Raw genomic sequence first — 56,151 nt, 5'->3', positions numbered from 1 at the left:
CCGGCCCGGACCGCGGCCAGCGCCCGTTCCTCGGTCCACTCCCCGGCGTGTTCGGCGGTGTCCGGCACCCGCTCGACGGCCGGCTCGGCCGCCTGCGGCAGCGGCGACGGCACGGCGGCGGACGTCAGCAGCCGGCGCTGGAAGGCGTAGGTGGGCAGCGCGACGTGCGGGCCGGGACGGCCGTGGCGGGCCTGCCAGTCGACAGTGCCGCCGCGCACGTGGAACTCGGCGAGCGAGGTGAGGAACTGCTCCGGGCCGCCCTGGTCGCGGCGCAGCGTCCCGGTGACGGCGGCGTCCTCGGCGATCCGACCGAGGCCGACGGTGAGCACGGGGTGGGCGCTGGCCTCGACGAAGCCGCGGTGGCCGTCGGCGAGGGCGGCGCGCACGGCGCGTTCGAGTTGCACGGTGCCGCGCAGGTTGCGGTACCAGTAGTCGCCGGTCAGCTCGGCGGTGTCGAGCCGGCCGCCGGTGACGGTGGAGTAGAACGCGGTGGCGGCGCGGCGCGGGCGGATCCCGGCGAGCAGCGCGGGCAGGCGGTCGCGCAGCGGTTCGACCTGCGGCGAGTGCGAGGCGTAGTCGACCGGGACGAGCTTCGCCCGGACGTCCTGCGCCTGGTACTCGGCGACCAGCCGCTCGACGGCCTCCCGGTCGCCGGAGATCACGGTGGTGTCCGGCCCGTTGACGGCGGCGACGGTGACCCGGTCCGCCTCGCGGACCAGCCGGTCGGCGACCTGGGCGGCGGGCAGCGGGACCGCGGCCATCGCGCCGCGGCCCGAGCCGCCGAGCCCGGCGATGGCCCGGGCGCGCAGGGCGACCACCGCGGCGGCGTCCTCCAGGCTGAGCGCACCGGCCACGTACGCGGCGGCGATCTCGCCCTGCGAGTGGCCGATCACCCCGTCCGGCACCACGCCGTGGGCCCGCCACAGGGCGGCCAGCGACACCATCACCGCGAACAGCACGGGCTGCACCACGTCCACCCGGTCGAGGCCGGGCGCGCCGGGCTCCCCGCGCAGCACGGCGCCGAGCGACCAGTCCACGTGCGGGGCGAGGGCCTGCTCGCAGGCGGCCAGTTCGGCGGCGAACTCCGGTGCGCTGTCGAGCAGTTCGCGCGCCATGCCGTCCCACTGGGAGCCCTGGCCGGGGAAGACCAGCACGGTGCCGCCGGTGGCGAGCGCCCGGCCTCGGACCAGGCCGCCGGCCTGCCCGCCCGCGGCGAGCGCGTCGAGGGCCGCGAGCAGCTCGGAGCGGTCCCGGCCGACCGCGGCGGCGCGGTGCCCGTGGTGGGTGCGGGCGGTGGCCAGCGCGCGGCCGATCGCGGCGGGGGTCAGGTCGGTCCGCCGTTCGGCGAACTCCCGCAGCCGGGCGGCCTGTTCGCGCAGCGCGGCGGAGGTGTGACCGGAGAGCGGCCAGAGCGCCGGTTCGGCGTCCTCGGCCGCGCCGCCGCCCGCGGGGGCGGCGGAGATGTCCGGCGCGGCGGTCACCACGACGTGTGCGTTGGTGCCGCCGACGCCGAACGAGCTCACGCCCGCGACCGGCGTGCGCTCGTCGTTGGGCCAGGGGCCAGATTCGGTGCGCACCCGCAGTCCGAGCCGGTCGAACGGGATCTCGGGGCTGGGGGTGCGGAAGTTGAGGCTGGCCGGCAGCCTGCGGTGGTGCACCGCGAGGACCGTCTTCAGCAGTCCGACGATGCCGGCCGCGCCTTCCAGGTGCCCCACGTTGGTCTTGACGGACCCGACCAGCAGCGGCGCCTGCGCGGCGCGCCCGGTGCCGAGCGCCGCACCGAGGCCCGCCGCCTCGATCGGGTCGCCGACCCGGGTGCCGGTGCCGTGCAGCTCCACGTAGTCGACCCGGGCGGGTGCCACCCCGGCCCGGCGCAGCGCCCGCCGGACCACGTCGGCCTGCGCGGCGGCGCTCGGCACGGTGAGGCCGTCGGTGGCGCCGTCGCTGTTGACGGCGCTGCCCAGCAGGACGGCGTACACCCGGTCGCCGTCGGCGAGCGCCCGCGGCAGCGGCTTGAGCACCAGGACGGCGCCGCCCTCGCCGCGGGCGAAGCCGTTGGCGCGGGCGTCGAAGGTGTAGGACCGGCCGTCGGGCGACAGCGCCCCGAACCGCTCCAGCGCGACCGCCGAGTCGGGCGCCAGGTTGAGGTGGACGCCGGCCGCGAGGGCGTACTCCGACTCGCCGGAACGCAGGCTCTCCAGCGCGAGGTGGACGGCGACCAGCGAGGAGGACTGCGCGGCGTCCACGGTCAGGCTGGGCCCGCGCAGGTCCAGGGCGTAGGAGACCCGGTTGGCGATCACGCCCCGGTTCAGGCCGGTGAGGGTGTGCCGGGAGATGGCACCGGTGCGGGCGGTGAGGGCCGCCCAGTCCCCGCCGATCGCGCCGACGAACACCCCGGTGCGGCCGCCGGCCAGCCGGCCGGGCACCACCCCGGCGTCCTCCAGCGCCTCCCAGGCCAGCTCCAGCACGAGGCGCTGCTGCGGGTCGGCGGCGGCGGCCTCGGCGGCGGAGATCCCGAAGAACTCGGGGTCGAACCGGTCGACGTGGTCGAGGTGGCCGCCGGGCCGGTCCGGGCCGCCGTCGGCGAACCGGGCCGGGGGGACGGCGCCGACCGCGCTGCGGCCGGAGTCCAGCAGCTCCCAGAACGCCTCCGGGTCCGCCGCGCCGGGCAGCCGGCAGGCGACACCGATCACGGCGACCGCCTCCGGGGAGCCGGCGTCGGGCACGGACTGGTCGAAGGGTTCCGCCATGGTGGATTCCACTCCTGTGGGGCCGGTGTCGTCGCTGTGCCCGCAGCGTCCCGCGCCGTCCGGCCCCGGCGGCCCCCTAGGCAACCCCTGTCGAACCCCTAGTGGCCATCACCAGCGGCTGCTCGGCCGCCTGCTGCTCGGCCCGGACCACCGCGGCGAGGTCGATCCGGCGGCGGACCCCGAGCTTGCGGTAGACCCGGGTCAGGTGCTGCTCGACCGTGCTCACGGTGATGTACAACTTGCGGGCGATGTCCCGGTTGGACAGGCCCTGCACGGCGAGCTCGGCGACCCGGCGTTCGGCCTCCGACAGGCCCTCCGGCGCGGGGACCACCGACAGCGCCGGGGTGCGCGGCAGCCGGCGGTCTACCAGCCGGGCCCGGCCGGGGTCGCCGTCGCGCTGGTGGGCCTCGCTGAGCTCGGCGAGGACCTTCGCCAGGTCGGCCTCGGCTCCGGCCTGCTCCAGCTCGTCCACGGCGCGCTCCAGCAGCACGGTGCGCTCGGTCCGTTCCGCCGCGCCGGCCCGGGTCCACAGGGCGAGGCCGCGCAGCCGCCGGTGGCCCGAGCTGCCGAGCCGGGCGAGCTGCTGGTCGGCCAGGTGGGCCGCGGCCTGCGGGCGGCCGAGGGCGAGGTGGGCGCGGGCCGCGCCCAGCCGCCACGGGGCGATGGCCGGCAGGTGGTCCAGTCCCCAGCGCGCCATGGTGTCGCCGCAGGCGCGGTACTCGGCCAGCGCGTCCTCGGCCCGGCCCACGGCGAGCAGGTGGCCGGCCCGGGCGTACCGGTGGTGCAGGCCCGCCGGGGTGCGGTCCATGGCCTCGGGGACGGCCAGGTCCAGGTAGCGCGCGGCGTCCTGGTGGAGGCCGAGCGCGGTGCGCGCGGCGATCATGGTGGAGAGCGGCAGGCCGACCGCGACGCCCCACGCCGCCGGGGCGAACCGGGCGAACGTCGCCCGGGCGGCCTCGTCGGCGGTCCGCAGGTCGCCCTGGCGCAGCGCCGCCTCGGCGCGCAGCGCGGAGAACAGCGCCTGCCAGGTGCTGCCGCAGCGGGTGGCCGCCCGTTCGGCGAGCGTGCCGCACCAGCGCACCGCCCGGTCGGCCCGGTCGGCGTAGAGCAGCACGGTCAGTGCGGTGGTGAGCGCCTCGTTGTCGCGCCCGCCCGGGCGGGCGTCGCGCAGCACGGCCTCGGCCCGGACCACCGCCTGCTCCGGGCCGGTGGTGCCCTGGAGCAGCGCGGTCAGCAGCCGCATCCCGCCGGCCGGGTCGTCCGGCCCGGGTGCGGCGGCCGGCTGCAACGTCGGGTACCAGTACCGCAGCCAGGTGCGCAGGTTCTCGCCCGCGCCGGCGCGCCCGGGTTCGGCCTCGAACCGCTCCAGCTCGGCGAGCCCCTGTTCGGGCCGCCCCTGCCAGAACAGGTGCCGGATCTCCTTGAGCCGCCGCCCGGTTCCGTCCTCGCCGAGCACCTCGGTGCCCGGCAGCGACGGCACGCAGCGGAAGGCCACCGTCTTGGCGTCGGTTCCGACGACCACCGCCGCGGACCCGCCGGTACGCCTCGGCTCCTCCGGGGCGGCGGGCGCGGCGGACCCCTTCGGCGGGGCGCTCGCGAGGTGCACGGCCCGCCCGGCGTCCGGATCGGGCCGGGCCGACCCGTCCGACGCGTGCCCGGTGGACGGCTGCGACGCCGACGGCTGCGGGACGGACGGCTGCGGGACGGCCCACGGGGGACGCCGGTGGCCTTCGGCGACCCGGAGGTGGGTGTCGACGGCGGCCGGTTCGACGCCGGCGTCGCGCAGCAGGCGGGCGGCCCGCTCGTGCAGCGCCGCCTGGTCCTCGGGGCGCATCGCGGCGAGCAGGTCGCCCGCCGCGCTCGGGTGGCGGAAGCCGCCGTCCTGGAACAGCCCGGCGGCGTGCAGCAGGTAGAGCGCCCGCGGGAGGGCCTCGGCGGGCAGCAGCAGCAGGTCGGCGAGGAGCGCGGGGGTGGCGGCCGGGCCGAGGACGGCCACGCCGCGGGCGTAGCGCAGCGCCAGCGGGTCGATGCGGTGCAGGCAGTGCATCAGGCCGCGGCGGTAGCCCTCGCCGACGGCGAGCTCGGCCGGTGCTCCGGCTCGCTGGTGGTCGTCCATCAGGGCGTGCAGCAGCAGCGGGTTGCCGCCGGTGAGGCGGTGCGCATCGTCGGCGGCGGCTGCGGCGGGCCCGAAGCGGTCGCGGAACAGGGCGGCGGTCGGGCCGGGCGGCAGGACGTCCAGCCGGACCTGCCGGTAGTGCGGCTGCCGGGCGAGTTCGACCTCGAAGAACGGGTTCGGGGGCGTCATGGTCTCGCGCGAGCTGAGGACGGTCAGGACACCGGCGCTGCGGGTGCGGCGGACCAGGTAGAGCAGGAACTCCAGCGACTGCGGGTCGGCGTCCTGCCGGTCGTCGACCGCGATCACCACGGGGGCGCGCTCGGTGAGGCCGCGGACCAGGCCGAACAGGCCCTCCAGGGTGAGCTGGCCGAGTCGGCGCTGCAGTCCGTCGGCGGGCTGGTGGCGGCGGGCCGCCTCCGCGGTGCCCTGGGCGAGGAGGATCTCGGCGGCGGCGGCCTCCTGCGGGTCGAGCGGCGCGCTCTGCAGCAGTTGCCGGGCCAGGCCCAGCGGGAAGTCGTGCTCCAGCGGCGATCCGGTGCCCAGCAGCACGGTGGCGCCGCGGTCGGCGGCCACGTCGGCGAAGGCGTAGAGGAGTTCGCTGCGGCCGCTGCCCACCGATCCGTGCAGCGCGATGACGGACCCGGTGCCCGTCTCGCACCGGTGGAGCGCTTCGGACAGCTGCCGGTACTCGGCCTCCCGGCCGGCCGGCAGTGCTCGCGGAAGGTCACGCGCGGTCCGCGTGGGGACGATGGACATCCGTACTCCTGAAACAGGGCGCGCGGAAGTTCGGCCGGACGGCGCGCCTCCTCACGCGGAGTTCGTGATCGGGAATCGTCTGGCCGGCCGGGGCCCGAGGTCAGGGCCGCCGGCCGGCCGCCGTCAGCGACAGAGGGAGCTGGCCCGCCGGAGCAGGTCGATGTCGAGCCGCGCCACCAGCCGAAGGTCGGCGGAGCGACGCCCGGCTACCCCCTGGCTCACGGCCTTCTCCATCCCCGCCCGATCCGGGCAAACCGTCCTGCGCTTGCGGCACGATGCCGTGCCGCCTGGCTTATCCCCGGGGCACCCCACCGCAGTGTGGGGGTTGCCGGTCAGTCGGCCGGGGCCTTGGGACTGACACTCTTCGCCGGTGGTGATTCTAGGAACGCCGTTCTGAAGGCGTCAATCGGATCCGGCGTCGTCTGCGTCACCCCGCCGCGCGTGCTGATGCCCAGTCAACCCGCCAGCCGGACCGGCACGTCGGCGTCCGCGGTGCGGTGCGGCGCCGGGTCGGGCAGCGCCGCGGGCGGGTCGACGTGGCGGGCGAAGGCGGGGTGGGCGGCCAGTCCGCGGGTGTAGCCCCAGGTACGGGGGTGGTCGGCGACCTGCTGCGCGGCGGCGCTCCCGAGGCCGCGGAGGTGGACGGTGTCCAGCTGGTGCAAGGCTGCCCAGAGCCGGACGTCGGCCAGGGTGAGCGGCCCGTCGAGCAGCCCGCGGCCCTCGGCCAGCCGGCGTTCGACCGTGTCCAGACTGTGCAACAGGGTGCGCAGCGCCGCCGCGCGGACGGCCGGGTCGGCGGCGGTGGCGGCCTGCCCGGCGGCCGACTCGATGCCCCGGGCGGACAGCCGGTCGATCGCGGCGACGGCGGTCTCTGTGCCGGCCGGCAGCAGGTCGGCGCCGGTCCGGTCGAAGCGGCGCGCCAGGTCGCAGGCGATGGCGTACGGGTCGGTGCTGACGATGCGTCCGGTCCAGCCGTCGCTGAGCGCCGGGGGTCGGGCCGGTCCGGGGTGCCGGTGCGCGCCGGCCTCGTACAGCGGCCGCAGCGCGCGGTAGCCGCCGTCGGGGGCGTCGGGCAGGTCCGGGAGGATGTCGGTGGGGAGGATCTCGTCGAGGCCGAGCAGGGCGTGGGTGACGGCGAGCCACCGACAGGGCGGGTCGGTGCGCACCAGGTGGAGCCGGTAGCGGTGCGGGACGGCGGGGTAGCCGCTGTCGGCGTCGCGGCCGATCCGGCTGCGGAAGGCGGGCACGGCGGAGGGGAACGGCACGGGCATGTGGGTCTCCCGGACAGGGCTGCGCGGGCACGCGGACGGGGCGTGCCGCGGCGGGGCGGGGCAGGGTTGGGTGAAGGGAACTCGACGTGGACGGGCCGGAGCTGACGATGCGTCAGTCGCGGGGCGGCCGTGCCATGCTGCTGCAGACCCGCAGCAGGTCGATGTGCAGTCGGCAGGTCAGCACGGGGAGCAGGCGGACGGCGTGCGCCACGCCCTCGACGAACCGCTCCGTGTGCCGCACGTGACCCCCGAAGGTGCTTGGATTCCCGCCCGGAGTGTCACCCCGGCCCGGCCCGCCGTCAAGAGCCCGCGCCGCACCCGCCGCCGCATCGAGACCTGACTCCCTTCAGCGGCAGGCCACTTGACGGTCCCTCGAAACCTCGAGCGGTCGGCTCATCCGGACGGCGGCACGTACCACTGCTGGGAGGTGTTGCCCGGGGTGCAGGTCTGCATGGTGGCGGGCTTCCCGGTGCCGTTGTCGGTGAGGCACTGCCGGCCCATGTAGTTGCTGGTGGTGATCTTCGTGCCGGCCGACGCCGCGGCGATGCCGAAGTCGGTGACCGTCAGCCCGCCGTCGCGGCGCAGCATCAGGTTCGACGGCTTCAGGTCGCGGTGGACGATGTCCTGCAGGTGCGCGGCGTTCAGCGCGTCGAGCGCCTCCGCGAGCAGCCCGAGCGCCCGGGCGGGAACCAGCGGGCCCTCCGCGGCCAGCACCTGGTGCAGCGGCCGGCCGTCGATGAACTCCATGACGATGTACGCCGGTTGGTCGGCGCGGTCGGCGTCGGCGGCGCTCTCGTCGGGCTCGGAGTAGTCGAAGACGCGCACGATTCCGGGGTGCTTGAGGGTGGCCAGCACGCGCGCCTCGCGCCGGAACCGCTCGGTGAAGCTGTGCTCGGCCGGCAGGCCCGGCTGCATGATCTTCACCGCGACCTGGCGCTTCAGCACGCCGTCCTCGGCGCGCCAGACCTCGCCCGTGCCGCCGCTGCCCACCCGCTCGGCGAGCGTGTAGCGCCCGCCGAGCACGGTCCCCCGACCACGCATCCCGCCCCCTCAGCACTGACCTGTCCCCGACAGGCCGTCAACTCGCGGGCCAGTCTGCCAGATCACGAACCGCCCGCCCCCGTCCGCGGGCACCACCGGGCACTCGGTCACAGTCCGGCCACACCTCGCACACCACTCCCCCACCGCCACTACGGTCCCAACCACCTGACCCCCAGCCCCAGGGACGTCGAACGTGCACCGAGCCACCCTCGCCACCACCCTGCTCCTGGCCGCCGCGGCGCTGACCGCCTGCGAGCCGACCACCACCGCCACCGGGACGCCCCCGCCCGCGGCTCCCCCCACCCCCGCCGCCTCCGCCGCCTCCCCCTCGCCCGCCGGCGTCGGGGCCACCCGCACCGCCGAGTTGCAGAACTTCACCGGCCTGGGCCTGCAGTCCGCCCAGGACAAGGCCCAGGCCGCCGGGTTCTACAGCCTGCACTCGCACGATGCGCTGGGCCGCTCCCGCACCCAACTCGTCGACCGGGACTGGAAGGTGTGCGCGCAGACCCCCGCGGCCGGCCCGCAGTCGATCAACGTGGCCATCGACTTCGCCGCGGTGAAGCTGGACGAGCAGTGCCCCGCCCAGGACCAGGGCGGCTCGACGCCGTCGGCCGGATCGTCGATGCCGGACGTGAAGGGCAAGTCGGTGGCGTCCGTGCGGGACGTGCTGCCGCGCTCCACCGGCCTGACCGTGAAGGACGCCGCGCAGGGCCGCGCCGTCCTGGTGGAGTCCAACTGGCAGGTCTGCGCGCAGGATCCCGCCCCCGGGGCCGCGCTGACCGGGCAGCCGGTGACCCTGCGGGTCGTCAAGTTCGGCGAGCAGTGCCCGTAGCCCCGCCACCCGAGGGCGCCCCACTGCCCGGGGCGCCCTCGCCGCACGTGCACCGCCCCGCGCCCGCCGCCCCCCGGACCGGGAACTGGACAAAGATCCCGGCCACGCTGGCGGAAACCGGCCCCCGCGCGCCAAACATCGTCTACGGAACGTAACATGACGATGCGTCAGGCTGGCACGACCCGGGGGTGGCCGTATGCGCAGAGCGGTCCTGCTCGGCTGCGCGCTGCTCGCCGTCCTGATCACGTTCCTGACGCCCGACCGGCCCGCCACCGCCCAGCGCGGCGCGGCCCCGCCCCCCGCGTCCGCACCCGCCTCCACGGCCCGGCCGACCACCGAGCCGGCGTGGGATCGGCATCGTCGCCGCGCTGGCGAAGACCGCCTGGGACGTCACCCACATCCGCCTGCACGTCGACCACGGGCCGCACGGCACCGTGGTGCGGGTGCACGGCAACGCGACCTTCCTCAAACTCCCGTCCCTGGTGGACCGCTTGGAGGAGGTCTCGCCGGAGGGTCCGGTCGAGCTGGACCTGAGCGCGCTCACCCACCTGGACGCGGCCTGCCGGCAGGCGTTGGCCGCGCGGGCCGACCGGCACCGCCGGCGCGGCCTGGCGGTCACCGTGACCCCGGTGCCGGCGGGAGCGCCGGGCCGGTGAGGTTGCGGGCCATGCCGCCGAAGACGACGGCGTGGAACGGGGCGACCGACCACCAGTAGAGCTGCCCGGCCAGGCCGTGCGGATGGAACAGCGCCCGCTGCCGGTAGCGGGTGCCGCCGCTTCCGTCGGGGGCGAGTTCGAACTCCAGCCAGGCCAGGCCGGGCAGCCTCATCTCGGCGCGCAGCCGCAGCAGTCGCCCGGGTTCGATCTCCTCCACCCGCCAGAAGTCCACCGAGTCGCCGACCCGGAGCCGGTGCGGGTCGCGGCGGCCGCGGCGCAGGCCGACGCCGCCGACGATCCGGTCGAGGACGCCGCGCACGGCCCAGGCGAGCGGGAAGGAGTACCAGCCGTGCTCGCCGCCGATCCCCTCGACGGCCTGCCAGACGGCGGCGGGCGGAGCGGCCACGGTGCGTTCCCGGACGTCCTGGTACAGGCTGCCGCCGGCCCAGTCCGGGTCGGAGGGCAGCGGGTCGGAGGGCGTGCCGGGCAGCGAGGCGGACGACCAGCGGGTGGCGACGTCGGTGTCGCGGATGCGGCGCAGCGCCAGCTCCACCGCCCGGTCGAAGCCGATCAGCCCCTCCGGCGGGTCGGGCATCCAGCGGGCCACCTCGTGGTCGGCGCAGACGACTTCGTGGCGCAACGACTCGACCAGCGGGCGGGCGAGCGCGTTCGGCACCGGCGTCACCAGGCCGACCCAGTGGCTGGAGAGCCGCGGGGTGAGCACCGGCACGGTGACGATCAGCCGCCGGGGCAGGCCGGCCACCCGGGCGTAGCGCCGCATCATCATCCGGTAGCTGAGCACGTCGGGGCCGCCGAGGTCGAAGTGCCGGTTGACCTCGGGCGGCAGGGCGGCGGCGCCGACCAGGTAGCGCAGCACGTCGCGCACGGCGATCGGCTGGATCCGGGTGTCGACCCAGCGCGGGGTGACCATGACGGGCAGCCGCTCGGTGAGGTAGCGCAGCATCTCGAACGAGGCGGAGCCCGAACCGATGATCACCGCGGCGCGCAACTCGGCGGTGGGGACACCGCTTTCGCGCAGTTCCCGGCCGACCTCGGCGCGCGAGCGCAGGTGCGGCGAGAGCTCCCGCTCGGGGACGCCGTCGGGGATCAGACCGCCCAGGTAGACGATCCGGCGCACCCCGGCCGCCCGCGCGGCGGCGCCGAACGCGCGGGCCGCCGTCCGGTCGGTGGTCTCGAAGTCCGGCCCGGTGCCGAGGGAGTGGACCAGGTAGTAGGCGACGTCGATGCCACGCAGCGCCCCGGTCAACGTCTCGGGCCGCGTGACGTCACCGGTCGCACTCTCCACCCGCGCCCGCCACGGCTGGTCGCGCAGCCGCCGGGGGTCGCGCACCAGGCAACGGACCCGGTGTCCCGCGTCCAGCAACTTCGGCACCAGCCGACCCCCCAGGTAACCGGTCGCGCCGGTGACGAGGCAGCGCAGCGGTTCGACGTCCTGCTCGTTCACGTCGGCTCCTCCTGCTCGTTCACGTCTGCTCCTCCAGCTCTCGCCCACGTCGGCCCCGCCGGCTCCTCGTTCGCGTCTGCGCCGTCTGCTCCTCGTTCCCGTCGACTCCGCGGGCTCTCCTTCGCGTCGACTCCACCACCACTCCCTCGCGCCGACTCGTCCAGCTCTCCTTCGCGGCCGCCCCGCCGCCTCTCCTTCGCGTCGACTCCGCCTGCCGACCGCGTGCGGTCACGGAGCGTCCAGCGCCCGGCCGTGCCGGAACCGGGTGCCCAACTCACCCGGGTCGATGATCGGTTCGGGGTAGTCGGGGGCGAGCAGCCAGGGGCGGTGGACGGCGGGGCCGGGCACGTGGGCGAGTTCGGGCACCCAGCGGCGGACGTACGCCCCGTCGGGGTCGTACCGGTCGGCCTGCCGCAGCGGGTTGAGCACCCGGTTGGGACGGGTGTCGGTGCCGGTCCCGGCCACCCACTGCCAGTTCAGCTGGTTGTCGGCGACATCGCCGTCGACCAGCAGCGACAGGAAGTGCCGGGCGCCGGTCCGCCAGTCCAGGTAGAGGCTCTTGGCGAGGAAGCTCGCGGTGATCAGCCGGGCCCGGTTGTGCATCCAGCCCTCGTGGGCGAGTTGGCGCATCCCGGCGTCGACGATCGGGTAGCCGGTACGGCCCTCCCGCCAGGCCCGGGCCTCGCGTTCGTCGCGGTGCCAGCGGTCGCCGCGCGGCCGGTAGTCCTGCCGCGCCGCGTCGGGGCGGGCGGCGAGCACCTGGTGGTGGAAGTCCCGCCAGGCCAGCTGCCGCAGGAACGCCTGCGCCCCGTCACCCTCGCGGCCCTGCACCCGGGCGGCCAGCTCGGACGGCGACAGGCACCCGAAGTGCAGGTACGGCGAGAGCCGTGACGTGCCGTCAGCGGCCAGGTCGTCGTGCTGCTGCGCGTACCCGTCGACGTCCCACCCCCGCCACTGGGCACGGGCCGCACCCTCCCCGCCGGGCGGCAGGCCGGGCGAGTCGGGGCGGGCGACGGGCAGGGGGTCGCTGCCGATCCCCTCGGGCGTCCGCAACGCCCGGGGCGCGCGATGCACGGTACGCCGCGGGGCCCGCAGCCAGGCCTGGTAGTACGGCGTGAACACCGCGTAGTGGTCGCGACCCGCCGGCGTCACCTGCCCGGCCGGCACCACCGTCAGCGAGGCCTCGTGCACGTGCAGCCGCTCCCCGAACACCGCCCGCAACCGCGCCTCCCGCCGCTGGGCGTACCCGCTCACGCCCGCCGCGACGTGCACCCCGCCCGCCCCGACCTCCGCGACCACCCGCGCCACCTGCTCGGCCGGGTCGCCGTGACGCACCGTCAACCGCGACCCGACCCGCCGCAACCCGGCATCCAACCCGGCGAGACACTCCGCCAGGAACGCCACCCGATTGGCCGCCGCGAACCCGGCCCGCCCCACCGCGGGATCCACCACGAACAACGGCACCACCTGCTCGGCGGCGGACACCGCGGCGTGCAGCACGGGATTGTCGTGCAGCCGCAGATCCTGCGTGAACAGCACGACGGCGACGGAAGACGAACGCATCGACACAACCCCCACCCTCCTCCCCACCCCCCACCCCCGCCACTCGCCCCGTTCGTGCAACGTTCACCCCCACCGCCACGCGCAACAACGCCTGACGCCCCGTCACCCGTAGACTCGACCACCCTGACGCCCCCCCGTGAGACCACCGATGCCCCGCCAAACCTCCCCCCGTCCCCCCACCGCCACCTCCCCCGCCTCCGCTACTCCCTCCACCTCCACTCCCTCCACCTCCACTCCCTCCACCTCCACTCCCCCTGCCTCTCCTGCCTCCACCTCCCCGGCTTCCTCCGCCGCCGCTCCCCCCACCACCCCGACCTCCACTCCCTCCGACTCCCCCGCCTCCACCGTCCCGGCTTCCCCCACCCCTTCCTCCACCCCCACCCCCGCCGGGCACCGCACCCCACCCGCCGTCACCACCGGCGAGGTCGCCCGCCGCCTAGGCGTCGCACCGGCCACCATCCGCTCCTGGGAACGCCGCTACGGCATCGGCCCGGCCGCGCGCGAGCCGGGACGGCACCGCCGGTGGAGCGCGGCGGACGTCGCGGTGCTGGAGGCGATGTGCGCGCTGACCGCGCGCGGCGTCCCTCCGGGCGAGGCCGCCCGTGTGGTGGCCGACCGGGGCGACCGCCCCTCCGTGACCACCGCGGCCCCGACCGCCCCCGGCGGCGGCAGCACCCTGCCGGTGGGACGGGTGCGGCCCGAGTGCCGGGGGCTGGCGCGGGCGGCGGTCCGGCTGGACGCCGCCGAGGTGTCCGCGATCCTCCGCCGGGTGCTGGCCGAGCTGGGCACCGTCACCGCCTGGACCGAAGTGGTCGTCCCGGCCCTTCGCGCGACCGGCCGCAAGTGGGCGACCGAGGGCGAACGCTACGTCGAGGTGGAGCACCTGCTGTCCTGGCACGTCTCGACCGCGCTGCGCGTCGTCGCCGACCGCCAGCCGCCCCCGGCGGCCGGACCGTGCGCCCTGCTGGCCGGCGCACCCGGCGAGCTCCACACCCTCCCGCTCGACGCCCTCGCCGCGGCCCTCGCCGAACGCGGCCTCCCCGTCCGCATGTTCGGCCCGGCCGTCCCGCCGCTCGCTCTCCTGGACGCCGTCGAGCGCACCGGCCCGGCCGCCGTCGCCCTCTGGTCCCAGACCCGCACCACCGCCGACCGCACCCTCGCCCACCGCATCACCGCCACCACCTGGGGCAACCGCGGCTCCCGCACCCACCCCCGCCTCCTCCCCCTCGGCCCCGGCTGGCCACCCCCGACCCTCACGACCACCGCCACCCCCCGCCCCCGCACCCTCGCCGCAGCCCTCGACCACCTGCAGCACCTCCTCGCCGACTGACCGGCCCGTCCACCGCCGGCCGTCCCCGACCGGGCCATCACCCGTCCCCGGGACGCGCCTTGACGCCCCGACAGGTCGCCTGCGATCTTGTCCCGGGCCGGGGGGCGAACCGATTCCCCGGTGTGACGGCATCGAGGGGGAATCCGATGGGCGGGACCGAGGCGTTTCGGCGGCGGGCGCTACTGGCGGGAGCCGTCGCGGGGGTGGCAGTGGCGGCGACCACCACGACGCCCGCGGCCGCGGCCGGCGGCGGCGGGACGGACTGGTTCGACGTCAAGGCGTACGGCGCGGTCGGTGACGGGGTGCACGACGACACGGCGGGCGTGCAGGCGGCGCTGAACGCGGCGGCCGCGGCGGGCGGCGGCACGGTGTACTTCCCGGGCGGCCGGTACCTGGTGGTGCCGACCGCCGGGGCGCCCGCCCTGCGGGTGGGCGGCAACGGGATCCGGCTGATCGGGGCGGGCAGCAAGGCCTCGATGCTGGTGAAGGGCGGCGACGGCATCCTGCTGCGGATGTCGGGCGCGGGCAGCGACCCGAGCGGGGCGACCCACCGCAGCTACTGCGCGGTGGAGAACCTCGGGTTCAACGGCGCCGGCCGCACCGGCCTCGTGCTGGAGCTGTACTACAACAACAACTCGGTGATCCGCGACGTCTACGTCACCAGCAACGCCGACGTCTGCATCGACGCGGTCGAGCTGTGGGACACCCGGATCTACAACCTGGTGGTGGAGTCCAGCACCGGCCCCGCCAACAGCAACGCGCACCCGAACATGTGGCTGCGCAACGCGTCCGCCGCCACCGGCTGGGGCTCCAGCACGGACAACGTCAACCAGGTGCACCTCATCGGCTGCCGGTTCGAGGCGTTCGGCACCGGCGCGCTGTGGATCACCCAGGGCCCCGGCAACGCCAACAACCCGAACGGCATCTACCTGACGGACTGCAAGTTCGAGACCTCGCAGATGCAGGGCGGCCCGCACCTGAAGGTCGACGCCTCCTGCAAGCACGTCCACGCCCGCGACATCTACGCGTACGCGGGCAACTTCGCGTCCGGCTACACCCCGCAGCCGCAGAACATCATCGCCTGGGCCGGCATCGCCTCCAGCCTGGAGAACGTGCTGATCGCCAACGGGTCGGTGGCGACGGTCAATTCGGGCGTCGACCTGTACGTCGGGCCGAGCACCGTCGCGGTGCTGCGCGACGTGGTCGGCCTGTACGGCACCAAGCCGACCGGCCACCACGTGTACTACGAGTCCACCAGCACCGGCGACTTCCGGGTCGAGAACACCTACGCCAACACCGGCAGCCAGGCCGGCGGCACGCTCCCGGTCAAGCACGCGCCCAACCCGGCCCTGCGCCAGGTCACCGGCCCGGTCACCGACGCCTCCTTCACCCGCCCGCCCGCCGACGGCACCCTCGCCGTCGACACCGTCAACCACCGCCTGTACGTCCGCGTCGGCGGCACCTGGCAGTGGACGGCACTCAACAACTGACCCCCGCCAGCCCCGCTCCGCCGCACCCACCCGAGGCCCCATGCACCCCTCCCACCCCACCTCCGGCATTCCCACCACTCCCCCCGTCCCCGGCACGGCCGGCTACGCGGAGGCCGCGGACACCCTCGCCGTCCAGTACGAGGAGGTCACCTTCGAGCAGGTCCACGCCCGGGTCCTGCACCTGCTCCCCGCCGCCCCGGCCCGCATCCTCGACCTCGGCGCGGGCACCGGCCGCGACGCCGCCGCCCTCGCGGCCCGCGGCCACCAGGTCCTCGCCGTCGAGCCGACCGCCGAACTGCGAGCCCACGGCCGCCGCCTGCACCCCGACCCGGCGATCACCTGGCTGGACGCCGCCCTCCCCGACCTGACGCTCCCTCACCACGCCGCCCTCGAAGCCACCTTCGACGCCACGTCCGACGCTGCCTTCGACGCCACCTTCGACGCCACGTCCGACGCTGCCTTCGACGCCGTCTTCGCCACCGCCGTCTGGATGCACCTCGCGCCGGCCGAACGCGAACGCTCCATGGCCCGCATCGCCGCCCTGCTCGCCCCGGCCGGCCGTCTCTTCCTCACCCTCCGCCACGGCCCGGTCCCACCCGGACGCGTCATGTACGACGTCTCCGCCGCCGAGACCACCACCCTCGCCGCCCGCCACCACCTCCACCCCGTCCACCACTCCGAACGCCAGGACCTGCACTCCCGCAACGGCGTCACCTGGTCCGAACTCGCCTTCCGGGCCGACCCCGTCCAGCCCTGAACCGCCCCGCGAGCACGCGCCGTTCACACGTCCCGGCGCCGTCGCCGGTCACACGTCCCGGCGCCGTCGCCGGTCAGACGTCGCGGCGCCGTACGACGAGCACCGCGAGGGCGACCGCGGTCAGCGGCCAGAGGGCGTAGACGAGCCAGCAGCCGGGGAGGGTGGCGGCGTAGCCCAGGGATCCGGGATCGGGCTCCCAGGTCTGGACGAGACGGGTCCAGGCGGCGGAGATCATGGTGTGCCTGATGTCGGCGGACCAGCGGTTGCCCTCGGAGAACATGGTGGGCAGCATCAGCAGCGCGAAGGCGCTGGTGAGCATGGTCGCGGCGGCATGGCGGAGCAGGACGGCGAGGCCCAGGCCGGTCAGGGCGCAGACCGGAGCCAGCAACGCGGAGGCCACCAGCGGGCGGAGCACGTCGGGGTGGGTGATCGGGACGTCGGCACCGTGCCCGCGCAGGACGGCCTGGGAGACCAGGAAGGACCCGAGGGCGGCGACCGTGCCGACGGCGGTCCACAGCACGGCGGTGACGACCGCCTTGGCCAGCACGACCGCGCCGCGGGCGGGGACGGCCGCGAGGGTGGTGCGGATCAGGCCGCTGCTGTACTCGCTGACGACGCCGAGGGCGCCCATGCTGCCGGCGACGAGTATCAGCGTCAGGTAGCCGGGCGAGGAGAACGCGTCGTAGGCCAGGAAACTGCCGGGTTCGGAGCCCGCGGCCCGGTCGGAGAACGTGGCCACGGCGGCGGACCCGATCACGAACAGGGTGATGAATACCAGCACCCACGGGGTGGAGCGCAGCGACCGTGTCTTGATCCATTCGGACGCGATCAGGTCGCGGAAGCGGGCGGGCGGCTCGGCGAGGGGGGCGGCCGAGCTGGTCGCGGGGGCGGTGGCGAGTGTGGTCATCGGGGCTGTCCTGCCTGGTATTCGACGCTGTCGGCGGTGAGTTCCATGAAGGCCTCTTCCAACGAGGCCGCCCGGGTGGTGAGTTCGTTGAGCAGGATCCGGTGCTCGAAGGCGAGCGCGGCGATCCGGTCCGTCGGCAGTCCGGTCACGACGAGCTTCTCGGTACCCGCGGACCCCTCCGGCTCGACCGACGCGCCGGCGGCGGTCAGCACCGCCGTCAGCTCGGCGGCCTGCCGCGTGCCCACCACCACGCCGGGGCTGGTGCTGCGGGCCGCGAACTCCCGTACCGACTCGGCGGCGATGAGCCGGCCCCGGCCGATGACGACGAGCTGGTCGGCGGTGTTCTCCATCTCCGACATGAGGTGGCTGGAGAGGAAGACCGTGCGGCCCTCGGTCGCGAGGCGGCGGAAGAGGCGGCGCATCCAGAGCACACCTTCCGGGTCCATGCCGTTGACCGGTTCGTCGAACATCAGCACCGGCGGGTCGCCGAGCAGCGCGGTGGCGACCCCCAGGCGCTGCTTCATGCCGAGCGAGAACCCGCTGATCCGGCGGCCCGCCGCCTCGGCCAGGCCCACTTCGTGCAGCACCTCGCCCACCCGGCGCGCGGAGATCCCGTTGCTGCGGGCCAGGGCCGACAGGTGGGCCGTGGCGGTGCGTCCGCCGTGGACCTGGCCGGCGTCCAGCAGGGCGCCGACGTGCCGCAGCCCGCGGGCGTGGCTGCGGAAGGGGACCCCGTTGACGGTGGCGGCGCCGCCGGTGGGCGCCTCCAGGCCGAGGATCATCCGCAGGGTGGTGGACTTGCCCGCTCCGTTGGGGCCGAGGAAGCCCGTGACCTGGCCCGGCCGCACGGTGAAGGACAGCCCGGCGACGGCGGTCCTGCCGCCGTAGCGCTTGGTGAGTTCCTGTACTTCGATCATGTGGACCACACTGCCGGGACGGGCCCCGGCCGGTCATGGGGCCGGGGACGGCAATCGCGGGGCCGGGTTGGCCCTGGGGCGTAAGCCCCCGGGAGGACGCCGCGGGGTCGGCGGCTGGATAGTGTCGCGGGATGATCAACCTACCGACCGCCCCGCCGCCCGCGACCGTCGCACCGTGCGGCCTTCGCACCGCGAGGGCGCACCTCCGATGACGCGAACGAACCTCACGGCCTGGGCGGGGGGCGTGCTGTACCTCCTCGCGGTGGCCCTGCTCGTGGGCGGCGCGCCGCGGGCTTCCGGCACGGTCCACGGCGTCGGGACACTGCTGGCGGCGAGCCTGCTCGTCGGCGTCCTGCGCAGGGCGCCGGTCCTGGCCCTGGCCCTGACGCTCCTCGGGTCCGCGGCCGCGGTGGCGGGTCCCCCGAGCTCCGCCGGTGCGGACCTGTCGGCTTCGTACCAGGGCCAGTTCCTGTCGTTCCTGGCGGTGGACCTGGTGCTGGGCTTCCTCGTCGCCACCCGCCCGCGGCGGGCCTCGGCCGTCGCGGTGGGCGTCTCCCTGGCCGTCCAACTGCTGCTCGTCGGCGGGTTCGCGCACGGCGACGGACTGGCCGTCAACCTCCTGATCGCCCTCCTCGCGATGGTCGCGGCCGGCACGGTCGGCCTGCTGAGCAGGGAGCGCCGCGAGCACGCGGTGGAGCTGCGCGCGCAGGCGGTGGCGGAGGCCGTGGTCGCCGAACGGCTGCGGATCGCACGGGAGTTGCACGACATGGTCGCGCACAGTATCGGCATCATCGCCATCCAGGCCGGGGTGGGCAGCCGGGTCATTCGCACCCAGCCCGAGGAGGCCCGCGAAGCCCTGCGGGCGATCGAAACCACCAGCAGGGAGACCCTGTCGGGTCTCCGGCGCACGCTGGTGGCACTCCGTCAGACCGACCCGGACACCGAGGTCTCGGCACGGGCCCCGCTCGCGCCGTCGCCCGGCCTGGCGGACCTCGAACGGCTGGTGGCGGCGACGGCGGACGCCGGCGTACGGGTCGACCTGCACCGCGGCGGGGACCAGCGCCCGCTGCCGGCCGACATCGACCTGTCGGCCTACCGTATCGTCCAGGAGGCACTGACCAACGTGGTCCGCCACGCGGGCACCGGGCACTGCCGGGTGACCATCGAGTACGGGGACGGGGACGGGGAGCTATCCGTGGAGATCGTCGACGACGGGCGCGGCACCGCAGCGGACGGCCCGACCCAGGGCTTCGGCATCGTGGGCATGCGCGAGCGGGTCGCGCTGCTGCACGGCCGCCTCAGCGCCGGGCCGCGTCCCGAGGGCGGCTTCCGGGTGGCGGCGCGACTGCCCCTGCCCGCGGCCACCGGAGCAGCGGCGGCGGCCCGATGACGGACCGTCACATCCGCGTCCTGCTCGTCGACGACCAGCCGCTGGTGCGTTCCGGCCTCCGCGTGATCATGGCCGACCACCCCGACCTGGAGGTCGTCGGCGAGGCCTCCGGCGGCGGCGAGGCGGTCCGACTGGTCGCGGACCTGTGCCCCGACGTCGTGGTGATGGACGTCCGGATGCCCGGCATGGACGGGATCGAGGCCACCCGGCTGATCACCGCCGGGCCGACCTCGGCGCGCGTCCTCGTCCTGACCACCTTCGACGAGGACGACCACGTCTACGGCGCGCTCCGGGCCGGAGCGAGCGGCTTCGTGGTCAAGGACATGGCACTCGACGACATCCTCGCCGCCGTCCGCGTGGTCGCCGCCGGCGACGCCCTGATCGCCCCGGGCGTCACCCGCCGCCTGATCGCCGAGTTCGCCGGCCGCCCCGCAGCCACCCCGGCCCGCTCCCCCCACGTGATCGAGGGCATCACCGAGCGGGAACGAGAGGTCCTGACCCTGGTCGGCCACGGCCGGTCGAACACCGAGATCGCGGAAGACCTCTTCATCACGGTGGCCACCGCCAAGTCGCACGTGTCCCGCCTGCTCACCAAACTGGGCGCCCGGGACCGGGTCCAGCTCGTGATCACCGCCTACGAGAGCGGCCTCGTCACCGCGGGCGTCAGACAGGCTGGATTGTGACGGTGCACAGCCGCTTGGTGGCCCGGGTCAGAGCCACGTACAAGTCCCTTTCCCCGCCGGGGCGAGCCGCGATGATTTCCTCGGGATCCATCACGACGACCCCGTCGAATTCCAGCCCGCGTGCTTCGGAGGCCGGCACGACGCGTGCGTGCTGAGCGATCCCTCGCTCCGTCAGTTCGCGCACCCTGGTGTCGGCGCAGATCACGCCCAGCAGTTCCCCCGGGTGCGCGGCGCTCTGGGCACGGAGTTCCTGGACGACCGAGGTGACCAACCCGTCCGGAGCTGTGGTCACCATGCGCGGGACCTCACCGCTGCGCAGTGACCGGGTGGGCTCCTGGTCCGGCGCGATCCGCGCGAGCAGGTCCCGGACGCTCTCCAGGATCTCCTGCGTGGTGCGGTAGCTGACGGTCAGGTGGTGCAGCCTGAACCGCGGTCCGACGTGGGGACTCAGGGCTTCCTTCCAGTCGCGCGCGGTCGCGACCGGGCCCGCCTGCGCGAAGTCGCCCACCAGCGTCATCGCCCTGGCCGGGCACCGGCGGACGATCATCCGCCACTGCATGGCCGTCAGTTCCTGCGCCTCGTCGACGACTACGTGCCCGTACGTCCGCTCGGGGGGACCGTCGACCAGGCTCGCCGCCTCGTCCAGCAACGGCACGTCGGCATCGGTCCACGGGTCGTCAGGACCGCGCAGCAGCAGGGACCGCTCCTGCGCGGTCAGCCGGGGCAGGTACGCGGCGAGCGCACCGGCGTCCGTCAGCAGCGCCTTCACCAGGTCACCGGGAGCCAGCCGCGGCCACAGCACCTCGACCGCTCGGTCGACGCCGGCGTCGTCGAGGAGTTCGGCGCGGACGGCGTCCACGTCCAGCTCATGGCCCGGACCCGGGTCGCCCGCCCCTTCGGCACGGTGCTGGGCGGCGCCCGTGAACCGGTCGAGGTCCAAGCCCGTCATCCTGGCGGCATCGGCGTCGATCTGCTCCAGGACGTCGCCCAGGTCACGTTGCATCGCGTCGGTGACGGCGTCGACCAGGAGCTCCCTGAACACCCGCCGCGCGCGGTTGTGCCCCGGTACGGCCACCACGGCGGCGTCGCGCGCCGTGGCGACCACCTCGTCGGACAGCTGGACCAGTTCCTGCCCGACCCGCACGGTGAAGCCCCCGGCGGGGGCCTGGTGGACGCGCAACACGCAGGCCAGGGCGTCGGCGAGGTCGGAGCCGCCCTTGAGCCGCGCCGCGTCGAACGGCTCCACCGCGTCCGTGGACACGCCGGCCAGCTCCCGGCAGGTCGCCAGCACGACGTCGTTCTCCCCGAGCGAGGGCAGGACCTGGGAGATGTAGTCGAGGAACCGGGTGTTCGGGCCCACCACCAGGACGCCCTCCTCCGCGGCGCGCGGGAACGCGTACAGCACGTAGGCCGCCCGGTGCAGAGCGACCACCGTCTTGCCGGTGCCGGGCCCGCCCTGCACCACGGTCACCCCGCGGTGGGCAGACCGGACGATCTCGTCCTGCTCGGCCTGCAGCGTCGCGACGGCCGCCTGCATCCTGCCCGTACGCCGCGCCGCCAGCGCCTCGGTCAACGGACCGTCCCCCACCACGTCCTCATCGGTCGGGGCGGTCCCGTCCAGCAACTCGTCGCTCACCGAGACGACCGTGCGCTCCTCGAGGCGCAGGTGCCGGCGCCGCCGCAGGCCCATCGGGTGGACCGGTGTCGCCTCGTAGAACGGCCGCGCCGCATTCGCGCGCCAGTCCACCAGCAGCGGCAGCTCGTCCTCGTCCCTGTGCAGTCCGATCCGCCCGATACGCAGGGCCGTGCCGTCCGCCCAGTCGACGCGCCCGAATACCAGCCCCTTTTCGGCGCCCTCCAGCCGGCCGATTTCCGTGGCCAGACGCTCGGCGGCGATTTCCCTCTCGTACGCCTCACCAGCGCTTTCCGCCGGGGCCTTCAGCACACTCGCCCGGTCTACTTGCGCCGCGGACAGCCGCTCGGAGAGCACCCGATAAAGGGAGGACACATAATCCCGCTCCGAGTCAACCGCACGCGCAGCAGGGTCATTCGCTTTCGACAACAGCAGGCTCCTTCGGTTCGAGCCACACCATACGGTTGTCGTTCCGTCAAGGTAAGTCTTGACTTACCCGGCGAATCCATGTCCCTGCCAAATGAATTCCGCTGTTCCGCATATCGCCAATTGCACTCCCGATACCGCGCAGCTCATGATCGGCCGGAAATCTCCCCGTCACCGCCGTCGAGTCCGGACCGCATACCGAGCCACTGCTCGGCCCCCCACGCCTCGAACCGCTCCACCTCGGTGAAGCCCAGCTTCGCCGCGAGCCGCATCGAGGAGACGTTGGCGCTCTGGGTGGTGAGCACCACCGGCTCCCCGGGGAGCACCCCGGCCAGCCAGTCGAGCGCTGCCGCACACGCCTCGGCCGCGTACCCGCGCCCCCACGCCCGCGGGAGGAAGAGGTAGCCGAGGTCGACCTTCCCCGTTGCGGCCGGGCGGCGGTGCCCCGTGGCCCGCCTGAGCAGGATCTGACCGATCATCAGCCCGTCGAGGTCGACGACGAAGCTCCCGGGCCACCGCTCGGGCACCGCGGACAGCTCGCGCTCGAGCTCGTCCAGCGGCCGGGGACCGCCGAGATAGGTGTGCACCTCCGGCGAGGCGAGCAACTCGACGAACGCCGCCCGGTCCCGGGCCTCGGGCTCACGGAGCACCAGCCTCTCGGTCCTGATCGGCTCGGGCGGCCACACTATGCGTCCAAGATCGTCCATCCGCGCACGCTAACAGGCCACCGGCCCGACCCGACCGAAAACGCCGAACTCCACCCGGGCCGGCCCCTGACCAGCCCCTGACCGGCATCTAGACCGCGTCCGCCGCCACCGCCGGGACGTCCGTCCCCCACCTGGCGTCGCGACCGCTGAGCGCGAGCGCCCGCTCGAACGCGCTCGCACCGTCCGGCGCGGCGACCGGCTCCCCGTAGCCCCCGGTGGCCCGGGCCTGCTCGGCGAGCTGCTCCACCACGCCCAGCAGCACCGCGCCCGCCTCCTCGCCGACGGGGTAGGGCCGATCGGTGGCCCGGGCCAAGTCCCAACCGTGGATGGCGAGTTCCTGCAGGGTGACGGCCGCGGCGAGGCTCGAGGGCATCAGGCCCGGACCGAACTCCGTCTCACCCTCCATCGCCTCCGGCCGCAGCCAGGCCGCGGCCGCGCGCTCGGCCCCGGCCGCCACCTCGGCCGGGGCCGAACCGGCGGCGCTCGACGCCTCGCCCCGCGGGACCCGCGCGGCGGCCCGCTCGGAGTCGGCGAGGATCCCGCCGATGTGCTCCAGCAGCTCGGCGACCGTGAACCGCTCGCACGGGGTGGCGGCGGCCAGCCGGTCAGCCGGGACGGCAGCGGCCGCACCGGCGAACAGGGTGGCGAACTCGGTCATTGCAGTCTGCATGGCTGGCTCCTCGAATCAGTCGGCAACAGTCGAACCCATCGCTTTAGTCGAGACTAAAATAACGCCCCCTTGCCTCGCAAGCTGAAGCCTCGACTAAAATGTCATCCGTGGAAGCGGTCCAAGCGATAGCCGAACCCCGCCGGCGCGAGATCCTGCGCCTGGTCTGGGACGACGAGCTGTGCGCGAGCGACATCGCCGAGCGGTTCGACGTCACCTTCGGAGCGATCTCCCAGCACCTGAAGGTGCTGCGCGAGTCGGGCCTGGTGACGCTGCGCCAGGAGGGTCGCAAGCGGTACTACCGGGCCGACCTGGAGGCGATGGGGCCGCTGGCGGCCTACCTGCAGTCGATGTGGTCCGAGAAGCTGGACGTGCTCGCCGAGCTGGCGGAGGCCGCCGAACGGGCCGAGGGGTCGAAGGGGACCGGCGGATGACGGGCGATCAGGTGGTGCTGGAGCGGCGGATCGCCGCCCGGCCGGAGACGGTGTTCGCCTTCTTCACCGATCGCGAGAAGTGGCTCTCCTGGATGGGTCGGGACGGCGAGTTCTCCTTCACCCCGGGCGGCGCGTTCCGCACCAACGTCAACGCCGACCACCACGCCGTCGGGGAGTTCCTGGTCCTCGACCCGTACACCAGGGTGGTCTTCACCTGGGGCTGGGAGGACGGCGCCATGGCCGTGCCGCCCGGCTCCAGCACCATCGAGGTGACCCTGACCCCGGACGGCGAGGGCACCCTGCTCACCTGGGTCCACCGCGACCTGCCACCGGAGGCCCGCGCCCCGCACCGCGAGGGCTGGACGCACTACCTCGCCCGCCTGGCCACCCGTGCCGAGGGCGGCGACCCCGGACCGGACACACTCAACGGGTAACCCCCGGCAGGCCTCTGACTTACCGTCAGAGCTGGTACGCCCAGGGCGGGTTGGCCCCCGCCACGCCCACCGTCCGGGCCGCCACCCGCGTACCGAAGGCACAGGCCTCCGCCACCTGTTCCACCGTCAGCGACTCCAGTCGACCGCCCAACTGGCCCTGCCCGTCCAGGTGGTGGAGCAGCCCGGCGGTGAACGAATCCCCCGCGCCGACGGTGTCCACCACCTCCACCTCCGGCGCGGGCACCGTCACCCGCCGCCCGTCCAGCGAGGCGAACACGCCCCGTTCGCCGAGCGTCACCACGACCAGCCGCGCCCCGGCCGCGTGCCACCGGTCGCTTGCCTCCTCCGGCGACGCGCCGGGCAGCAGCACCGCCAGGTCGTCCTCGCTCAGCCGCAGCAGGTCCGCCAACTCGCACCACCGGCCCAGCCGTTCGCGGTACGCGGCAGGCTCGACCAGCAACGGCCGTACGTTCGGGTCGATCGAGATCGTCGCTCCCTCCCGGGCCCGCGCCAGCAACTCCTCGATCCGCCGCCCGCCGGGCTCCCGGACCAACGCCAGCGAACCCGTGTGCAGGCACACCGCATCCGTGCCGTCGGCAGCCGCCAACTCCTCGGCGGTCCACTGCCAGTCCGCGGTGCCCTCCGCGTGGAACGAGTACCGGGCGTGCCCCTGCTCGTCCACGGCCGCGACCGCGAGCGTGCTCGGCTCCGCCGCACTCACCACACCCGACAGGTCCACCCCCGCGCCGCCCAACTGCTCCCGGAACAGCACCCCGAACGGGTCGCCCGACACCCGCCCCAGGAACCGCGTCGCCGTCCCCAGCCGCCCCAACGCCACCGCCGTGTTGGCCGGCCCGCCGCCCGCCAGGACCCGCAGCACCAACTCCCCCGCCCGCCCCGCCTCCCGCTCCACGAAGGCGTCCGCCACGCATTCCCCCACCACCGTGATCGACCCCGCACCCATCCCCGACACCCCTCTCCACCAGCCCACCACCCGACCCAGCGGACTCCATCACCCACCCCCCACCAGCGTCAACGCCATCGCCCGCGCGTGCCGCGCCGCCCTCACCATGCGCACCTGTCAGTGCCGCGCTGTCAGTGGCGCGTGAAACGCTCCGGGCCGGACGACGCAGCCGAACGGGAGGGAGACCCGAGATGTGGCAGCCGGGGGACGTCTGGCAGGTGCTGAGCGGCGGCGAGGTGGTGGGCGAGATCGCCGTCGACGAGGGCGACTGGCCCTGGCTCTCGGGCCACTTCACCTCGAAACCCGGCTTCGACGCACTGCGGCCGCTGTTCGAACGGGAACTCGCGCTGGCCGAGGCGGAGGACTGGGACGCCTGGGAGCCGGTCGTCGAGGAGATCAGCCGCAACGTCCAACTCGCCTCCCCCAAGGGTCCGGTGACCGAGTTCCTGCTCCACGTCGACGGCGAGAGCGCCTGGTTCAGGTACTGATCACCGCCCCGTCCCGCTCCATCCGCCCGTCCCGCCCCACCCGCCCGGCGAGCTCGATCCGTCCCGCCAACTCCTCCGCCAACCGGGCCGCCGGCCCGCGCCGCCGCCGGGACAGCGCCAACCCCAGCTGCCGCCGCGGACTCGGCTCGGCCAACGGCAGCGCCACCAGTTCCGCCTCCCGCGCCAACCCCAGCTGGGGGATCAGCGCGATCCCGACCCCGGCCCGGACGAGTGACTGCGCGAAGTCGTAGTCCGTCGCCGTACAGCACACCCGCAGCTCCACACCCGCCAGCTCCGCGTACCGCGCGAACTGCGCCGCCGACTTCCGGCAGCCCAGGATCCAACGCTGGTCGGCCAGTTCAGCCAGGTGCAGCGGCCCGCCGGTCCCGGCCGCCAGCACATGCCCTCGCGGCACCACCACCCGCAACGGGTCGACGCCCAACGGCGTCCAGTCCAGGCCCGAACGGTCACCCGGCCGGGACGGTGGCGGCCCGTCGAAGTGGTACGCGAGCGCGAGGTCGGCGCGGCCCTGACGGACGGCGGGCAGACTCTCCTCCGGCTCGCCCTCCAGGATGGTCAGCTCCACCTCGGGGTGGTCGGCGACGAAGCCCGCCAGCGCCGCGGGCAGCAGCCGACGGCCCGCACTGGCGAAGGTCGCAACGGTCAACGCCGTCCGCTCGGCGGTCAACCGGTCGAGCCGCTGCTGGGCGTCGACGAGCTCCGCCGCGATCGCCTCGGCCGCCTCCACCAGCAGCCGCCCCGCGTCCGTCAACGTCACGCCCCGAGTGGACCGCTCCACCACCGCACTGCCAAGTCCCCGCTCCAGCGCGGCAATCTGCTGCGACACCGCAGACGGCGTGCAGTGCAACACGGCCGCCGCCCGGTTGAAACTCCCCAGCCGCGCAACCTCCCGCAACACGGCCAACCGCTGAACGTCGATCAACAGTCCCCCTTACGACCAACCACCCATCTACACACTACCGCTGTAAACCAACCCCCAGCAGACTCTCCTCATCCGAACCAGCCCCCCACCACCCCCACCACCCTCCCGCCCCCATCTCCACCCCCTCCCAACTCCCCCACCTCCCAACTCCCAACTCCCAACTCCCCCACCTCCCAACTCCCCCATCCGCAACTCCGCCCCCTCCCAACTCCCCACCTCCACCGCCTCCCCCACCTCCACCCCCTCCCCCAGCTCCATCCCCCACCCCCTCCCCAGCTCCAACTCCACCTCCCTCCGAAGGAGCCCCCATGCACGTGTGCGTCATCGGCGGCAGCCGCTACTTCGGCCGCCTCCTCATCTCCCACCTCCTCGACGCCGGAGCCACCGTCACCGTCCTCAATCGCGGCTCGGTCCCCCCACCCCCCGGCGTCACCCACCTCCTCGCCGACCGCGACGACGAAACCGCCCTCCGCGCCGCCCTCGCCGGCCGCCACTTCGACGTCGTCATCGACCAGGTCTGCTACACACCACGTCAAGCCGCCCTGGCCACCCGGGTGTTCGCCGACCACACCGACCGCTACGTGATGACCTCCACCGTCGAGGTCTACGCCGACCTCGGCCGCCCTGGCGGACCACTGCTGCCCGAGTCCGCCCTCGACCTCACCTCGCATCCGATCGACCTCGAACTCCCCTGGCACGAACCGCAGTTCCTCGAGTCCCACTACGGCGAGGGCAAGCGCCAGGCGGAGGCCGTACTGCTCCGCGACGCCGCCTTCCCGGTCGCGACCGTCCGCACCGCCCACGTCCTCGGCGGTACCGACTTCACCGGCCGCCTCGCCCACTACCTCGACCGCATCACCGCCGGCCGCCCCGTCACCGTCCACCCCGACCCGCAGGCCGCGTCCTTCGTCCACGCCCCGGACATCGCCCGCTTTCTCGCCTGGACCAGCACCGCCACCTTCACCGGCCCGATCAACGCCTCCTCCCAAGGCACGCTCACCGCAGCAGAGTTGAGCACCCTGATCGCCGACATCACCGGCTCCCCCACCCCGACACTGCACCCCACCAGCACCAGCACCGCCACCGCCACCGCCACCGCCACCACGGAGCCACCCTCCCCGTTCTCCTTCGACCGCGCCTACCCGATGGACACCCGCCGCGCCCGCGACCTCGGGTTCACCTTCGCCCCGCTCACCACCTGGCTCCCCCAGACCATCCGCGAGAGCACCCAGCGCTGACCACCTCCAAGCCGCACACCACCACCCGAACGAAGGCCACCATGCCCCTCACCACCCCAACTCCCGTCCCCCGCATGATCGGAGACGATCCCGTCGGACCGATCGGACTCGGCGCCATGCCACTCTCCGTCGAGGGCCGCCCGGACGAGCGACAGGCCCTCGCCACCCTCCACGCCGCGCTCGACGCGGGAGTCCGCCTGATCGACACGGCCGACTCCTACCACTGGCACGCCGACGAAGTCGGCCACAACGAACGGCTGATCGCCCGCGCCCTGGCCGCTCGCAGCCGCGACGCCGACCACGTCCTGCTGGCCACCAAGGGTGGTCGCGGCCGCCCCGGCGACGGCTCCTGGACGGTCGACGGCCGACCGGAGCACCTGCGCCGCGCGGCCGAGGCCTCCGCCTCCCGCCTCGACGTCGACACCATCGGGCTGTACCAGCTGCACAAGCCCGACCCGACCGTCCCGTTCGCCGAATCCGTCGGCGCACTACGCCAGTTGGCCGACGCCGGGACGATTCGCATGGTGGGCCTGTCCAACGTCGATCCGGCGCAGATCCGAGCCGCCCACCGGATCCTCGGTCCGCTGCTGGTCTCCGTCCAGAACAGGTTCTCCCCGGCTCACCAGGAGACCCGGGACACCCTCGACCTCTGCACCGAGCTCGGCCTCGCCTTCCTCCCGTGGAGCCCGCTCGGCGGCATCTCACCCAGCGCCGTCGACGACCCGACCACCATCCGGCCCGCCACCAGCGACACCCCGTTCCACACGCTGGCCGCCCGGTACGGCGTGAGCCCCCAACAGGTCTGCCTCGCGTGGCACTTGGCACAGTCCCCGACCGTGATCCCGATCCCCGGCGCCCGCCGCCCCGCCTCCATCCGCGACTCGACCGAGGCCGCCCACCTCACCCTCACCGCCGACGACCTGACCCACCTCAACTCAGCCGCGACCGCCCGCCACGCCGCCCTCGCCGCCGACGCCCCGACCCTCCGTCAGCGCACCGGCACCAGCAGCGCCACACCGTCACCGGACCACGCCACGCCCGCCCGGTGACAGCGCGAACCGGTACCACCGACGGTGCACCACCGGCTCGACGGTCAGCACGGCCGCGGCCGCGACGACACCGACCGCCAGTCCCGCCCACCCGCCACCGTTGAGGACAGCACCGGCACACGCCGCCACCAGCACCAACGGTCGTACCAGCGTCAACGGCCCGAGCCCCATCACCACCGCCAGCGTGCTGACCCGGAACGGCAGCAGGAAGTACCCGGCGAACGACAGCGCGACCACCGCCGCGTACACCGCGATCGGCAGCAGGTACCCGACCGCCCCGGCGGCCAGCACCGCGTACGCACGGCCCGAGTCGCCCGCCACCGCCAAGATCCCACACGCCGTCAGCACCGGCGCCAGCAGCAGCACCGCGCCCACCCCGAGCCCCCGCCCGGCGGACCGCACGACGGCCCGCCGCTTGCGGATCCGCGCATCCCGCCCGGCGTACGCCCGGAAGCCACTGAACGACGCGTCGATCAGGCCCAGCACCAGCAACGGCACCGCCGGACTCACCACGCCCCCTCCCCGCCCACCGCGCCACCACTCCCGTCGACGACCAGGCCACCATCCGACCCGCCACCGCTCTCCCGCCCCCGGCCGCTCCCCCACCCGGAACCGCTCTCCCGCCCACGCCCGATCCCCCACCCGGAGCCGTTCCCCGACCCCCGATCGCTCCCCGGCCCGCCGCCGCTCTCCCACCCCGGGCCGGCCAGCCGGCGCGCCGCCCGCCCCAACTCCCGCCGAAACGGCGCCTCCAGTTCGGGCCGCACGCCGATCACCGGTCGCAGCGTGGTGCAGAACGGGTTCGAGCGTCCGCGCGGTTCGAAGATCAACGGGTTCATGCCGGGGACGGTGGCGGCGCGCAGTAGCGTCTCGTCGGGGTGGGCTCGCCGCGCGGAGGCGACGCCGTCGTGGCGGCCGAGCGGGTGCCGCATCCGGGCCCGATGGAAGACCCAGGCGCCGATCGGGGCGAGGCCGTTCGCGGCGATGTCGAAGTGGCAGAACGCGGCGGCGGGCGAGGCGGCCTTGGCCCGGAAGAAGTCGGCCAGCGCGGGGGCGCTGAAGTGGTGCAGCACGCCGGTCGACACGTAGACGGTGGCGGGTTCGGCCAGGTCGAAGGCGTTTCCGCGGACGAACCGGCAGTCCAGCTCCTCGTCCCGGGCCAGCCGCTCGGCCTCGCCGACCAGGCCGCCGTCCAGGTCGACGCCGACCAGCTCGACGTCCGGGCCGAGCGCGCCGGTCGCGGCGAGCCTCCGGACCACGTAGCCGAGGCCGCAGCCCACATCGACCAGGCGGTACGGCCCGGGGTGCGTGCCGGTGGCGCGGATCGCCGCGAACAGCGGGCGCAGCAGTTCCAGCATCCGGTCGCCGATGCGGAGTTCCTCGCTCAGCCGCTGCAGCTCGGTGTGCACGCCGATCAGCAGCGCGTCCACGGCGTCCGGGTCGAGCACGCCGTCCCCGTCCACCGGCAGGTCGGCCACGATCCGGGCGGCCCGCCGGTCCCCGTTCTCCAGCAGTCGCCGTGTGACGTCCGCGCGCCGCACCGGGAGCCGGCGGCCCGAGTCCGGGTCGACGGCGGTGATCAGGTCGGAGATCTCGAGCGGGGACACGAGGCAGCACCCTACGTGCCGCGCCGATCGGCGGACCAGTCGCCACCCATTCGTCCACTGCTCACCCAAACTCAAGTGGGAGCGCTCCCAAGCCTCTTGACGCGACCATGCGCTGTCTGGCTTCATAAGGGCTGCCCTCACCTCACACCATGGGAGCGCTCCCCAAAGCTACTCGGATGACCGTCTCGTACCACCCCACCCCCACCGGACGCCCCCACCCGCGTCCAGAGAGGAACGAGACCCATGCGCCTCCAGCTGCGCCGGCGCCTGTCGCGCCGGCTGGCGAGCTGTGCGGCGGCCCTCGCCGCCGCGCTCGCCGTCGTCGCCGTCCCCCCGGCGGCCCTCTCCACGAGCGCCACCGCCGCCACCACCGCGTCCACTGCCAACGCCGCCGCCTCCGCCGCCGGGGCCGGGTACTGGCACACCAGCGGTCGACAGATCCTCGACGAGGCGGGCCAGCCGGTCCGGATCGCCGGGATCAACTGGTTCGGCTTCGAGACCGGCAACTACGTGGCCCACGGCCTGTGGAGCCGCGACTACAAGTCGATGATCGACCAGATGAAGACGCTGGGCTACAACACGATCCGGCTGCCGTACAGCGACGACATCTTCAAGGGCACCACCCCGGCCAGCCTGAACACCGCGAACGGGATGAACGCCGACCTGGTCGGACTGGACTCGCTCGGCGTGATGGACAAGCTCGTCAACTACGCCGGAAGCATCGGCATGAAGGTGATCCTGGACCGCCACCGCCCGGACTCTGGCGGGCAGTCGGCGCTCTGGTACACCTCCGCGGTGCCGGAGTCGACCTGGCTGGCCAACCTCAAGTCGATCGCCACCCGGTACAACGGCAACCCGGCCGTGGTCGGCATCGACCTGCACAACGAGCCGCACGACCCGGCCTGTTGGGGCTGCGGCGACACCACGGTGGACTGGCGGCTGGCGGCCCAGCGCGGCGGTGAGGCGGTGCTCGCCGCCAACCCGAAGCTGCTGATCTTCGTCGAGGGCGTGCAGACCTTCAACGGCAGCTCGTACTGGTGGGGCGGCAACCTGCAGGGAGCGGGCCAGTACCCGGTCCAACTGAGCGTCCCCAACCGGGTGGTGTACTCGGCGCACGACTACGCCACCAGCGTCGCGCAGCAGACCTGGTTCTCCGACCCGAGCTTCCCGGCCAACATGCCCGGCATCTGGGACAAGAACTGGGGCTACCTGTTCAACCAGAACCTCGCCCCGGTCTGGGTGGGCGAGTTCGGCACCACCCTGCAGTCCGCAGTCGACCAGACCTGGCTGAAGGCGATCGTGCAGTACCTGCGCCCGACGGCCACCAGCGGAGCGGACTCCTTCCAGTGGACGTTCTGGTCGTGGAACCCCAACTCCGGTGACACCGGCGGCATCCTGAACGACGACTGGACCACCGTCAACACCGTCAAGGACGGCTACCTGGCCTCGATCAAGGCGCCCGGCTTCGGCGGCTCCACCGGCGGCGGCGACACCCAGGCCCCCACCGTCCCCGCCGGGTTGACCGTCACGGGCACCACCGCGAGCAGCGTGTCGCTGTCCTGGACGGCGGCCACCGACAACACCGCGGTCACCGGCTACGACGTGTACCGGTCGGGCACCAAGGTGGCCACCGCCACCGGCACCTCCTACACCGACACCGGATTGAGCGCCGCCACCGCCTACACCTACACCGTCCGGGCCAGGGACGCGGCGGGCAACGTCTCGGCGGCCTCGGCCTCGGTCACCGCGACGACCTCGGCGAGCGGCGGCAGTTCGGGCTGCTCGGCGACGATCAGCCTGAACGACTGGGGTTCGGGCCTGACCGCCACGGTCACCGTCACCAACACCGGCACCCGGCCGACCACCGGCTGGCAGGTCGCCTGGACCTGGCCCACCACCCTTCAGGTGACCGGAAGTTGGAACACCACCCTGACCCGGTCGGGCCAGACCCTGACCGCGGCCAGCCTCCCCTACAACGGCGCTCTGGCCGTCGGCGCCGCCACCACCTTCGGCGTCCAGGCCTCCCGCACCGACTCGACCGCCGTGGCCACCGCCACCGCCACCTGCACCGCCACCTCCTGACACATCGTCAGGCGTGACCTCCCCCGTCGGATGTCGCCTCGCCGCCGCAGACCCTTTGGTCTGCGGCGGCAAGCCGCTCCCTTCGATCCACCGAGCCCCGGAGCGTCACCCCCGGCGCGCCTCCAGGAACCCGGTCGTCTCGGGGCCGGAGCGCGGCGGCAGCGGGCGGCCGCGCTGGGCGGCCACGTCGACGAGTGCGGTGAACTCCGTGGTCCAGCCGTGCGAGTCGAGCCAGTCGCCGGTGCCCGGGCCGAGGCCGCCACGCCACAGTTCGGTGATGTGGGCGAGCTCCGGCTCGTGCGGGGTGCCGGTGACGTCACGGCCGCGCTCCAGCAGCAGTCGGCTTCCGGGTGCCGACAACCGGCCGACCGAGCCCAGCAGTTCGGCCGCCTCGGCGGCGTCCAGGTAGACCAGCAGGCCCTCCGCCAGCCACGCCGTGGGCTGCTCCGGGTCGAACCCGGCCGCGAGCAGCCGGTCCGGCCAGCCGGGATCGACCAGGTCCACGGCCAGCGCCGTCCGTTCGCAGGTCGCCTTGGCGCCCTGCTGGTCCAGCACCCGGTCCTTGAACGCCAACACCGCCGGCAGGTCCAGCTCGTACATCCGGGTGCCGTCCGGCCAGGCCAGGCGGAAGGCGCGGGTGTCCAGTCCGGCGGCGAGCAGCACCACCTGACGGGCGCCCGAGGCGAGCAGCCGGTCGTCGTAGTAGCAGGTACGCAGGATGCCCTGCGCAACCAGCCGGCGGGCCAACGGGGTCGTCGGTCCGGTGCTGTCCATCGGCACGCCGGAGGCCGCGACGAAGGCCAGGGCGTACGGGTCACGGAACAGCGGCTCGGGCCGGGAGCTCTCGTAGGCGCGGACCCGCGCCACCGCCAGCGCGGTACGCGAGACCGGGCTCAGTCCGTCCGCACCCGACTCCACCGCACCCGACTCCACCGCACCCGATCCGGCCGCTCCACCCCGCGTCCCGCCGGCAGCGCCGCCGGCAGCACCGTCGGACTCTCCTGCGTCGTCATGTGTCGTCATGCCCGCCAAAGTACATCGCCACCGATGCATCTGTGAAGATGTATCCTGCGCGGCATGGACGGCGTGCGACTGCTCAGACTCGGAAAGCGGCTGACCGACCTCGGCAAGGAGCTGGTCACCGACCCTGCGGCGGCGACTCTCACCCCGGGCGAGATCGCGGTGGTCGCGGACGTCTACCGCCATCCGGGCACCTCGGTCCAGGACATCCGGGCCCGCACGGGCTTCGCCCAGAGCCACGTCTCCACCTCCGTCGCGCGGCTGCGCGAACGCGGACTGCTGGACGCCGCGCCCGACCCGTCCGACGGGCGCCGCACCCTGCTGAGCACCTCCGAGCTGGCCCGCACCCACATCCGCACCCGCGCCGCCGGCCCGGCCGAACCCGTGATCGCCAGGGCCGTCCCCGACCCCGCACAAGCCCGCCGCGTCACCGAACTCCTCGAGGAGCTGGCCGCCCTCCTGCTCCCCGGGCAGGCCTGAACACCGGATCCGGCACGCCCGCCGCACCCCACCGCCGCACCCCGCCGACGGGCCCGGACAGGCCAACCCTCGCACGTCGGACGCGCAGCTGACGGACCGTTCGGTGACCATGGACGGGTACCGCCGCACCCCTGCGCACCGGAGGCACCGATGATCCAGCCCGCCGACATCCGCGAGTGGCGCTCCCACGACGTGATCGACCAGGGCGGCAAGAAGATCGGCAGCCTGGAGAACGTCTACGTGGACACCGCCACCGACCAGCCCTCCTTCGTCACCGTCACCGTCGGCTTCCCGGGCCGCCGCCGCCTGGTCTTCGTCCCGGTCGCCGACGCGGTGGTCGGGCCGGGCTACGTCCGGGTCCCGTTCGCCAAGGCCGACGTGCGCAGCGCCCCGTCGATCGACACCGACGGCGTGCTGCCCGCCGAGCAGGAGCCGGAGGTGTTCGCGCACTACGGCCTCGAGTACGTCGCGGGGGACGCCGGGGAGCGTCGACTGGCCCGCCGCTGACCTGCATTTCCTTGACTCTTCACCGGATCTGCACGCCTTCATCGGGCATGGGATCGGAACGGGCGGGTAACCGGGGACGGACCGACCGGAGACGAGGAAAGGACTGGAATGGCGTTGCCCACAGATGAACTCCTCCTATCCGTAGCCACCGAATCCGGGTCCGCCAGAACGGCGCTCCCGCGCCCGACGCACCGTGCGCACCGCGCACCACGCGCGCCCGCCGACGCCCGCCAGCTGACCCGGGTGCTGCTGGCCCGGCTCGCCGAGCTGGAGCCCGACACCCCGGAGCACGACTACGTCCGGCGGACGCTGATCGAGCTCAACCTGACCTGGTCCGCTTCGCGCTGCGGCGCTTCGGCACCAGCGGCGAGCCGTACGACGACCTCATGCAGGTCGGCTCGGTCGGCCTGATCAAGGCGATAGACCGGTTCGACCCGGCGTACGGGGTGGAGTTCACGACGTACGCGATTCCCACCATCGTCGGCGAGATCCGCCGGCACTTCCGGGACACCACCTGGTCGGTGCACGTGCCGCGCCGGCTCCAGGAGCTGCGGCTGGAGCTGGCGAAGGCGCAGGACGCGCTGTCCCAGGCGCTGGACCGCGACCCGACCGCCGCCGAGCTGGCCGAGCACCTGGAACTGCCCACCGAGCAGGTGGTGGAGGGCCTGGCCGCCGCCAACGCGCACACCGCCGGGTCGCTGGACCTCACCGGGTCGGGCGAGCCGGACGGCACGAACCCGCTGGCCGAGCGCCTCGGTCGCACCGACGGGCGGCTCACGCTGGTCGAGAACCTGGTGGACCTGAAGCCGCTGATCGACCAACTCCCGGACCGGGACCGGCTGATCCTCTCGCTGCGGTTCACCGAGGACCTGACCCAGTCGCAGATCGGCGAGCGCCTGGGCCTGTCCCAGATGCACGTCTCGCGGCTGCTCAACCGCACGCTGCGCCGACTGCGCGAGGGCCTCACCGCGGACTGACGAGCTGTCAGTTCCGGCCGCTCCGGGGACGGTTGCGCCGACGGCGGCGCAGCAGCGTCCGGCGCTCCTCCTCGGTGCGGCCGCCCCACACCCCGTAGCGTTCGCGGGCGGCCAGCGCGTGGCGCAGGCACTGCTCGCGGACGGGGCAGCGGGCGCACACCGCCTTGGCGGCGCGGTCACGGTCCTGGTGGGCCTGGCCGCGTTCGCCGGCGGGGTGGAAGAACAGGCCGGAGTCGGCGGTCCGGCAGGCGCCCTGCAGCTGCCACTCCCACTCCTCCTCGATCGCCCCGGGCAGTCGGGAGAGCACGGTCATCGGTCGCTCCTTCCCTGGTACCAGCGGTTCCGCCTGCTCGTCTAACCGCGATCCGGCCGCTGATGCACGCGGGACGCCGGGGGTTCAGGAGGAGCGGGCCACCCGGTACCGCAGGTGGGTGACGGTGGGCGAGGCGATCACCTCGACCGGTTCCAGCGCCGCCGTCACCCCGTCCAGCAGCCGCTCGCCCGCGCCGAGGGTGACCGGCACCAGGTGCAGGACCAGCTCGTCCAGCAGCCCGGCCTTCAGGTACTGGCGGACGGTGGCTGCGCCGCCCGCGATCTCCACGTCCTGCTCGCCGGCCGCCGTTCGGGCCCGTTCCATGGCCGCGTCGATGCCGTCGGTGACGAACTCGAAGCTGGTCCCGCCGGCCATCGGCAGCGTCGCCCGCGGGTGGTGGGTGAGCACGAACACCGGTGCGTGGTACGGCGGTTCAGGTCCCCACCAGCCGGTCCAGGTCTCGTCCCAGGCACCACGCCCGGGGCCGAACATGTGGCGGCCCATGATGTGCGCGCCGGTGTTGGCGTGCAGCGCGGCGAGCAGGTGCGCGTCGTGCTCCCGCCCGGGCTGCTCGCTCTCGGCCATCCACGCGGTGAGCGCCTCCGCTCCGGTACCGAAGGGGTGCTCCAGATCCTGCCCCGGCCCGGCGGTGTAGCCGTCCAGCGAGATGGCGAGGTTGGCGGTCACGAGTCCCACGACGGCTCCTGTCGTCCCGGCGGCGGTCCACTCGCGATGCTAGGGCCTGTCTTCACACTCCCATCTGCCCCACGCCGCCCGGCACGCACTCTCGCCGCACCGGGCGAAAGCCCAAGTACACCCAGTACGAGGGCTTCCGCCCGGCACGCCGAGAGCACGCACCAGACGACGCGGGGCTGCGACGGCAGTGTGAAGACAGGCCCTAGGCACCCGGGGCACCGATCACCGGGATCCACGAGCGTCCACCGTCCGCACGCTCGGCTGGCGCCCCCGACCGAGCCGGGGCACGGTGGGTGCAGGGGGTAACGCACCGCCGCGAGAGGAGTCGCCATGTCATCGAAGCGCCGCCGGAAGAAGAAGGCACGCGCCAGGCGCGGAGCCAACCACGGACGCCGCCCCCAGTGCTGAACCCCGCAGCGGCCGCCACCGGACCCAGCCCCGGTAGGCGGCCGCTTCGGCTTCCCCGAGCAGCCCCCGCCGTACGCACACCCCCCGGCAACCCGGCCCCGCCACCCTCCCCGTCAGCCGCCCGCGATCCGCTTCCCCGCCTCGCCGGCCGACCCCTCGCCCGCGACCCCCTCGCCCTTGGCCGTCGTCGCCACGTGGCCCACCGACCCCTCGCCCGCGACCCCCTCGCCCGTGGCCGTCGCCGCCGCGTCGCCCGCCGTCCCCCCACCCGCCGCGGCGCCCTCACGGTTCGCCGCCCGGGCCTCGGCCGCCGCGCGGATCGGTGACAGCCCGCAGGCCCACACCATCACCGCACCGAGCAGCCTGGCCACCGGCCGGTCCCACAACCGCCGTACCACCCACGGACGTTCGATGCCGAGCTCGCGCCGCGCCCACCCGGGCAGCAGTCCGATCGCCGCATTGGTGAGCACCCGCACTGCGGTCCGCTCGCGCCTGCTGCGCCCGAAGCCTCGCAGCAGTCGCACCACCTCCAGCGCCGGCCCGGTCACGCCCAACTCGCCGCGCACCACGGCGAAGTACGCGCCGACCTCGGCACGTGAGCGCGGCACCCCGGTGGCCCCGAGACGCTCGCCGATCCGCGCCACCTCCGCGAAGTACCGGTCACACTCGGCATCGCTCAACCTACTTCTCCCCGCGAAGACCTGATAGCCCGTCAGGAAGCAGGCCACCTCCGCGGTGTGCACCCACCGCAGCAGCTCCGGGTCGTCCGCGCGGTACGTCCGACCGTCCTCCGTCTCCCCGCGCACGAAGACGTGGATCCGGCGCACCGCCGCCACGGCCTCGTCGGCGGCCGCGGTCGAGCCGAGCGTGGTGGTGGCGACGAACCGGGCGGTGCGGTGCAGGCGGCCGGTCGGGTCGGTGCGGAAGTCGGAGTGGTCGGCGACCGCGCGCATCGCCACCGGGTGGAGCGACTGCAGCATCAGCGCGGCGAATCCGCCGACCAGCATCCCGGCGGGGTGTCCGTGCACCTGCCACACCACGCTCCGCGGCCCGAACAGGCCCGGGTCGCCGGCCGGGCGGTCGTACCGCTCCAGGTGCAGATCCGCCCCGTGGACGGTGGAGTTGATCTCCCGCAGAATCCTGACCCGCAGCGCCTCCACCGGTCCCCGCCACACCCGCAACGCCATCACGGCACCTCCTCGCCCCTGTCTGCCACCCTATGCCCGGCCCTGCCCGAAACCCACCCGCGCAGCGAGCCGCGGCGAAAAACCCGGCTGACAGCGCCGCCCGGGCCCGCTAGGCTCCCCGGCGATGACTAGCCATGGAATGGAGGTCTCGTCCGCCCGAAGTGATGCCTGATGCACACTTCCAGCGCGAACGGGACTGCCCGTATCAGCTTCTGGCCCCGCGTACGCGAGTTCGCCGTACCCCCGGCCATGATCGAGAACGCCACCGCCCGCCGTGAGCTCGGCGACTGGGGCGGAGCGTGCGCCGCCGCCGGGTTCGACCCCGAGGTCGACCTGCGCGCCGTCGCCCGGACGCACGGACGGGAGACCGTCCGGCAGATCCGCTCGGACCTGCGACACCTCGCTCCGGACCTGCTGCGCTGGCACCTGCCACGGGTCGCCCCGGACGGGCTGCTGCGCCCCGGCCTGACGCTCACCCTGGCCCGCTACCCGGCCGCCGGTCCCGGCCCGCTCCACCTGGTCGCGCGCACGGCGCCGGCCTGGGCGGAGGGCGGCCAGCGCGTCGAGCTGGCGCTCTGGGACGGCACCCTCACCGACCCGGCGGCCAGGCGGCACCCGCATCCGCACCCGGACCGGCGGTTCCGCCTCGACCTGCACCGCCATCTCTGGGACGCCCGCCGGTACGCCGAACTCGGCCTCAGATCAGGGACGTTGACGGCACCGCTGGAACGGTGGGCGGCCGAGGCGGCGCTGCTGCGCACCGCGGACGGGCTGCCACCGGACACCCCTGTCGCGGTCCGTCTCTCCCACCGCCGACACCTGCTGCTCTCGGCCGACGGCGCCACCGGCCCGCTCGCCTCGACGGTGGGCCATCCCCTCCTCCCGGACGCCGCGACCCGGCTGCCGCCGGACGTGGCGCTGCTCCGCGCCGGCCGGGTCGACCCCGACCGGCTGCACCCGCTGGTCGCGGCCGCCCTGGCCCCGGGCTACCGCCCGCCGGAGCCCGTCCGGAGCGAGGCGGACGCGCCGCTGCTGATCGACTGCCGCGGCGCCCGGCACCGGATCGCCGTGGTCGACGGCGTGCTCACCGCGCTGGACCACGACCCGGTCCAACTCCGGCGCGAGGAACTGCTGATGGCGCTCTCCGGGACCCCGGTGCCGTGCCTCCAGGCGATCGACCGGGCGCACCGCAGACCCGAGGACCTGGACGCCATCCGCCTCCGCCTCGACCACGGCGACCGGGTCGGCGCCCTGACCGCCGTGCACCGGCTGCTCGGCGCCGCCGGGCCGTCCCGCGAGGGCCCGCTGGCCGACGCGCTCGCCGCGGACACCCTGCGCCGCATCGACCACGGCCTCTACCGCGCGGGCCTGAGCTGCTCCACCCCGGCGCCGAGCGCTCCGGACACCCGGCCCAACCGCCGTCTCACCCGGCCGGGCAGCCGAGACCGCCACCGCGCGCGCCACGCCATGCCCCTCCGCTGACCCCGGGGCACCCGGCGCGCCGACCCATCTCCCCCGCCCCCCTCTCTCCCACGGTGATCACCCATGCCTGCGAACATGCCTGTGACCATGCCTGCGAAGGTGCCTGCGAACATGCCCGTGAACAACCAACTCGCCCTCGCTGACGACCTGTTGGCCCTCCTCCAGGCCACCACCACCGAACCGCGCCAGGACCGGCAGCTCGAAGCGCTCACCCTCGCCGTCGCCGCCGACCTCCCGGTCCTGCTCTGGGGGGAGCCAGGCGTGGGCAAGACCTCCGCGCTCACCCAGCTGGCCGCCGAACTCGACCTGCCGCTCACCACGGTGATCGCCAGCGTCCACGAGCCCAGCGACTTCTCCGGCCTGCCGCTGCTCGGCGACGACCCGGCCGTGCAGGGCGTGCCGATGGCGCCGCCGGACTGGGCCGTGCGGCTGGCCCGGCAGGGGCGCGGTCTGCTGTTCCTCGACGAGCTCTCCACCGCGCCGCCGGCCGTTCAGGCGGCGCTGCTCCGGTTGGTCCTGGAGCGTCGCGTCGGCGCCCTGCAACTCCCGCCCGGCGTACGGATCGTGGCGGCGGCCAACCCGCGGGCCTCGGCGGCGGACGGCTGGGAGCTGAGCGCGCCGCTGGCCAACCGCTTCGTCCACCTCGACTGGGTGCACGACGCGGACGTGGTGGTGCGCGGCCTGGGCGGCGTGTGGCCGCGGGCCGAGCTCCCGGCGTTGGAGCCCGAACGGCTGCCTGCGGCGGTGGAGTTCGCGCGCCGGGCGGTGACCGGTCTGCTGACGGTCCGGCCGGAGCTGGTGCACCGGCTGCCGTCGAACGAGGCGCGGCGCGGCAGGGCCTGGCCGTCGCCCCGCAGTTGGGAGATGACGGTGCGGCTGCTGGCCTTCGGCTCGGCGGCCGGGGCCGACCGCGAGGTGCTGTCGCTGCTGGTGCGGGGCACCGTCGGGGACGGCCCGGGGCTCGAACTGCTGGCCACCATCGACCGGTTGGACCTGCCCGATCCGGAGCTGCTGCTCGCCGACCCGTCCGCCGCCGAGCTGCCGCAGCGCGGCGACCTGCGGCAGGCCGCCCTGGACGCGGTGGTCGCGGCGGTGCGCCGCCGGCCCGACCGGGAGCGCTGGGACGCCGCCTGGGCGCTGCTGGTCCGGGCGTTGGCGGACGGCGCGCCGGACCTGCTGGTGGTGCCGGCCACGACGCTGGCCTCGCTGCGGCAGGCCGACTGGGAAGTCCCGTCGTCGATCGAGGAGTTGGCCGGTGCGGTGGCCCTGTCGGGTCGCGCGGACCGCTCGGTCGCCCGCACCACGGCCGCGGCGGGTGCGCGATGACGGCGCTGGACGTGGACAAGTTGTACGCGGCCCGGCTGCACGCCGCCCGGGCCCGCCCGTACCTGGCGACGGCGCTGTTCGCACTGCACGTGGTGGAGTCCGACCGGGTGCCGACCATGGCGGTGGACCGGCACTGGCGCTGCTACGTGTCGCCGGCGTTCGTCGCGGATCTGCCGGAGGAGGAGCTGGCCTCGGTCTGGGTGCACGAGGTCTCGCACCTGCTGCGCGACCACGCGGCCCGCGGCGACCGGGTGATGCGCACCCGTGGTCTGACCGGCCGTCGGGAGCGGCTGCGGGTGAACATCGCGGCGGACTGCGAGATCAACGACGACGCGTTCGGCGACGGTCTGGTCCACCCGTCCGGCGCGGTCACCCCGGAGCGGCTCAAGCTGCCGGCGGACCACCTGATGGAGGACTACCTGCGCTGGTTCTCCCTCGGCCCCGACCTGGACGACCTGGTGTGGCTGGAGTGCGGCAGCGGCGCGGACGGCCTGGAGCGCTCCTGGGAGCTGGGCCCGGACGGCGCGCACGGTCTGCGCGCACACGAGCGCGACCTGGTCCGCTTCCGGGTCGCCGAGGGCATCGGCGGCCGGCCGGGCGACGCCCCGGAGGGCTGGCGCCGCTGGGCCGAGCAGGTCTTCCACCCGCCGCAGCCCTGGCGGGAGTTGCTCGGCGCGGCCGTACGCTCGGCGGCCGCGTCGGCGGGGGCCGGCGGCGACTACACGTACGGACGCCCGGCCCGCCGCGCGGCGGGCCTGCCCGGCGTGGTGCTGCCCGCGTTGCGCCGCCGTCCGCCCCGGGTCGCGGTGGTGGTCGACACGTCCGGCTCGGTCAGCGACGCGGAGCTGGGCGCCGCGCTGTTGGAGATCGCGGCGATCGGCCGCGCGGTCGGCGGACGCCGCGACCTGGTCACCGTCGTCTCCTGCGACGCCGCCGCCCCAATCCGTCCAACGCCTCTGCCACACCGAACAGTTGCCCCTCCTCGGCGGCGGCGGCACCGACCTGCGCACCGGATTCACCGCCGCCCTCCGCACCCGCCCCGACGTCATCGTCGCCCTCACCGACGGCCAGACCCCCTGGCCCACCCACCGGCCTCCATGCCGCACCGTCATCGGCCTCTTCCCCCGCCCCCGCCCCCACCCCGCCGAAGACGACGCCCTCCCCCCGCCCTGGGCCCACACCGTCACCCTCGGCTAGCAGCCAGCAATGTTGATTCAACACTAGTTAACATGTGCGAACGCAAGGAAACATCCCCAGCTCTCACCGCACGCCAGCACCGAGACAGCCCGGCCGGCGACGCGCGCACACAGTGGACGTCGCCCAGCCATGCGCGCGGCGGGTGCGGATTCGCCAGCTTCACCAGCGTGGATGGCCGAGTCCACCTGGAGTCTCGTGGGCGATGGAGCGGTCCGCGATCGACAACCACGCAGCGAGGCTTCCTGCATGGCACCCCTGTCGCAAGCCTTGACAGGCTCGCGCTCGACCTCGGAGACTCTCCCTCAACCGCACGTTTGATCAAACATGAATCAACGTCAACCGCACACGGCAGACCGGACGCCGCCGCCACCCCGCCGCCGGCGCACTCCCACCCAGTCGGTCCGCCATGCCACCGGTCCCGATCGCCGCCGCCCTTGCGCCGCCGCCCTTGCGCCGCCACCCCGGCACGGCCCCGGACCAGATCGCCCCCACCCACCCCATGCCCGGCGAACGGAGCCATCGCCATGACCCTGCCCCCCTTGCCCCTGGGCCGCAGAAACCTGCTCGGCGCGGCCGCGCTGACCGCCGGCGCGGTGATGCTGCCCGGCGGCCTCGCCCCGTCCAGGGCCTCGGCCGCCGTGCCACCACAGGTCACCCTGCCGCAGCGCGGCATCTACGACACCACCCCCGCAGGGGCGTGGACCGACGGCTTCCTCACCGGCAACGGGGAGTACGGCGCAGTGCTGCACGGAGCGCCGACGCTGGAGAAGATGATCGTCAACCACCACCGGTTCGTGCTGCCCAACGGCACCCGGGACGTCGATCCGCCGCGAATCTCCCCCCAGCTCGCGCAGGCCCAGAGCATGGCCCTGGCCGGCGACTACGGCGGTGCGGCGACCACCTTCGCCTCGGACTGGACCCTGCGGTGGACCCAGACCTTCCACCCCGGCTACGAACTGCAGCTCGCCACCCCGGGCATGACCACCACCGACAACTACGCCCGGATCACCGACTTCCGCACCGGCGAGGTCACCCACACCTGGACCGACAGCGCCGGGACGTGGAAGCGCCACGCCTTCACCTCCCGGGCCGACCAGGTCATCGTCCACGAGCTGCTCCCGGCAACCGGCCGCACCGTCGACACCACGCTCAGCGTCAACACCGCCCTCGACGGGGTGCCCGCCGGCGTCGCCTACACCACGACCGCCACCGCGAGCGGCCGGGAGGGCTACCTCGACCTGCGCGGCACCTACCCCGCCGGTCTGGGGGCCTACGGCTACGAAGGCGTCACCCGGGTGGTGGCCACCGGGACCAGGGCCACGGTCACCGCGACCGGATCCACGCTGGTCGTCGCCAAGGCCACCAAGGTGCTGCTGCTCACCAAGCTGGGCCGCTACGACCTGGCCGGCGGCTGGAACGCCAAGCCGCTGCAGACGGCGCTCGCCGCGCTGAGCGCCGACTACACCACCCTCCTGGGCCGTCACACCCCGCTGCACCAGGCGATGTTCGACGGCTCCAGCCTCGACCTCAACGTGTCCGCGGCGGACCGCCGGCTCTCCACCGGCGAACTGACCACACGTCAGAACGCCAACCGGTCGGTCGTCGACCTCGCCCTGCTGGAGCGGATGTACGACTCGGGGCGCTACCTGTTCGTCAGTTCCAGCGGCGTGCTCCCCCCGCGCCTGACCGGCATCTGGTCCGGTTCCTGGACGGGCGCCTGGGCGGACGACATCACCACCGACGCCAACGTCAACCTCCAGGTCGCCGGCGGCAACATCCTCAGCCACGGCACCGCCATGCAGGGCTACTTCGACCTGGTCCTCGGGCAGCTCGCCGACTGGCGCGACAACGCCGCCAAGATCTACGGGGCCCGCGGTTTCCTCGCCCCCACCCGCACCGACGGCGAGCGCGGCCACATGCTGCACTTCAACAACGGCGACTTCCCCGGCGAGTGCTGGACCGGTGGCGCGGACTGGCTGCTGTTCCCGCTCCTGGAGTACTACCAGGTCACCGGCGACGCCGCCTTCCTGCGCGACAAGCTCGGCCCGGCCCTGATGGAACTCGCCCTGTTCTACGAGGACTTCCTGACCCGCACCGACGGCAACGGGAAGCGGATCTTCGTCCCGTCCTTCTCGATGGAGAACTCCCCCTCCTCCACCGGGCAGATGCTGTCCGTCAACGCCACCGGCGACATCATGGCCGGTCGGCACGCCCTCCAGGCCGCCATCGACGCCGCCAACACGCTGAACACCGAACAGGGCAGCGGGCAGGGCGTCGCCCGCTGGAGCGCACTGCTGGCCCAGCTGCCCGACTACACCGTCAACGGCGACGGCGCGCTCGCCGAGTGGTCCTGGCCCGGCCTCACCGACCGCTACAACCACCGCCACGTCCACCACCTGTACGGCGCCTGGCCGTTGCACGAGATCAACCCGGAGGACCGGCCCGACCTGGTCCGCACCGCCGGCCGCGCCCTGGACCTGCGCGGCGACGAGAACTACTCGGCACACGGCAGCCTGCACCGGGCGCTGGCCAGGGCCCGGCTCAAGGACGGCGCCGGCGTCTACGACAACATCAGGAAGATCCTCGGCAGCAACATGGTGTGGCGCTCGCTGATGACCTCCCACAACCCCGAACTGACCACCTACAACTGCGACGCCGCGAACACCCTCCCCGCCGTTCTCGCCGAGTCCCTCCTCTACACCCGCCCGGGTGTCGTGGAGCTCCTGCCGGCCCTGCCCGACCAGCTCGTCAAGGGAACCATCAAGGGCGTGCTGGGCCGCGGCCGCACCCGGATCGAAAGCCTCACCTGGGACACCGCGGCCCGCACCGCCACCGTCGTCCTCACCTCCGACGTCACCCAGGTCGTCACCTTCATCTGCCGCCGCGGGATCACCTCGATCTCCACCACCGCGACCGTCGCCCCCTCCCCGCTCGGTGCCCATGCCCGGAAGGTGACCCTGACCGCCGGCACCCGCATTACGATCACCGTCGGCACGCTCGCCGGCACCTACCGCCTGGTCAACCGCAACAGCGGCAAGGTCCTGGACGTCTCGGGCACCGCGACGTGGGACGGCGCCCCGGTCATCCAGTGGCCCCGTACCGGCGGCACCAACCAGCTGTGGCGGCTCCTGCCCGGCTACGACGGCTCGTTCCGCCTCTCGAACGTCAACAGCGGAAAGGTCCTCGACGACCCCGGCGCCTCCACCACCCCGGCCCAGCCGCTGGACCAGTGGACCGACACCCACAGCCCCAACCAGTGGTGGAACCTGGTCCCCGCCTCGACCGCGGGCTCCTACAAGCTGGCCAACATCTCCAGCGGCCTCTACCTCGACGTGGCCGACTCCTCCACCTCCGACGGCGCCCAGGCCGTACAACAGCCCGCCGGCGGCGCGACCAGCCAGGAATGGCAGCTCGAAACCGTCTGACCCGACCGCCCCGGCCCGCCCTGCCCCCCCCCAGGGCGGGCCGCGTCCGCAGTCTTTGCCGAACGGTCGACCAATCGCCCTTCCCGTTCAGGTAGTTTCCAAGGCATCCCTTGATCCTGCGACGCGGGCCCGTTCGGCTGGACCGACCGGGTCCGGGAGGAGGCGTGCGCCATGACCGTGGTCAACCTGCCGGAGACGGCGACCGGACTTCCGGAAGCGTGGAGTTCACTGCCACTCGGCCGAGTGGGCGCGGCCTGCGTGAAGGTCCTGCGCATGGACGAGATGCCGCTGGCGGAGGAGAGCCACGCCGCCGCCGAGGCACTCCTGGTGCTCGACGGCCGACTCGAGCTGGTGGTGGACGGCGCTCCGGTGCCGGTGCAGGCAGGAGAACTGTTCATCGTCCCGGCGGGCACCACGCACGCGGTCGGCCCGGGCAGCCGGGGCACCCTGGTGATCGTGGAACTCCCGGAGGAATGACGGCGGCACCATGCGCCCCGCCCGGCCGACCCGCCGTCAGGAACCCGCCGCCGCGCGGTCGGAGTCGCTGCGCAGCACACAGAACTCGTTGCCCTCGGGATCGGCGAGGACCACCCAGCCCGAGCCGTCGGGGTTCCGGCGGTCGGCGACCAGGGAGGCGCCGATGTTCAGTAGTCGGTCCACTTCCCGGTCGCGCGAGGTCTCCGGGCGCAGGCAGACGTGGACCCGGTTCTTCACCGTCTTGGGCTCGGGCACCTGGTTGAAGTACAGCACCGGGCCCTCCGCCAGCAGCACCTGCGTCTCCGGGTCACCCGGCCTGGCGTCCGGATCCACCGGACGGCCGGTCACCTCGGCCCAGAACCGGGCCAGTTCGTAGGCGTCCGCACAGTCGATCGCCACGTTCTGCAGTACCAAGACCATGCGCGCGAGTCTTCCCGATCCCCACCGCGAACGCCACCGAGCCGCGCAGCTCACGGAATCCCCCGCCGCCGCGTGCTCACCCCACCCGGAACCGCACCGTCTCCCCGGGCCGCAGCTGCGCCGCCGTCCCCAGGTCCTCCCGCCACACCACCGCGATCACGGGGTACCCGCCGGTCACCGGATGGTCGGCCAGGAACAGGATCGGCTGCCCGGACGGCGGCACCTGGAGCGCTCCGCCGACCATTCCCTCCGAGGGCAACTCCCCGGCCCGGGCGCGTGCCAGCACCGGTCCGGCCAGCCGCATGCCGACCCGGTCGCTCTCCGCACTTACAACGTAAGGCTGCGACACGAGCGCCGCGAAGGCGTCCGCGGTGAACCAGTCGTCCCGCGGCCCGGGGACGATCCGCAGCACGGGCTCCGCCGGACGGGACCGCTGCGGCGCCTCGTCGACCAGCGGCCAGCCGGTCACCGCCGCGCCGAGCGGCAGGCGCTGACCGACCGTCAGGCGCGCCGGTCCGAGCCCGGCGATGGTGTCGGTGGCCCGCGACCCGAGCACCGGCGGCACGTCGATGCCGCCGCGCACCGCCACGTACACCCGCAGTCCGGCACTCGGCACACCCAGCCGCAGCCGCTGCCCGGCACCGACCGCCACGGGACCGGACATCGCCACCGCCCGCTCGCCCACCCACGCGGGACATGCGGCGCCGGTCAGCGCGACGGTCGCCGCCCGTCCGAACTCCAGCTCCACGCCGCCCATCGGCGCCTCGATCCCGGCCGCGCCCTCCGCGTTCCCGACCAACCGGTTGGCCAGCCGCAGCGCGTCCCGGTCGGCGGCGCCGGAACGTCCGACACCCAGCGCGGCCAACCCGTCCCGCCCCAGGTCCTGCACGGTCGCCCCGTACCCGGCCCGCACCACCAGCACCTCACCGGCCATCGACACCGCTCACCCCCGCACGCCCCTCACCACAGCCCGTCCCGCGACACCCCAGCCCACCGCACCACACCTCGCCGCGCCCCATCTCTCCGCACCCCACCTCATCGCACCCCACCTCATCGCAGCTCGACGAACCGGACGCCGACGCCCGGCCGCAACCGGCTCGGCGGATCCGCGTGCACGTCCCACAGGACCAGCTCGGTGGAGCCCAACAGCCGCCATCCGCCCGGTGATTCACGCGGGTAGACGCCGGTGAACTCGTCCGCGACGGCCACCGACCCGGCGGGCACCCGGGTGCGCGGCTCGGCGCGTCGCGGCACCCTCAGCACGGGGTCGATGCCGGTCAGATACGCGAAACCGGGCGCGAAGCCACAGAAGGCCACCCGGTACCGGGCGGCGGTGTGCCGGGCGACCACCTCACCCACCGTCAGCCCGGTCAGCTCGGCGACCTCCGCGAGGTCCGGCCCGTCGTAGCGCACGGGGACCACCACCGTCTCCCCGACCGTCCCGGCCTCGGCGGCGTCCGCCACCGGCAGCGTCTCGATGGCCCGCCGGACCCGCTCCCAGCCGCCCGCCGCCGGGTCGAAGCGCACCAGCACCGTCCGCGCCGCCGGGACCAACTCCACCAGCCCGGGCGGCGGGGCGACCCGCAGCGCGGCGTGCAACCGCTCCACCTCCGGGAGATCGGCCACCTCCACCAGCACGGCATCGCTCCCGCACCGCAGCACTCGCACCACGCCGCCCCAATCCGCGCCGCACTCCCTGACGCACCGTCAGCCGGTTGCTCCCGCCGCCCTCCACGCTACCAATCGTCCTACATTCCGACATCCCTCCGCGCGGACATTCCCTTCGTCATTCACTCCTCCGCCGCGCTGCGGCATCATGACGGGACGAGGCTGCCCGCCCACCCTTCGACGGCCTCGTGACCGCCATCGCCACTGCCCGGGGGAGCACCACGATGACCGCTCACATACCGTCCGCCGCACCGGAGTTCGGCGCGGCTCGCGCCACCGCGCGACCGACCAGCCTGACCGAGTGGAGCGTGCGCGAGCTGCGCACGCTGCTGGCCGAAGGGGCCTACCCGCCGGGGTCGAGGCTGTCCGAGGAGGAGCTCTGCACCCGGCTCCAGGTCTCCCGGAACACGCTGCGCGAGGCGCTGCGCATCCTCACCCACGAACGGCTGCTCATCCACGAGCACAACCGCGGCGTGTACGTCCGCCGGCCGTCCGCCGAGGAGCTGGCCGACCTGTACCGGGTGCGGCGCCTGATCGAGCCGTCCGCGATCCGCGAGTTCGACGGGACGCCGTCCCGGCTGAACCGGGTCGTCGCGGCGGTGGCCGAAGGGGAGGCCGCACGCGGAGCCGACGGGCGGGCACTGGGCACCGCCAACGTCCACTTCCACCTGGCGGTCACGGCCCTCGCGGGCAGCGCCCGGGCGGACGAGCTGGTGCTGCGGGTGCTGACCGAACTGCGGCTGGTCTTCCACGTGATGCCCGACCTGGACGACTTCCACCGGCGCTTCCTGGTCCGCAACCGGGAGATCCTCGCACTGCTCGAACGCGGCCCGCAGGCCAAGCCGGACGCCGCCGAGGCGCTCACCCGCTACCTGCACGACGCGGAGGCCGAACTGCTCTCCCGCTACCGTTCCCTCCCCTGACACACCGCCAAGCACACCCACAGCCGACGCCCAGATCCACACGCTCCGTTGCCTCAACACCCCCGGCCTGCACGCTCCGTTGCCTCAACACCCCCGGCGTGCAGCGGCAGTGCCCACCGCCGACAGGCATCGCGGTGCCCGCGACCCCCGCCCGCTCGGTACGCGGGGGCCACGGGCTCCGCACGCGGGCGAGGGGCCCACGCTCCCCCGACCCGCCCCCCGGCCTCGGGCACGTCCTTCGGATCACGCCGCGCGGCCACCGCAGGGGCACGCACCCCACCGACGCCCACCGATCCGACGTGGTCCGAAGGACTCGCCCTAGACCGGAGTCGCCCCGGTCAGTCCCGGCTCGGTCGTCCGCCGTTCGCGGCCACGCCGCAGCAGACGGCGGCGCCGCGGCTGGTCGGGGAGCCAGCCGAAGGCGAGGCTGCTGCCGACCAGGCCGAGCAGCAGGCCGATGAAGAACCCGCCCAGGTTGGAGGTGATCCAGCTGCCGAGGGTGGCCAGCACGGCGAGCAGCGAGTAGAAGACCCGCTGTACAGGGTGGAAGATCAGCAGCAGGCCGCAGAGCAGGATGAGCGCCGGCACGGCGTAGCCGGCCAGTCCGCGCAGGCCGATCCGCAGCACCATGTGCATCGGCGCCCATTCGGTGAGCAGGATCTCCACGCCGGCGAGGGTGACCAGCAGGCCGCCCCAGAACGGCCGTCTGCCCATCCAGCCCCGCAGACCCCGGGGCGGGGCCGGCGGTGGGGTCTCCTGCGTGGCGGCCGGGCGCTCCTCGGGGTCAGCAGCCATCGGCGCTGAAGCTGAGGTGCATGTTGGGCAGGCGGAAGGTGCCGGCGGTGGTGGCGTAGTTCTGCTGGCGGAAGTGGTCGACCGCGACGGTGTCGCCCTGCTGGCCGAACATGCCGGGCGGGCCCGGGACTTCACCCTTGTCGAAGGTGGAGGCGTCGCGGCCGACCTCCAGGCCGTGGAACTCGGCGTCGCCGCTCATCAGGTCGGAGTCGGTGGTGAGGTTCTCGGCGTGGACGGGGGTGCCCCTGTCGCCCGCGGTGATCAGCAGGTTGATGCCGCCGAGGTTGACGCTCTGACAGAGGTTGGTGAGGTCGGCGGTCTTGACGACGGTCCGGACCAGGAACAGCTGCCCGCCGGTGTCGCCGGCGTTGGGGCTGTTCTCGATCATGTTGTCGAGGGTGCCGAACTGTTCGAAGCCCTTGCCGTCCAGCCGGTCGGCGGTGACCTCGAAGGCCATGCCGGAGATGGAGAACTGGGTGGCCAGGACGTTCTGCGCGGTGAGGGTCACCAGTGCGCCGGCCGCGACGCAGGCCGGTATCGCCATCAGGGCGGCGCGGCGCAGCCGCACCCGGCCGCGCCCGGTGGGGGCGGGTGCGGCCGGTGTGGTGGGTGTGGGCTGTTCTGCGGGGTTGGCCATGGTGCAGCTCCAGGGGGTGGGTGGGGATCTGCGGCTCGGCGGCCCGAGGTTCTGGCGTGAACGGTGGTCGCCAACCTGCGCGCCTGGCAGGGCAGTTGACGATCTTTCTCATAACAGCCGAGCAGATTGGAAGTTACCCCGGGGTACAGGGGCGGTCAATACTTCGCGCACCATTCCAACACATCTGACATACAGTCAACTTCTGTGACTAAATTGGCAGTTGGCCATATCTCCGACACCACTACCACTCATCCGCGTGCCAACTTCCGCCGGCCCGCTTGACGCTGCCTCCGGGCCGGGCCTAGAACCTTGACAGGTCCCCGGTCGTCGCGGCGCCGTCTCGGTGCGCGCTCCCCGGGGCCTTTCCGCCGCCTTGCGGGCGGCTGTTTCTCAGGGCGGAGACGTCTCCGGTCTCCCGGTTCGGTGGACCAGCCGGTCCCGACGCGCGGTGGCAGTCGTCGTGCGGACCCGGCCTGCTCGCTCGTGGCGTCGAGCGATCCGCTCACCCCCTGACGCACCGCTCGGCACGCTCCCGTCCCCCTTGCTGTGAGGAGCCCCTTCGCCATGCGCTCAGCCACCCGGTTCCGCCGCACCGCGCACGACCGCCAGGGACGCTCGACCACCGGCTCCCGCCAGCGAGTTCTGCCCGCTCTGGCCGCCCTGACCACCGCCGCGCTGCTCGCCGCCGGCACCCCCGCCCACGCGGCCGCGCAACCCCGGACGCCGGGCGCACCGTACACCGGCATGGGCAACTGCCCGCTCGACGCGCCGGCCATGCGCAACCCGGAGAACCTCCAGGTGGGCTGCCTGGTGTCGGTCACCAACGCCGGCCGGTTCACCATCGGCGGCACCGCGGTGCCCTTCGACGCGCCGATCAGGCTGCAGTTCGGCTTCTACTGGGACAAGTCCGCTCCGCAGGTGGACTTTCCGGACGGCAGCACCGCGAACCGGTACACCGTCGTCCCGCCGACCGGCGCGCCGCTGCTCAGCGCACCGCTGGTGCAGATCACCATCCCCGGGCTGGTGAACTTCCTGCCGGGCCTGACCAGCGTCTTCGCCCAGGTCGAACTGGCGGGCCAGGTCACGGACTTCACCCCGCTGGCCACCGGCGAGCCGTATCCGGTGTTCCGCCTGCCGATCAAACTCCACCTCTACAACGCGCTGTTCGGCCCGCACTGCTACGTCGGCTCGGACAGCTCCCCGCTGCTCCTCTCCCCCACCACCGGAGCCACCACGCCGCCCGCTCCGGTGCCGCCGATGACCGGCGACCCCGGCACCCTCGACTACACCGCCGACCCCAACGGCCATGGCGCGCTGACCATTTCGGAGACCGCCGCGAGCCTGGTCGACAACGCCTTCGCGGTTCCCGGCGCGAACGGCTGCGGTCTGCTCGGCTCACTCAACCAGATCATCGACTGGACCATGGGCCTGCCCGCCGGCCCCGGCAAGGACGCGGTGAGCTTCCAGCAGACCAACGCCTCCTTCGCGCTGGACACCGACCTCGCCGACCTCACCGCCGCCCTGGACGCCAGCGCCGCCCACTGACCCGGCCCCACCCGGCCCCACCCGGCCCGGCCCGCACCGCGCCACGCACCGAGCCGCCCCGCGCCCCGCCCCCACCGGCGCCCCGCCCCCACCGGCACCCCGCCCCGCGTCGCTTCGCTTCGCCTCGACGCGCGGCCGGGTGCCCCACCGACCCCGTGCCCGTCACCGCCCGCCGGGCGGGCGGGCCCGGCCTCCGCACCCGCGGAACCCGCCCGGACACCCGTGCCCGGGCCGCCCCCACCCACCGGATGCCCCACCCACCGGAAGGAACCACTCGTGCGCAAGCCCCTGTACCTCGGCGCCGCCCTGGCCGCCGCCGCGTTCGTCGCCCTGCCCGCCGTGCCCGCGTCCGCAGCCACCCCGGTGCTGACCACCAGCTCCAGCACCGCCGTCGCGGTCGGCGACTCGCTCGCCGCCAACCTGGTCAGCGGCACCCAGGCGACCATGTACAACCCCGGCACCACCACCGGCGTCAAGTGCGCCGCCTCCAGCATCTCCGGGACCGTCACCAGCAACCCCACCGCCCCCGGCACCGCGTCCGGTTCGGTCTCCAGCCTCACCTTCGGCAGCTGCACCGCCAACGTGATCGGCGTCATCAGCGTGAAGAGCCTGACGATGAACAACCTGCCCTACACGCTCAGCATCTCCGACGCCGCCGGCCTGCCGGTCACCCTCAGCCCCACCGCGGCGGGCCCGATCAAGGCCACCGCCGTCCTCAACACCCTTGCGGGAACGGCCACCTGCACCTTCCAGGCGGCGGCAAACCTGAACGGCAACGCCTCCAACACCGCGCAGAACATCACCCTGACCAACCAGACCCTCACCAAGGTCGCCGGCCCGAGCATCTGCTTCGCCAGCGTCAACTTCTCGGCCGCGTACGGCCCGGTCGCCGACACCTCACAGGCCGGCAGCCCGGCGGTCGTCGTCAACTGACGCCCACCCCGCCCCGATCGGGCGCCGCGCCGGCCCACCCGCCGGCGCGGCGCTCCCGGCCGCCCGTCAACAGTCCCGATGGATCGTCAGTTCTACTTCTCGGACCGCTCACCGGCCGAGGTGGTCCGCGCCCGGACGTGCACCCGCTCGCCCTGCGGACCGAACAGGCTCAGGAACTCCACCGGCGTCGACCCGGCGTTCTCGAACACGTGCGGCGTCCGGGTGTCGAACTCCGCCGCCTCGCCGGCCTTCAGCACCACGTCGTACTCCCCGAGCCGCAGCCGCAGCTGCCCGGCCAGCACGTAGAGCCACTCGTAGCCCTCGTGGGTGCGCTGCTCCCGCTTCTCCGTCTCACCCGGCGGGACGATCAGCTTGTACGCCTGCATTCCGCCCATGCTTCGCGCCAGCGGCAGGTAGGTCCACCCGTGCCGGACGAACGGGCGCAGCCGCACCCGCGGGTCGCCCGTCGGCGGGGCGTCGACCAGTTCGTCCAGCGCCACGCCGTGCGCCCGGGCCAGCGGCAGCAGCAGTTCCAGGGTCGGCCGGCGCTGTCCGGCCTCCAGCCGGGACAGCGTGCTGACCGAGATCCCGGTCTCCTCGCTCAGCTGCGCCAGGGTCGTCCCGCGACTCGTGCGGATCGCCCGCAGCCGCGGTCCGACGGCCGTCAGCACCGCCTCGAAGTCGTCCTCGCCGCCCATCCGCGACACTCCTCTCCGCTCATCCGCCACCCCCTTCCATTTGCCATCCCAGCAACATTGTTTGTCAATCCGGCGAAGGCGTCGCACCATCGAACCATGACCTCCTCGCACAGCCACTCCCCCGCCACCCGCCACTACGACGTGCTGGTCGTGGGCGGCGGCCCGGCCGGCCTGAGCGGCGCCCTCACGCTGGCCCGCGCCCGCCGCACCGTCCTCGTCGTCGACTCCGGGCAGCCGCGCAACGCCCCGGCCGAGGGCATCCACGGCCTGCTGGGCCGCGAGGGCATGCCGCCCGCCGAGCTGCTGTCCCGCGGTCGCGCCGAGGTCGCCTCCTACGGCGGCGAGTTCCACGACGGCGAGGTCCGCTCGATCAGCCGCCGCCCCGACGGCGGGTTCCGGGCCGAACTCGCCGACGGGACCGCCGTACTGGCCCGGCGGCTGCTGCTGACCACCGGCATCACCGACGGGCTGCCCGAGGTCCCCGGCGTCGCCGAGCGCTTCGGCCGGCAGATCGTGCACTGCCCGTACTGCCACGGCTGGGAGGTCCGCGACCGACGGATCGCGGTGCTCGCCACCCACACCCCGGTCGCCGTCCACCAGGCGCTGCTGTGGCGGCAGTGGACCGACGACGTCACCCTGCTGCTGCACACCGCGGCGCCGCCCACCGAGGCGCAGTCCCGCGAACTGGCCGCCCGCAACGTCACCGTGGTCACGGGCACCGTCGCCGCCCTGCTCCCGGAGGACGACTCCGACGCCCTGACCGGCGTCCGGTTGGCCGACGGCTCGACCGTCGGGTGCGAGACGCTCGCGGTCGGCACCGAGCTGGCCGTGCGGGCCCCGTTCCTCGCCGACCTCGGCCTGGAGACGAGTGAACTCGCTTTCGACGGCGTGAAGTTCGCCACCCGCCTGGCCACCGTCGACCCGATGGGCCGCACCGCGGCGGAGGGCGTCTGGGCGGCCGGCAACCTCACCGACCCGGCCGCGCAGGTCGCGGTCGCCGCCGCAGACGGGCTGCGCGCCGCGGCGGCGATCAACGCCGACCTGGTCGCCGAGGAGACCCGCCGCGCGGTGGAGGCGGTCGACTTCTGGGACAACCGGTACGGCGAGAGCGAGCAGATCTGGAGTGGCCGCCCGAACGGCGCGCTGGTCCACGAGGCCACCGACCTCAAGCCGGGCCACGCGCTGGACCTGGGCTGCGGCGAGGGCGGCGACGCGATCTGGCTGGCCCGGCAGGGCTGGCAGGTCACCGCGGTCGACATCTCCCAGGTCGCGCTCGACCGGGCCGCCGCCCGGGCCGCCGCCGAGGGCGTCGCCGACCGGATCACCTGGCAGCGCGTCGACCTCTCGCACGCCTTCCCCGCGGGGCGCTTCGACCTGGTCTCCGCGCAGTTCCTGCACTCCCCCGCCGAGTTCCCGCGCGAGCGGGTGCTGCGCCGCGCCGCGGACGCGGTCGCCCCCGACGGCACCCTGCTGATCGTCAGCCACGCCGCCTTCCCCGCCGGCCACAAGCACGCGGACATGCACTTCCCCACCCCGGAGGAGATGCTCGCCGAGCTGCACCTCGCGCCCGACGGCTGGACGGTCGTCCGCGCCGAGGAGCACGCCCGCCACGACCTGCCCGGCCACCCGGTGGACGACCCGGACGCCCGCCCGCACCACGACTCCACCCTCCGCCTGCACCGCCGGGCCTGACCCGCCGTCACTCCCGCGGGGCCGCCGGAACCCTCCGGCGGCCCCGCCGATTTTGTCCATCCGCTGGACCAATGCCCGCGCGCCCTAGGATCACCGCGTGCCCGATCTCCGCAAGACGCTCGCCAACCACGAGGACGCCATCCTGCGCCGACTGCCGATCGCCCTCCGCGTCGCCGCAGTCCTGCTCCTGCCCTGGATCGTCGACCTCGGCCTCAACGTCAAGGGCCACTTCGGCGCCCGCAACCTCTCCAACTCCTGGATCTGGCTGGACGTCCTGGAGGCCTCCGCACTCGTGCTGCTCGCCGCGCTGATCCGCCGCCGCCACCGCGCCACCAGCCCGATCGCCTCCGCCACCGCCGTCCTGCTCGCCATGGACGCCTTCTTCGACCTCTGGTCGGCCCACCGCGGCGAGGCCTTCCGCACCGCCGAGGCCCTCGCCTACCTGGCCGAACTCCCCAGCGCCGCGCTGCTCGCCGTGCTCTCCTGGTACTCCCTGCGCTGGGCCGCCGAGCTCCGCCCCACCCCGATCGCCTGACACTCAGTTCCCTCCACGGCGACACTGAGTCCCCTCTCACTTCCCGAGGGAGTGGATCTGTGGCACGGAGTGTGGTCTAGTGGGGGTACTCAGTTCCCTCCGGCGTGAAAGGACGAGGTGCCGTGAGCTTGAGGATCGTTGTCTGTGTGAAGTACGTGCCCGATGCGACCGGTGACCGTCGCTTCGCGGACGATGCCACCACCGATCGGGAGGG

The 56,151-nt window shown here is 74.1% G+C and carries 50 protein-coding genes, 3 pseudogenes and 1 riboswitch (1 of these 54 only partly in view); of the genes and pseudogenes, 27 read left to right on the top strand and 26 right to left on the bottom strand.

The window, feature by feature from the left end; genetic code table 11:
- From AB0K51_RS25745 to AB0K51_RS25725, 5 genes are all read right to left on the bottom strand, one after another.
- Positions 1–2,750: part of a type I polyketide synthase coding region (locus AB0K51_RS25745; RefSeq protein ID WP_363459431.1), annotated on the bottom strand (this coding region is incomplete at its 3' end). The annotated region extends 3,846 nt beyond the left edge of the window; the window shows 2,750 of its 6,596 annotated nt.
- Between the two features lie 76 nt (positions 2,751–2,826).
- Entirely contained in the window at positions 2,827–5,622 is a 2,796-nt protein-coding gene (locus AB0K51_RS25740) for an AAA family ATPase (protein ID WP_363459430.1), read from the bottom strand.
- A gap of 256 nt (positions 5,623–5,878) precedes the next feature.
- Positions 5,879–5,991: riboswitch (SAM riboswitch) on the bottom strand.
- Between the two features lie 86 nt (positions 5,992–6,077).
- Positions 6,078–6,893: a glutathione S-transferase C-terminal domain-containing protein gene (locus tag AB0K51_RS25735; protein WP_363459429.1), complete on the bottom strand. Its 816-nt coding sequence runs from the start codon at positions 6,891–6,893 to the stop codon at positions 6,078–6,080.
- A gap of 112 nt (positions 6,894–7,005) precedes the next feature.
- Positions 7,006–7,134 carry a hypothetical protein gene (locus tag AB0K51_RS25730; protein WP_363459428.1) on the bottom strand — a complete coding sequence of 43 codons (129 nt, stop codon included), beginning with the start codon at positions 7,132–7,134 and terminating at the stop codon, positions 7,006–7,008.
- A 152-nt stretch (positions 7,135–7,286) separates the two neighbouring features.
- A complete protein-coding gene (locus AB0K51_RS25725) occupies positions 7,287–7,934 on the bottom strand; it encodes a protein kinase (RefSeq protein WP_363459427.1) in 648 nt (215 codons plus the stop codon).
- Positions 7,935–8,127: 193 nt separating this feature from the next.
- Here AB0K51_RS25725 and AB0K51_RS25720 point away from each other — a divergent pair, with 193 nt between their 5' ends.
- Entirely contained in the window at positions 8,128–8,766 is a 639-nt protein-coding gene (locus tag AB0K51_RS25720; protein WP_363459426.1) for a PASTA domain-containing protein, read from the top strand.
- A gap of 443 nt (positions 8,767–9,209) precedes the next feature.
- Positions 9,210–9,422, top strand: a complete 213-nt coding sequence (locus tag AB0K51_RS25715) for an STAS domain-containing protein (protein WP_363459424.1) — start codon at positions 9,210–9,212, stop codon at positions 9,420–9,422.
- Here the strand turns inward: AB0K51_RS25715 and AB0K51_RS25710 are convergent.
- Together AB0K51_RS25710 and AB0K51_RS25705 are read right to left on the bottom strand one after the other, a co-directional pair.
- Positions 9,382–10,887 (bottom strand): SDR family oxidoreductase, encoded by a 1,506-nt coding sequence (locus tag AB0K51_RS25710; protein ID WP_363459422.1) that lies wholly within the window; start codon positions 10,885–10,887, stop codon positions 9,382–9,384. The genes AB0K51_RS25715 and AB0K51_RS25710 overlap by 41 nt on opposite strands.
- Positions 10,888–11,115: 228 nt before the next feature.
- The gene (locus AB0K51_RS25705) at positions 11,116–12,450 is read right to left on the bottom strand and encodes a deoxyribodipyrimidine photo-lyase (protein WP_363459420.1); all 1,335 of its coding nucleotides are present in this window, start codon (positions 12,448–12,450) and stop codon (positions 11,116–11,118) included.
- 148 nt (positions 12,451–12,598) lie between these two features.
- Between AB0K51_RS25705 and AB0K51_RS25700 the strand changes: the two genes are divergently transcribed.
- The 3 genes from AB0K51_RS25700 to AB0K51_RS25690 all read left to right on the top strand — a co-directional run bounded on the left by AB0K51_RS25700 (position 12,599) and on the right by AB0K51_RS25690 (position 16,027).
- Complete coding sequence (locus tag AB0K51_RS25700) at positions 12,599–13,780, top strand: MerR family transcriptional regulator (protein ID WP_363459418.1); 1,182 nt, start codon at positions 12,599–12,601, stop codon at positions 13,778–13,780.
- Between the two features lie 146 nt (positions 13,781–13,926).
- Positions 13,927–15,270: a glycosyl hydrolase family 28-related protein gene (locus AB0K51_RS25695; RefSeq protein ID WP_363459417.1), complete on the top strand. Its 1,344-nt coding sequence runs from the start codon at positions 13,927–13,929 to the stop codon at positions 15,268–15,270.
- 40 nt (positions 15,271–15,310) lie between these two features.
- Positions 15,311–16,027, top strand: a complete 717-nt coding sequence (locus AB0K51_RS25690; protein WP_363459415.1) for a methyltransferase domain-containing protein — start codon at positions 15,311–15,313, stop codon at positions 16,025–16,027.
- Between the two features lie 73 nt (positions 16,028–16,100).
- On the opposite strand, the gene AB0K51_RS25685 is transcribed toward AB0K51_RS25690, so the two are convergent.
- Both AB0K51_RS25685 and AB0K51_RS25680 read right to left on the bottom strand, forming a co-directional pair.
- Positions 16,101–16,934: an ABC transporter permease gene (locus AB0K51_RS25685; RefSeq protein WP_363459413.1), complete on the bottom strand. Its 834-nt coding sequence runs from the start codon at positions 16,932–16,934 to the stop codon at positions 16,101–16,103.
- A complete protein-coding gene (locus AB0K51_RS25680) occupies positions 16,931–17,851 on the bottom strand; it encodes an ABC transporter ATP-binding protein (RefSeq protein ID WP_363459411.1) in 921 nt (306 codons plus the stop codon). The genes AB0K51_RS25685 and AB0K51_RS25680 overlap by 4 nt, the downstream gene beginning before the upstream one ends.
- A 208-nt stretch (positions 17,852–18,059) precedes the next feature.
- Here AB0K51_RS25680 and AB0K51_RS25675 point away from each other — a divergent pair, with 208 nt between their 5' ends.
- Positions 18,060–19,241, top strand: coding sequence for a sensor histidine kinase (locus AB0K51_RS25675; RefSeq protein ID WP_363459409.1), 1,182 nt, complete (start codon positions 18,060–18,062; stop codon positions 19,239–19,241).
- Entirely contained in the window at positions 19,238–19,924 is a 687-nt protein-coding gene (locus tag AB0K51_RS25670; protein WP_363459407.1) for a response regulator transcription factor, read from the top strand. Before AB0K51_RS25675 ends, AB0K51_RS25670 begins: the two co-directional genes overlap by 4 nt.
- Here AB0K51_RS25670 and AB0K51_RS25665 read toward each other — a convergent pair.
- The 3 genes from AB0K51_RS25665 to AB0K51_RS25655 form a co-directional block, all read right to left on the bottom strand.
- The gene (locus tag AB0K51_RS25665; protein WP_363459436.1) at positions 19,905–21,932 is read right to left on the bottom strand and encodes an AAA family ATPase; all 2,028 of its coding nucleotides are present in this window, start codon (positions 21,930–21,932) and stop codon (positions 19,905–19,907) included. The two genes, AB0K51_RS25670 and AB0K51_RS25665, sit on opposite strands and share 20 nt — an antisense overlap.
- A gap of 197 nt (positions 21,933–22,129) precedes the next feature.
- Positions 22,130–22,690 (bottom strand): GNAT family N-acetyltransferase, encoded by a 561-nt coding sequence (locus AB0K51_RS25660; protein ID WP_363459405.1) that lies wholly within the window; start codon positions 22,688–22,690, stop codon positions 22,130–22,132.
- Positions 22,691–22,778: 88 nt separating this feature from the next.
- Positions 22,779–23,360, bottom strand: a complete 582-nt coding sequence (locus AB0K51_RS25655; RefSeq protein WP_363459403.1) for a TIGR03086 family metal-binding protein — start codon at positions 23,358–23,360, stop codon at positions 22,779–22,781.
- A gap of 107 nt (positions 23,361–23,467) precedes the next feature.
- Between AB0K51_RS25655 and AB0K51_RS25650 the strand changes: the two genes are divergently transcribed.
- On the top strand, positions 23,468–23,791 hold the full coding sequence (locus AB0K51_RS25650) for a metalloregulator ArsR/SmtB family transcription factor (protein ID WP_363459401.1): 324 nt from the start codon (positions 23,468–23,470) through the stop codon (positions 23,789–23,791).
- Complete coding sequence (locus AB0K51_RS25645; protein ID WP_363459400.1) at positions 23,788–24,225, top strand: SRPBCC domain-containing protein; 438 nt, start codon at positions 23,788–23,790, stop codon at positions 24,223–24,225. The genes AB0K51_RS25650 and AB0K51_RS25645 overlap by 4 nt, the downstream gene beginning before the upstream one ends.
- 25 nt (positions 24,226–24,250) lie before the next feature.
- On the opposite strand, the gene AB0K51_RS25640 is transcribed toward AB0K51_RS25645, so the two are convergent.
- Positions 24,251–25,189 carry a carbohydrate kinase gene (locus AB0K51_RS25640; protein ID WP_363459398.1) on the bottom strand — a complete coding sequence of 313 codons (939 nt, stop codon included), beginning with the start codon at positions 25,187–25,189 and terminating at the stop codon, positions 24,251–24,253.
- Between the two features lie 191 nt (positions 25,190–25,380).
- Between AB0K51_RS25640 and AB0K51_RS25635 the strand changes: the two genes are divergently transcribed.
- Positions 25,381–25,677 (top strand): hypothetical protein, encoded by a 297-nt coding sequence (locus tag AB0K51_RS25635; protein WP_363459397.1) that lies wholly within the window; start codon positions 25,381–25,383, stop codon positions 25,675–25,677.
- On the opposite strand, the gene AB0K51_RS25630 is transcribed toward AB0K51_RS25635, so the two are convergent.
- A complete protein-coding gene (locus AB0K51_RS25630) occupies positions 25,667–26,596 on the bottom strand; it encodes a LysR substrate-binding domain-containing protein (protein WP_363459435.1) in 930 nt (309 codons plus the stop codon). The genes AB0K51_RS25635 and AB0K51_RS25630 overlap by 11 nt on opposite strands.
- A 332-nt stretch (positions 26,597–26,928) precedes the next feature.
- Between AB0K51_RS25630 and AB0K51_RS25625 the strand changes: the two genes are divergently transcribed.
- A complete protein-coding gene (locus AB0K51_RS25625) occupies positions 26,929–27,858 on the top strand; it encodes an NAD-dependent epimerase/dehydratase family protein (RefSeq protein WP_363459395.1) in 930 nt (309 codons plus the stop codon).
- Positions 27,859–27,899: 41 nt separating this feature from the next.
- Positions 27,900–28,907 carry an aldo/keto reductase gene (locus AB0K51_RS25620; RefSeq protein WP_363459393.1) on the top strand — a complete coding sequence of 336 codons (1,008 nt, stop codon included), beginning with the start codon at positions 27,900–27,902 and terminating at the stop codon, positions 28,905–28,907.
- Here AB0K51_RS25620 and AB0K51_RS25615 read toward each other — a convergent pair.
- Together AB0K51_RS25615 and AB0K51_RS25610 are read right to left on the bottom strand one after the other, a co-directional pair.
- The gene (locus AB0K51_RS25615; RefSeq protein WP_363459392.1) at positions 28,878–29,420 is read right to left on the bottom strand and encodes a hypothetical protein; all 543 of its coding nucleotides are present in this window, start codon (positions 29,418–29,420) and stop codon (positions 28,878–28,880) included. The genes AB0K51_RS25620 and AB0K51_RS25615 overlap by 30 nt on opposite strands.
- On the bottom strand, positions 29,414–30,514 hold the full coding sequence (locus AB0K51_RS25610; RefSeq protein WP_363459390.1) for a class I SAM-dependent methyltransferase: 1,101 nt from the start codon (positions 30,512–30,514) through the stop codon (positions 29,414–29,416). Before AB0K51_RS25610 ends, AB0K51_RS25615 begins: the two co-directional genes overlap by 7 nt.
- A gap of 243 nt (positions 30,515–30,757) precedes the next feature.
- Between AB0K51_RS25610 and AB0K51_RS25605 the strand changes: the two genes are divergently transcribed.
- A complete protein-coding gene (locus AB0K51_RS25605) occupies positions 30,758–32,596 on the top strand; it encodes a cellulase family glycosylhydrolase (RefSeq protein WP_363459388.1) in 1,839 nt (612 codons plus the stop codon).
- Positions 32,597–32,701: 105 nt separating this feature from the next.
- Here the strand turns inward: AB0K51_RS25605 and AB0K51_RS25600 are convergent, their stop codons facing one another.
- Entirely contained in the window at positions 32,702–33,514 is an 813-nt protein-coding gene (locus tag AB0K51_RS25600; protein ID WP_363459386.1) for an SAM-dependent methyltransferase, read from the bottom strand.
- Positions 33,515–33,673: 159 nt separating this feature from the next.
- On the opposite strand from AB0K51_RS25600, the gene AB0K51_RS25595 reads away from it, so the two are divergent.
- From AB0K51_RS25595 to AB0K51_RS25585, 3 genes and pseudogenes are all read left to right on the top strand, one after another.
- Positions 33,674–34,096: a helix-turn-helix domain-containing protein gene (locus AB0K51_RS25595; protein ID WP_363459384.1), complete on the top strand. Its 423-nt coding sequence runs from the start codon at positions 33,674–33,676 to the stop codon at positions 34,094–34,096.
- A 150-nt stretch (positions 34,097–34,246) separates the two neighbouring features.
- Positions 34,247–34,603, top strand: a complete 357-nt coding sequence (locus AB0K51_RS25590; protein ID WP_363459383.1) for a PRC-barrel domain-containing protein — start codon at positions 34,247–34,249, stop codon at positions 34,601–34,603.
- Positions 34,604–34,711: 108 nt separating this feature from the next.
- Positions 34,712–35,580 (top strand): annotated as a pseudogene (locus tag AB0K51_RS25585) (SigB/SigF/SigG family RNA polymerase sigma factor).
- A gap of 7 nt (positions 35,581–35,587) precedes the next feature.
- Here the strand turns inward: AB0K51_RS25585 and AB0K51_RS25580 are convergent.
- The 3 genes from AB0K51_RS25580 to AB0K51_RS25570 all read right to left on the bottom strand — a co-directional run bounded on the left by AB0K51_RS25580 (position 35,588) and on the right by AB0K51_RS25570 (position 38,184).
- On the bottom strand, positions 35,588–35,893 hold the full coding sequence (locus AB0K51_RS25580) for a WhiB family transcriptional regulator (protein WP_363459382.1): 306 nt from the start codon (positions 35,891–35,893) through the stop codon (positions 35,588–35,590).
- 84 nt (positions 35,894–35,977) lie between these two features.
- Positions 35,978–36,589, bottom strand: coding sequence for a dihydrofolate reductase family protein (locus AB0K51_RS25575; protein ID WP_363459380.1), 612 nt, complete (start codon positions 36,587–36,589; stop codon positions 35,978–35,980).
- Positions 36,590–37,110: 521 nt separating this feature from the next.
- The gene (locus AB0K51_RS25570) at positions 37,111–38,184 is read right to left on the bottom strand and encodes an oxygenase MpaB family protein (RefSeq protein WP_363459378.1); all 1,074 of its coding nucleotides are present in this window, start codon (positions 38,182–38,184) and stop codon (positions 37,111–37,113) included.
- Positions 38,185–38,355: 171 nt separating this feature from the next.
- Here AB0K51_RS25570 and AB0K51_RS25565 point away from each other — a divergent pair, with 171 nt between their 5' ends.
- The 5 genes and pseudogenes from AB0K51_RS25565 to AB0K51_RS25545 all read left to right on the top strand — a co-directional run bounded on the left by AB0K51_RS25565 (position 38,356) and on the right by AB0K51_RS25545 (position 46,091).
- Positions 38,356–39,666: a hypothetical protein gene (locus tag AB0K51_RS25565; protein ID WP_363459377.1), complete on the top strand. Its 1,311-nt coding sequence runs from the start codon at positions 38,356–38,358 to the stop codon at positions 39,664–39,666.
- A 111-nt stretch (positions 39,667–39,777) separates the two neighbouring features.
- Positions 39,778–40,992, top strand: coding sequence for a MoxR family ATPase (locus AB0K51_RS25560; RefSeq protein ID WP_363459375.1), 1,215 nt, complete (start codon positions 39,778–39,780; stop codon positions 40,990–40,992).
- Positions 40,989–42,123 (top strand): annotated as a pseudogene (locus tag AB0K51_RS25555) (VWA-like domain-containing protein); the annotation flags it as partial. The gene AB0K51_RS25560 and the pseudogene AB0K51_RS25555, both read left to right, overlap by 4 nt.
- A 590-nt stretch (positions 42,124–42,713) precedes the next feature.
- Positions 42,714–45,614 carry an RICIN domain-containing protein gene (locus AB0K51_RS25550; RefSeq protein WP_363459374.1) on the top strand — a complete coding sequence of 967 codons (2,901 nt, stop codon included), beginning with the start codon at positions 42,714–42,716 and terminating at the stop codon, positions 45,612–45,614.
- 171 nt (positions 45,615–45,785) lie between these two features.
- Positions 45,786–46,091 carry a cupin domain-containing protein gene (locus tag AB0K51_RS25545; protein ID WP_363459372.1) on the top strand — a complete coding sequence of 102 codons (306 nt, stop codon included), beginning with the start codon at positions 45,786–45,788 and terminating at the stop codon, positions 46,089–46,091.
- Positions 46,092–46,127: 36 nt separating this feature from the next.
- Here AB0K51_RS25545 and AB0K51_RS25540 read toward each other — a convergent pair whose 3' ends face one another.
- The 3 genes from AB0K51_RS25540 to AB0K51_RS25530 form a co-directional block, all read right to left on the bottom strand.
- On the bottom strand, positions 46,128–46,511 hold the full coding sequence (locus AB0K51_RS25540; protein ID WP_363459370.1) for a VOC family protein: 384 nt from the start codon (positions 46,509–46,511) through the stop codon (positions 46,128–46,130).
- A 76-nt stretch (positions 46,512–46,587) separates the two neighbouring features.
- Positions 46,588–47,445, bottom strand: coding sequence for a biotin-dependent carboxyltransferase family protein (locus AB0K51_RS25535; RefSeq protein WP_363459368.1), 858 nt, complete (start codon positions 47,443–47,445; stop codon positions 46,588–46,590).
- Positions 47,446–47,561: 116 nt separating this feature from the next.
- Positions 47,562–48,170 carry an allophanate hydrolase subunit 1 gene (locus AB0K51_RS25530; RefSeq protein ID WP_363459433.1) on the bottom strand — a complete coding sequence of 203 codons (609 nt, stop codon included), beginning with the start codon at positions 48,168–48,170 and terminating at the stop codon, positions 47,562–47,564.
- Positions 48,171–48,403: 233 nt separating this feature from the next.
- Here AB0K51_RS25530 and AB0K51_RS25525 point away from each other — a divergent pair, with 233 nt between their 5' ends.
- On the top strand, positions 48,404–49,102 hold the full coding sequence (locus AB0K51_RS25525; RefSeq protein WP_363459367.1) for a GntR family transcriptional regulator: 699 nt from the start codon (positions 48,404–48,406) through the stop codon (positions 49,100–49,102).
- Positions 49,103–49,420: 318 nt separating this feature from the next.
- On the opposite strand, the gene AB0K51_RS25520 is transcribed toward AB0K51_RS25525, so the two are convergent.
- Together AB0K51_RS25520 and AB0K51_RS25515 are read right to left on the bottom strand one after the other, a co-directional pair.
- Positions 49,421–49,816, bottom strand: a complete 396-nt coding sequence (locus tag AB0K51_RS25520; protein WP_363459432.1) for a DUF6114 domain-containing protein — start codon at positions 49,814–49,816, stop codon at positions 49,421–49,423.
- Between the two features lie 70 nt (positions 49,817–49,886).
- Complete coding sequence (locus AB0K51_RS25515) at positions 49,887–50,534, bottom strand: DUF6230 family protein (protein ID WP_363459365.1); 648 nt, start codon at positions 50,532–50,534, stop codon at positions 49,887–49,889.
- Between the two features lie 564 nt (positions 50,535–51,098).
- Here AB0K51_RS25515 and AB0K51_RS25510 point away from each other — a divergent pair.
- Together AB0K51_RS25510 and AB0K51_RS25505 are read left to right on the top strand one after the other, a co-directional pair.
- The gene (locus AB0K51_RS25510; protein WP_363459364.1) at positions 51,099–52,079 is read left to right on the top strand and encodes a hypothetical protein; all 981 of its coding nucleotides are present in this window, start codon (positions 51,099–51,101) and stop codon (positions 52,077–52,079) included.
- 276 nt (positions 52,080–52,355) lie between these two features.
- Positions 52,356–53,012 (top strand): Tat pathway signal sequence domain protein, encoded by a 657-nt coding sequence (locus AB0K51_RS25505; protein ID WP_363459362.1) that lies wholly within the window; start codon positions 52,356–52,358, stop codon positions 53,010–53,012.
- A gap of 92 nt (positions 53,013–53,104) precedes the next feature.
- Here AB0K51_RS25505 and AB0K51_RS25500 read toward each other — a convergent pair whose 3' ends face one another.
- Complete coding sequence (locus AB0K51_RS25500) at positions 53,105–53,710, bottom strand: XRE family transcriptional regulator (protein WP_363459361.1); 606 nt, start codon at positions 53,708–53,710, stop codon at positions 53,105–53,107.
- A 96-nt stretch (positions 53,711–53,806) separates the two neighbouring features.
- On the opposite strand from AB0K51_RS25500, the gene AB0K51_RS25495 reads away from it, so the two are divergent.
- The 3 genes and pseudogenes from AB0K51_RS25495 to AB0K51_RS25485 all read left to right on the top strand — a co-directional run.
- Positions 53,807–55,402 carry an FAD-dependent oxidoreductase gene (locus AB0K51_RS25495; RefSeq protein WP_363459360.1) on the top strand — a complete coding sequence of 532 codons (1,596 nt, stop codon included), beginning with the start codon at positions 53,807–53,809 and terminating at the stop codon, positions 55,400–55,402.
- A gap of 97 nt (positions 55,403–55,499) precedes the next feature.
- Positions 55,500–55,937, top strand: a complete 438-nt coding sequence (locus tag AB0K51_RS25490) for a hypothetical protein (protein ID WP_363459358.1) — start codon at positions 55,500–55,502, stop codon at positions 55,935–55,937.
- A gap of 122 nt (positions 55,938–56,059) precedes the next feature.
- Positions 56,060–56,151, top strand: a pseudogene (locus AB0K51_RS25485) (electron transfer flavoprotein subunit beta); the annotation flags it as partial.

It is taken from the genome of Kitasatospora sp. NPDC049285, assembly GCF_040678815.1.
GTDB lineage: Bacteria > Actinomycetota > Actinomycetes > Streptomycetales > Streptomycetaceae > Kitasatospora.
This window is presented reverse-complemented; position numbering and strand designations above follow the sequence as displayed.

What these genes read in the sequence shown, in the direction of transcription:
- AB0K51_RS25740 (WP_363459430.1), bottom strand. Translation starts at nt 5,622, where the DNA reads ATGTCCATCGTCCCCACGCGGACCGCGCGTGACCTTCCGCGAGCACTG.
- AB0K51_RS25735 (WP_363459429.1), bottom strand. Translation starts at nt 6,893, where the DNA reads ATGCCCGTGCCGTTCCCCTCCGCCGTGCCCGCCTTCCGCAGCCGGATC.
- AB0K51_RS25725 (WP_363459427.1), bottom strand. Translation starts at nt 7,934, where the DNA reads ATGCGTGGTCGGGGGACCGTGCTCGGCGGGCGCTACACGCTCGCCGAG.
- AB0K51_RS25705 (WP_363459420.1), bottom strand. Translation starts at nt 12,450, where the DNA reads ATGCGTTCGTCTTCCGTCGCCGTCGTGCTGTTCACGCAGGATCTGCGG.
- AB0K51_RS25700 (WP_363459418.1), top strand. Translation starts at nt 12,599, where the DNA reads ATGCCCCGCCAAACCTCCCCCCGTCCCCCCACCGCCACCTCCCCCGCC.
- AB0K51_RS25695 (WP_363459417.1), top strand. Translation starts at nt 13,927, where the DNA reads ATGGGCGGGACCGAGGCGTTTCGGCGGCGGGCGCTACTGGCGGGAGCC.
- AB0K51_RS25690 (WP_363459415.1), top strand. Translation starts at nt 15,311, where the DNA reads ATGCACCCCTCCCACCCCACCTCCGGCATTCCCACCACTCCCCCCGTC.
- AB0K51_RS25685 (WP_363459413.1), bottom strand. Translation starts at nt 16,934, where the DNA reads ATGACCACACTCGCCACCGCCCCCGCGACCAGCTCGGCCGCCCCCCTC.
- AB0K51_RS25680 (WP_363459411.1), bottom strand. Translation starts at nt 17,851, where the DNA reads ATGATCGAAGTACAGGAACTCACCAAGCGCTACGGCGGCAGGACCGCC.
- AB0K51_RS25675 (WP_363459409.1), top strand. Translation starts at nt 18,060, where the DNA reads ATGACGCGAACGAACCTCACGGCCTGGGCGGGGGGCGTGCTGTACCTC.
- AB0K51_RS25670 (WP_363459407.1), top strand. Translation starts at nt 19,238, where the DNA reads ATGACGGACCGTCACATCCGCGTCCTGCTCGTCGACGACCAGCCGCTG.
- AB0K51_RS25660 (WP_363459405.1), bottom strand. Translation starts at nt 22,690, where the DNA reads ATGGACGATCTTGGACGCATAGTGTGGCCGCCCGAGCCGATCAGGACC.
- AB0K51_RS25655 (WP_363459403.1), bottom strand. Translation starts at nt 23,360, where the DNA reads ATGCAGACTGCAATGACCGAGTTCGCCACCCTGTTCGCCGGTGCGGCC.
- AB0K51_RS25645 (WP_363459400.1), top strand. Translation starts at nt 23,788, where the DNA reads ATGACGGGCGATCAGGTGGTGCTGGAGCGGCGGATCGCCGCCCGGCCG.
- AB0K51_RS25640 (WP_363459398.1), bottom strand. Translation starts at nt 25,189, where the DNA reads ATGGGTGCGGGGTCGATCACGGTGGTGGGGGAATGCGTGGCGGACGCC.
- AB0K51_RS25635 (WP_363459397.1), top strand. Translation starts at nt 25,381, where the DNA reads ATGTGGCAGCCGGGGGACGTCTGGCAGGTGCTGAGCGGCGGCGAGGTG.
- AB0K51_RS25625 (WP_363459395.1), top strand. Translation starts at nt 26,929, where the DNA reads ATGCACGTGTGCGTCATCGGCGGCAGCCGCTACTTCGGCCGCCTCCTC.
- AB0K51_RS25620 (WP_363459393.1), top strand. Translation starts at nt 27,900, where the DNA reads ATGCCCCTCACCACCCCAACTCCCGTCCCCCGCATGATCGGAGACGAT.
- AB0K51_RS25605 (WP_363459388.1), top strand. Translation starts at nt 30,758, where the DNA reads ATGCGCCTCCAGCTGCGCCGGCGCCTGTCGCGCCGGCTGGCGAGCTGT.
- AB0K51_RS25595 (WP_363459384.1), top strand. Translation starts at nt 33,674, where the DNA reads ATGGACGGCGTGCGACTGCTCAGACTCGGAAAGCGGCTGACCGACCTC.
- AB0K51_RS25590 (WP_363459383.1), top strand. Translation starts at nt 34,247, where the DNA reads ATGATCCAGCCCGCCGACATCCGCGAGTGGCGCTCCCACGACGTGATC.
- AB0K51_RS25580 (WP_363459382.1), bottom strand. Translation starts at nt 35,893, where the DNA reads ATGACCGTGCTCTCCCGACTGCCCGGGGCGATCGAGGAGGAGTGGGAG.
- AB0K51_RS25570 (WP_363459378.1), bottom strand. Translation starts at nt 38,184, where the DNA reads ATGGCGTTGCGGGTGTGGCGGGGACCGGTGGAGGCGCTGCGGGTCAGG.
- AB0K51_RS25565 (WP_363459377.1), top strand. Translation starts at nt 38,356, where the DNA reads ATGCACACTTCCAGCGCGAACGGGACTGCCCGTATCAGCTTCTGGCCC.
- AB0K51_RS25560 (WP_363459375.1), top strand. Translation starts at nt 39,778, where the DNA reads ATGCCCGTGAACAACCAACTCGCCCTCGCTGACGACCTGTTGGCCCTC.
- AB0K51_RS25550 (WP_363459374.1), top strand. Translation starts at nt 42,714, where the DNA reads ATGACCCTGCCCCCCTTGCCCCTGGGCCGCAGAAACCTGCTCGGCGCG.
- AB0K51_RS25545 (WP_363459372.1), top strand. Translation starts at nt 45,786, where the DNA reads ATGACCGTGGTCAACCTGCCGGAGACGGCGACCGGACTTCCGGAAGCG.
- AB0K51_RS25540 (WP_363459370.1), bottom strand. Translation starts at nt 46,511, where the DNA reads ATGGTCTTGGTACTGCAGAACGTGGCGATCGACTGTGCGGACGCCTAC.
- AB0K51_RS25535 (WP_363459368.1), bottom strand. Translation starts at nt 47,445, where the DNA reads ATGGCCGGTGAGGTGCTGGTGGTGCGGGCCGGGTACGGGGCGACCGTG.
- AB0K51_RS25525 (WP_363459367.1), top strand. Translation starts at nt 48,404, where the DNA reads ATGACCGCTCACATACCGTCCGCCGCACCGGAGTTCGGCGCGGCTCGC.
- AB0K51_RS25520 (WP_363459432.1), bottom strand. Translation starts at nt 49,816, where the DNA reads ATGGGCAGACGGCCGTTCTGGGGCGGCCTGCTGGTCACCCTCGCCGGC.
- AB0K51_RS25515 (WP_363459365.1), bottom strand. Translation starts at nt 50,534, where the DNA reads ATGGCCAACCCCGCAGAACAGCCCACACCCACCACACCGGCCGCACCC.
- AB0K51_RS25510 (WP_363459364.1), top strand. Translation starts at nt 51,099, where the DNA reads ATGCGCTCAGCCACCCGGTTCCGCCGCACCGCGCACGACCGCCAGGGA.
- AB0K51_RS25500 (WP_363459361.1), bottom strand. Translation starts at nt 53,710, where the DNA reads ATGGGCGGCGAGGACGACTTCGAGGCGGTGCTGACGGCCGTCGGACCG.
- AB0K51_RS25495 (WP_363459360.1), top strand. Translation starts at nt 53,807, where the DNA reads ATGACCTCCTCGCACAGCCACTCCCCCGCCACCCGCCACTACGACGTG.